We start from the raw sequence: 55,580 nt of genomic DNA, 5'->3' as shown, positions 1-55,580 counted from the left end.
CACCACCCCAGAACATCCCGCACGTCACCCGTGCCGAATTCCGGCGGCTCTGTGAAGAATACGTCGTTGTCGGCACGATCGGCACTGCGCCCGGTGGGGCTGAGACTGAGCCGAGGGAAGAGAGCATGTAACGCCAGAGAATCCGACGATAGAGGACGGGGGTGGAGCATCATTCTTGTCCTTCCTCGGTGGGCGTTTTCACGCCCGAAAATCCTCCGCCTGTCAAGGAACTTGATTTTCAGCACTCTACTAGAGCAGGATTCTTGGTATCAAAACCACACTGGTTGGTACCCCAGACCAGACCTCTCGGTAGACCAGACCTCTCGGTAGACCAGACCTCTCGGTAGCGAGGCATGAGTGCTGCCGAGGGTGTGAGTTAAGTCCGATACTGAGCGAGAAATGAGATTGCGATGAGTGAATCAGACAAGATCAAGAATGCCGCAGAAGAGGCGCTCGGCAAGGTAAAAGAAGGCGTCGGCAAAGCAACAGGTAACGACTCCCTCAAGAACGAAGGGCGAGTCGACCAGGCGAAGGCCAACGTCAAGCAGACGGGCGAGGACGTCAAGGACGCCTTCACTAAGGACCACTGACCATGAATATTTTGCTTGTCGTCATCATCGTGGTGGCGATAGTGCTGGCGATAACCGGCGGAATGGTCCAATCACTCAATTTCCTCCTGTGGGTGGGCATTGTTCTGGCGATCATCGCCATCATCGTCTGGCTTGTGCGAATGATGTCAGGACGCAGCACCTAACTGACCGTAAGGCACCTGGCCTGGCCAGCTCGTCAGCCTGAATAGTCGGCTGGCGAGTTGGTCAGGCCTCTGTGCTGTCAGGCGGGGTTACTTGTGCGGGTCGTCACCAGCCGAGCGATCCCCTGCATCCCCCTCGTCATCCCCAATCGGGTCGAGGCGGATCGATTGCTTCTTGTCATGATCTGGCTTCGGGTCGGCCGGCTGCTCAACACTCGGAACCGTCATGGGGTCTGCCGGAGTTTCGGTGCTGCCTGTACCGTCCGAGTCGTCGGCGTTCCTGTCGTTAGATTGTGGATCGACCATGGGTAGCTTCCCTTCGTATCGTCTCGTATCGTCGCGGATTCACGTCGTGGTCCTCTCTCCACGCTATGCAGAAATCGCCCGGGGTGTCCAACGGGTTGACAACCTCGACCGATGTTTGCTGATGATTGATACGCCGAAACCAGTTGAACTTGAATGGAAGGAATCCAATGAACGATATGTCACAGGACCCCACAACCAAGTACCACACCGGCGGTTTTCCGAAGCAGGAGCAGGATCAGCCCGGGCTCACCGCAGCAACTGAGCCTCGCCCCGACCACGGCGAATCGAGTTATGCAGGCAGCGGTCGCCTTGCCGGCAAACGGGCACTCATCACCGGCGGTGACTCCGGAATCGGTCGAGCAGTTGCTCTCGCTTTTGCCCGCGAGGGAGCGGATATCGCCATCTCGTATCTGCCAGAGGAGCAAGCGGATGCCGACGAGACTGCAGAACTGGTGCGCGACGCCGGGCGCGCTGCGGTATTGCTGCCCGGCGACATCCGCGACGAGCAGCACAGCATCGACATCGTCGAACAAACGGTCAAACAGCTCGGCGGCCTCGACGTCCTCGTTCTAAATGCCGCGTACCAGGAGAACCGAGACGGGCTTGAGTCACTGCCGACCGAGGAGTTCGACCGGGTATTCAAGACCAACCTGTACGCACCGCTATGGATTGCGCGCACGGCGATCCCGCATATGAAGCCCGGGTCGTCGATCATCTCCACGACGTCGATCCAGGCGTCGAGTCCCTCACCTGAGCTCATCGACTATGCGATGACCAAGGCTGCACTGGTTGCCTTCACCCAGGCGTTGGCCCAGCAGCTGGGCGAGTCCGGTATCCGGGTCAATGCAGTGGCACCCGGACCGATCTGGACACCGCTTATTCCTGCAACATCCTGGCCAGACAAGCTTCCGACGTTCGGTCAAGAGACCCCGCTCGGACGGGCGGGCCAGCCAGCCGAACTTGCCGGCGCCTACGTGTATCTCGCATCAGACGACGCGTCGTACACGACCGGAGCGATCATTCCCGTCACGGGCGGTCGAGGCTTCTAGCTAGCGGGCGAGGCGCCGGCCAGCCGCAACGGGGGCAGGCCGGCCTCAGCTCGTCACCAGCCGCGGCCGCAACTCGCGCTCGAAGAAATCGAAGAACCCGTCGGGGTCGGGGCCTGCGTTGTTGAGTGCGACGTGGTCGAAACCTGCATCGGTGAACCTGCCGATGACTTCGAGGTGACGTTCCACGTCCGGTCCGCACGCGAATTGTTGGCGGATGTCGTCTTCGCGCACGGTGGCCGCGGCTGCCTCGAAGTTGACCGGATTGGGGAGTTCGGCCATGACCTTCCAGCCGGTCACTGCCCAGGCCGACGTTTCGTGAGCGGCCTTGACCGCCTCAGCTTCGGTGGGGGCCCAGGCGAGCGAAGCCTCGCAGTAGAGCGGTCCGGTGCCACCCGCCTCACGATATCCGCTCACCAGGGAACTCTTCGGCTCGGTGGCAAAAATTCCATCGCCATGCTTGGCTGCAATGGCCACCGAATCGCGGCCGCTTACTGCGATGGCCAGGGTCGGCAATACCTCGGGGAGGTCGAAGATGCGGGCATCCTCGAGCTTGAGATACTTTCCGTCGTAGTTCTGGTAGCCGCCCTGCCAGAGCAAGCGGATGATGTCGAGTGCCTCCTGGAAGGTCGCGTGGCGCTCGTGCACCCCGGGGAATCCGCGTCCGATGATGTGCTCATTGAGCCGCTCGCCTGAGCCGACTCCGAGAGTGAATCGTCCGTCGGACAGCAGCGCCAGGGTGGCAGCGGCCTGCGCGATGATCGCCGGGTGGTAGCGCACGCTCGGGCAGGTGACGCCGGTGCCGATGCCGAGTGTCGTGGTCTTCGCGGCAATGGCGCCGAGCACCGACCACACAAACGGCGAATGCCCCTGCGCCTCAACCCAAGGGTGAAAGTGGTCGCTCATCTCAACGAAATCGAAGCCGACCTGCTCTGCGCGCACGGCTTGACGAACGAGTTCTTGTGGGCCGAATCCCTCGGCCGCGAGCTTGTATCCGATTTTCATGCTTCAACGCTACGCAGCCACAAGCACAAGGCAAGGCGGTTGCGGGCCGATCACTGAGGGCCTACCGTGACCCCATTTCTACTGGCACCGGTGCTGGCTCAATCGCTGTCAAGCAGCTGCGCTCTCGCCGGCGCCCGCCCGCGATGTGAACGAGCGCAACCGCAGGCTGTTACCCACGACGAACACGCTGGAGAACGCCATCGCGGCACCGGCGAGCATCGGATTCAGCAGCCCGAGCGCCGCGAGTGGGATCGCCGCCACGTTGTAGGCGAAGGCCCAGAACAGGTTTGTCTTGATCGTGCCCAGGGTGCGACGGGACAGCCGGATGGCATCCGCCGCGGCACGCAGGTCACCACGCACGAGAGTGATGTCCGCGGCCTGGATGGCGGCATCCGTTCCCGTTCCCATCGCCAGCCCGAGGTCCGCCTGGGCGAGCGCCGCAGCATCGTTGACGCCGTCGCCGACCATGGCAACAACGCGGCCTTCTGACTGCAAGCGGATGATGACATCCACCTTGTCGCTCGGCATCACCTCGGCGATAACCTCGGTTATCCCCACCTCGGCGGCCACCTGTTCGGCAACTGCCCGGTTGTCTCCGGTGAGCAGGATCGGGGTCAGACCGAGGCCCTTGAGCTGCGCGATTGCCTCCGCGCTGGTGGCCTTGACGGCGTCCGCGACAACGAGCACGCCGCGAGCCCGACCGTCCCAGCTGACGGCGACTGCGGTCTTGCCCTCGGATTCGGCGGTGGCTTTCGCGAGCGCGAGTGGCTCGGGAAGCGCCTGCGACCAGTCAGCCAGCAGGCTGTCACGGCCGACGAGCACGGCGTGGCCGTCGACGATTCCCTGCACACCCTTGCCCTCGACGTTGGTGAAGTCCTCGGGCGTCGGCAGCAGACCGACCTCCTGGGTGGCACCCTTCGCGATGGCCTGCGCGATCGGGTGCTCTGAGGCATCCTCCAGTGCACCGGCCAGGCGCAGTAGTTCTTCGCGGGACGTACCGTCGGCAGTGAATACCTCGAGCAGGGTCATCTTTCCTGTGGTGACGGTTCCGGTCTTGTCAAGCACGATCGTGTCGACCTTGCGGGTGGATTCCAGAACTTCTGGACCCTTGATCAGGATGCCCAGTTGGGCCCCGCGACCGGTGCCGACCAGCAGGGCCGTCGGCGTGGCCAGACCGAGCGCGCACGGGCAGGCGATGATGAGCACCGCGACGGCCGCAGTGAAGGCTGAGGCGAGCGGGAAGCCGAGCGCGATCCACGCGATGAGCACCACGATTGCTATGCCGATGACGATCGGTACGAAGATGCCCGAGACTCTGTCGGCGAGGCGTTGCACCTCGGCTTTGCCCGACTGCGCGGCCTCGACGAGCTTGGCCATCTGCGCGAGCTGGGTGTCAGATCCGACGCGCGTCGCCCGCACGACCAGACGGCCACCGGCGTTGACTGTCGCACCGGTCACGGCATCCCCTACCCCGACCTCGACCGGGGTCGATTCACCCGTGAGCATGCTGGCATCCACTGCCGAACTACCGGTGACGACCACACCATCTGTGGCGATCTTTTCGCCGGGACGAATCACGAACTCGTCGCCAACGGCCAACTGTTCGACCGGGATGAGTGTTTCGACGCCGTCCCTAATCACGGCAACCTCCTTGGCCCCGAGCCCGAGCAGGGCACGCATGGCGGCTCCGGCCTGGCGCTTGGAGCGCTTCTCGAAGTAGCGGCCGGCCAGCACGAACATGGTGACGCCGGCGGCGACCTCGAGGTAGATGTTGGCGGCACCATCGCTTGGGGCGACGGTGAATTCGAAGGCGTGCTTCATGCCTGGCATCCCCGCGGTTCCGAGGAACAAAGCGTAGAGCGACCAGAGGTAGGCGGCGAGGGTGCCGACTGAAATTAGAGTGTCCATGGTGGCGGCACCGTGGCGCAGATTGACCCAGGCCGCCTTGTGGAACGGCCATGCTCCCCAGATGATGACCGGAGATGCCAGCGCCAGCGACGCCCACTGCCAGTATTCGAACTGCAGGGCAGGGATCATCGCCATCGCGACCACCGGAACTGACAGCACAACGGATGCGATCAGCCGCTGCCGCAGAGAGCTGAGCTCCCGGTCGGCGGATGTGACGGGGTCTTCGGTGGTGCCTGTGTCTGTGTCGCCGCCGGCCCCGGACCGCCGGGGCTTCTTCGATACCGGCAGCGCTGCCGAGTAACCGGTCTTCTCGATCTCGGCAATCAGGCTCTGCGGGTCGAGGTCGCTGGGGGCAGTGACGGTAGCTTTCTCGGTGGCGTAGTTGACCGTTGCGCTCACGCCGTCGAGCTTGTTCAGCTTCTTCTCGATCCGCATCGCGCAGGAGGCACAGGTCATTCCGCCGATCGACAGCTCAACGATGGCGCCCGGCGCTTCTGGCTGGGCCGATGATACGGACATTGTGACTCTCCTTGTTGCTTCTGCGTATTGCGAATTGCGTGTTGCCCCGCTTGCTGCTGCGGTTCTGGCTGATTAGGCGCGGAACGGTGAGGCGCGGAACGGTGCTGGCTAAGAAACGCGTACCGCCGCGTATCCGGCCTCGTCGACAGCAGCGATCACGGCTGCGTCGTCAAGTGCGGCCTCTCCGGTCACGACGAGGCGGCCGGTCTTGGCGCTGACGTCGACGGATCCGACGCCGGTCACCTGGCCGACTTCTTCCCGTACAGACATCTCGCAGTGCCCACAGGTCATGCCGGTCACCTGGTATTCGATTGAGGCCAATGCCCTCTCCTTCGGTTCACGTTGTCAGGTACCCCTCAGGGGTACTGGCGTGGTCAACGATATACCCCCATGGGGTATTCCCGCCAGTGCTCGGGCGCATCTCTGCGTCGGGCATTTGTGCGCCACAATCAGCACAAAATCGCCTCAGCAATGGGGTGACTGCGAGCGAGCCAGCTGGCTCATGGCGTGATACCCGCCCGCCCACGCAGGGGTCGCCCATTTCCGCTAGTTCGAGCGCTGCCGCGCTAGCGAAACTGGGCGACTCTGAGTAACCGCTTTTGATTTGAGCGGGTAGCCTGCAAATATGACCGACAAGCCAAGCGTCCTCTTCGTTTGTGTGCACAATGCTGGCCGTTCCCAAATGGCGGCCAGCTTTCTTCGTGCCGTCGCCGGTGAACGCATCGACGTCTTTTCGGCCGGATCTGAACCCGCCGACCAGGTGAACCCGGTCGCCGTCTCAGCCATGGCTGAGGCCGGTATCGATATCGCGAACAATGCCCCGTGCATCCTCACGAACGACCTAGTACTGATTTCCGACGTGGTCATCACGATGGGATGCGGCGATGCCTGCCCGGTCTTCCCCGGCAAGCGCTACGAGGATTGGCAGCTCGACGACCCGGCCGGTCAGGATCTCACGACAGTCAGACGCATCCGTGACGACATCAGGGAGCGTATCGAGCGCCTGGCTGGCGAGCTTCTCGTTCTGTAGTCCATCCCCAGCACGAGTCGACAAGCACGCTCAACACCCCGTCACACGCGCCTTGATTGCCTATCGAAGTCGTATGTACCAAGCACAGTTCGTCCCGCAGCAGACGCCCGCGGGGCCATATCGACGAGCGCGATCTGGGTCATGGTCAGACGCTCGCCCTCGTGCACCTGTTTCTGACCCTTGATGGTCACGTGCGGCCTGAAACGGGCGCCCGTAAATGCTGACTCATCAGGAATTGCTGCCAGCGGTCTTACCGCGTCGATGAGGTCACGGTGCAGCCGAGCGAGCGCTTCATTTTCGTCGATGAGCGTCACCGGAATGTTCTCCCGACGTCCGAACATTTCCTCGCGGCCTGCGGTCACCATCAATGGGGCATCCGGGACCCGAACTGATGCGATCGCTGCGGCAATCGCCGCCAGCTCCGCATCCGTGTGGAATGGCGGCAGCACCGTGATGTGCAGCGGCCATTCCTTCACCGCAAAGCTGTCGCCGTCGCGCAATGGCGACAGCGGCAAGACAACAACAAGGCGGGCCATACCCACATTTTATGGGCGAGGACTCCTGGCCGCAGTCCCGGCCACCCACGTCTTATACCCGCCATCGAGGTTGGTCACCCGATGACCGAGCTGCGTCAACAACCGTGCGGCGGTGTGGCCGCGCTGACCGACCTGGCAGTGCACGACGAGCTGCGCATCGGGCAGCTCAGCCGCGCGCTGACGCAGCTCATCAAGCGGGATGTTAACCGATCCGTCGATTGCGCCGTTGCCGAATTCAGCAGCCGAACGCACGTCGATCAGCACGGCACCGGCATCCCTGGCTGCATCGAGTTCATGCCATTGCAGGTTACTCACCGTGCCGGTAGCCAGATTCTGGGCGACATAGCCGGCCAGGTTGACCGCATCCTTCGCCGAACCGTACTGCGGGGCGTAGGCGAGTTCGAGCTGTGAGAGCCTCGAAGCAGACAAGCCGGCGGTCATGGCCGTTGCGATGACATCGATGCGCTTGTCGACGCCTTTGCCCCCGACGATCTGCGCGCCGAGGATGAGGTCGGTGTCAGCGTCGATGAGCAGTTTCAGTGCCATCTGCTCGGCGCCCGGGTAGTAGCCGGCGTGAGATGACGGATGCGTGTGCACGATTCGGTGCGCCCGTCCGGCGGCCACGAGTCGCTTCTCGCTCCAGCCGACCATCGCCACGGTGAGGTCGAAGACGCCGACGATCGCCGTACCGAGTGCGGGCAGGCTGGGTTCAGAAACGCCACAGATGGCATCGGCAGCGGTGCGACCGTGACGATTCGCGAGTCCGGCCATGGTAACCAGCGTCGCTGCCCGGTCGACGGCATCCACTTTTTCGACTCCGTCACCAACGGCATAGATCGACGGATCATTCGTGCGCTGGTGCTCGTCGACGGTTATGCCGCCCGTCGCACCGACGCTCAGACCGGCCCTAGCTGCAAGCCCCGCGTCGGGCTGCACTCCGCGTGCCTCGATCACGAGATCGGCGCCGAAGACCGAGCCGTCGTCCAGGCGCACGAGGCCGTCGTCGAGGCCGGTCACTGTGGAGTTCAGGCGAACGTCGACGCCGCGGGCGATCAGGGCGTCGAGAACAGGCGTGGCCATCTCCTCGTCGAGGGGTGAGAGTACCTGCGAGCCGCGCTGCACGAGGGTGACATCCAGGCCACGCTTGACGAGATTCTCGACAGCTTCAAGACCGATGAAGCCGGCGCCGATGACGACGGCCCTGGCCGCTGATGACGTCGGTATACCCGTTCCATGCCCAACCTCGGTCAGGATGGCGGTGATGTCGTCGACATCGTTAACCGTGCGCAGCGTGCGTACCGGAATCGATCGGCCGGGCAGACCCTCGCTGGCTCGGGCGCCGGCCGCGAGAACCAGGGAGTCGTAGGCCTCCTGGAACTCCACACCGGTCTCGACGTTGCGCACAACGACGACCTTCTGGTCGCGGTCGATGCTTGTCACTTCGTGCAGCACCCTGACGTCGAGTCTGAACCTGGCGGCCAGGGCTTCCGGCGTCTGCAGCAGCAAGCTGTCGCGGTCCTCGATCACGCCGCCGACGTAGTACGGCAACCCGCAATTGGCGAATGACACATAGCCGCCGCGCTCGAATACAACGATCTCGGCCGATTCATCAAGCCGACGCAGGCGCGTTGCGGCCGACATCCCGCCGGCGACGCCGCCGACGATCACGACCTTCTTGTTACCGATGTTCTCTGAGTTCACGTGCAGCTCTCCTTGATTTCCTCAACGCTAACATACCCCCGGGGGTATAAGCTGAGAGTGAGACGAGAGCGGACCGCGTTCGGTTAGGCCAGGGTCAGGAACAGCTTTTCGAGCTCTGCCTGGTCAATGCTGGGGTCTTCCTGCGTCAAGCACTGCTGGAGCGCGGTAGCGATGATGGCAAATCCGGCCTTGTCGATGGCGCTCGAGACTGCAGACAGCTGAGTCACGACGCTCTTGCAGTCGCGGCCCTCCTCGATCATGCGGGTCACGCCGGCCAGCTGCCCCTGGGCTCGCTTCAGCCGGTTGATGACTGCCTTCATGTCGGTGGGGTCGATGTCCACAGTGCCTCCCTGGCCAGATGGGTATCCGTGCAGACTACACCCCTGGGGGTATTAATTGACTGATCGAGTCACTGCTGGTTGTGCCCAACAAGGAGGTACAGCACCGCGGCAACCCCCAACATGATTATCGAACCGGCAACCGCGGCCAGGGGCCAAGCGCTCACTGCGCGCAAACTGCCGGATTCGGTCAGCTCGGCATGGGTACGCCGGTAGCGGTAGCGCACGCCCACATAGGCGGCGAGCGCCAATCCGAGGCCGGTCAGGCCGACCATCGCAGAGGCGAGTCCGTATTGCGGAGCCGCAAATCGCACGGCAGCGGCCGATGCCACTCCGAGGGCGAGCATGGTTCGCTGCCAGGCCAGGAAGGTGCGCTCCGGTTGCAGCCCCGGATCGAACGGCTCATCGCCGTTGGACATTAGAGGAACATCCCCACAGCGACCAGTGCTGCCGCGAGCACCACGCCGGCGGCCAGTATTCCCGACAGAGCGGGGGCCGGCAGTGGGCGGTTCAGGCGCAAGGAGCGCTCGACCCGCATCCAACTGATCCAGGCATGGATCGGAGCAAGGATGCCGAGTGCCACGAAGATCGCCGCGGCGGCGAACCGGAGGCCTTCCTGCACTGGGATCTTCAGGGCTTCAAGCGCGACTCCCGCAGCAATCAGAGCGAGAGAGGTGCGGATCCAGGCCAGAAATGTGCGTTCGTTGGCCAGGCTGAATCTGGCATCCGCTTCGTCTCCCTGTCCGTAGACCGAATTGGGGAAGCGCTTGGTCGCCATTAGTTGTCCTCTCCGGCACCGGCAGTGGCGAGCCACGCCTGCACGTCATCCAGCAGTTCTTGCTTACGCTCAGCCGAGGCGAACGAACCCGTGATCGAGTTCTGTGCGAGCCGGGCAAGCTGAGCAGCACTGAGCGCGAACGTGTCCCGCAGCTGCGCGAAGTTCTCACCGACGTAGCCACCGAAATAAGCAGGGTCATCAGAGTTGATCGTCACAACCAGGCCCTGCTCGAGCATCTGCGGAAGCGGATGAGCCGCCATGTGCGTCGTCGCCCCGAGGCGGATGTTCGACAGCGGGCAGACAGTGAGGGGCATTGCGCTCTCACGGAGCCGCTCGACCAGCAGATCGTCATCCAACGAGCGGATGCCATGGTCGATCCGCTCCACCTTCAACAGGTCAAGAGCCTCCCAGACATACTCGGCCGGGCCTTCTTCGCCGGCGTGGGCGACAACATGGAGACCGAGCTCTCGCGCACGATCGAAGACCGTGACGAAGAGGCTCGGCGGATAGCCGACCTCGGCCGAATCGAGACCGACGCCCACGAGATCACCTGCGCGGTCAGCGATGCTCTCGATAGTTGCGAGCGCCTCATCGACCGGGCTGTCGCGCAGTACGCAGAGGATGAGGCCACCGGTCATCCCAGACTCCTCGCCCGCGATGCGGAGCGCATCCAGTAGCCCGTCGATGACGTCGTTGATGTCGACACCACGGGTGGTGTGCGCCTGCGGGTCGAAGAAGATCTCGGCATGCCGCACCCCGTCGCGCGCCGCGCGGCGCAGGTAGGCAAGTCCCAGCTCTTCGAAGTCTTCGCGAGTCTGCAAGACCGCCATGCAGTCGTAGTAGAGGTTGAGGAATGACTGCAGGTCCTCGAATTCGTGCTGGGCGCGCAGCGCCTCGACCGATTCAAACGGTAGCGACACCTGGTTGCGCCTCGCGAGTTCGAAAACCAGCTCGGGTTCGAGCGTTCCCTCTATATGCAGGTGCAGCTCGGCCTTGGGCAGCGTGACGAGGTCTGCTGCCCCTGTTGCGGTTGCAGTCGTGGACTCGGTCACTGGTGCGCTCCAACTTTCACTCGGTCGACGTTTCATGCGGCCGACGTTTCATGCGGTCGACGTTTCATGCGGCCGACGGCGGCCGAGGAGTTCGGCCATCTGCTCAAGAGTATTGCCGCGCGGCGACGCGCGCACGGTGGAGCCTCCGCGGCTCCTGCCCCTGTCTCTCTGCGTGCTGCTGCGGTAAGAACAAGGTATGACGTTCCAGGAGGTAATCGAGTTCATCGGCAAGATCGTCGATGCGGCCGGTGTCGCCGCCATTGTGATCGGTGCCTTCGTCTCATTCGCGCTCGCTGTCAGCCACATCTCGAAGCATCAGAGCCGGGTCTACCAGTCGTTTCGCCGCTCACTGGGACGATCAATTCTGCTCGGACTTGAGCTACTCGTGGCGGCCGACATCATTAGAACGGTCGCAATCACGCCGACTCTCGAGAGTGTGGCCGTGTTGGCCGGCATCGTACTCATCCGCACCTTCCTCAGCTTCTCGCTCGAACTGGAGATGACCGGTCGCTGGCCTTGGCAAAATCAAGAGAAAGCCGAGCCCGAAGAACTTCCTACTGCCGGCAGTTCCCAGTGACTTGGGCTGCTCTGCCTGTGCACTCCAACCCAGGCAGCTCAGCATTTCGGGCATCCGAAAACATGCCAAAACGAGCATATACACGCTTCAGAGTGCTTAGATAGATGTATCGAAGGGGAGTAGTTCCCACCGCCTGATGATTCTCTGCAGTGCATTTGCGCAGAGAATCCAGGCGACGCGGTACGTCGACATACTGGCGGTCATGGTGACCAGCCCGGCGTGCCACCTCCAGCAGTGGAGGCGAGCGAGACCTTCGGCCATTCTCATTGGCCGAAGTCTTTTGCGTGTCGAAAAGCTCTCGGTCATGACCAGACCGAAAGACGCACATGCCTGCCCCCCTGATTCGTCGCATCCTGTTGTGCCTGGCGATCGCAGCTCCAGCACTTGTATTTCGTGTGACTGGATTCGCCCCCAATCCCGTCGTCGATCTCGTGATCTTCGGCGCTGCCGTCGTCGCAGCCTCATTCGTACTGGCGTGGGCCGCCGAAGCAGCCCAGAAAGATATCTCCGGCGCCCTCGCCATTGCCATCCTCGCGCTGATCGCAGTGCTGCCCGAGTATGCGGTCGACCTCTACTACGCATTCAGGTCGGGGTCGGATGTCGCCTACGAGCAGTTCGCCGCAGCGAACATGACTGGCTCCAACCGCCTACTGCTCGGCTTCGGCTGGCCACTTGTCGTCTTCGTCGCCCTGTTCGTTGCCCGTCGGGCCGCGAAAACCCGCGGCCTCAGCGGAAAGGCGCTCCCCCGCGCCCTCCAGCTGCCCGGCAGCAGCCGCCTCGACATCGGCGTGCTCGCCATCGTCTCGATCCTGGCGTTCACCATTCCGCTGATGGGCACCATCGCGATCTGGGTCGGCGTGGTGCTCATCCTGATCTTTGTCGCGTACCTCTGGCGTGCCAGCCGCGTGCCGGATGACGGCGACGAGGAGTTCGTCGGCGTTGCTGCGCTGATCGCCGATATGCCGCAGACCAAGCGACGTATAACTGTCGTGTCGATGTTCGTGGCATCCGCTGCAGTCATTCTGATGGCGGCAGAGCCGTTCGCTACCTCACTGGTCGACTCGGGTAGCTCGCTCGGAATCGACAGCTACTTCCTGGTGCAGTGGCTCGCCCCGCTGGCGTCTGAAGCGCCCGAGTTCATCATTGCGGTGTTGTTCGCCCTGCGCGGCATGGGTGCAGCGGCGATCGGCACGCTGATCGCCTCAAAGATCAACCAGTGGACGCTACTTGTCGGCTCTCTGCCGATCGCACACTTCTTCGGCGGTGGCGGGGCCGACCTCGCTCTCGACCCTCGGCAGGTCGAGGAGTTCGTCCTCACCGCCAGTCAGACGGTGATGGGCGTGGCCATTCTGCTTGCCCTGCGATTCCACCGCTGGTCGGCGTTCGCCCTGGTCGCACTGTTTACCGTGCAGTTCGCCGTCACTGATACGACCGGTCGATATGTGCTCAGCATCATCCATCTGGTCATCGCGGTTGGCTTGCTGGTCGTCCACCGGCGGGAGATCGTGCCGACGCTCGCCGCTCCATTCCGCAGGAGCCAGCCGGAGCACGCCGGCGAGTTGGCAGGGGCCGGTGTTGCTTCGGTCGGGGTATTGGCAGAGGTTCCGGCTGGAATTTCGGCGGACTCAGCTGGTTCGGCTGGGGTTTCGTCAGATAACAGTGGCCGTGCCGGACACGACGATTCCGCCCTGCTCAGGAATGTCGACCACAAGTAGGCTCGGCCGCCCGACATGTCGACCCTGGTGGATGCTTACGCGCTCGGGAACCTCGACGAGGCCAAGCTCTCGCAGGTAAGCCCCGACTGATGCCGCAGCGGAGCCCGTCGCGGGATCCTCATCCATCGTGCCGACCGGAAACAGGTTGCGCGCTTCTAACTCGGCCGGGTTGATCACGCGCAGGATGGTGACCGTGCCGGCCCAGCCCTGCTCATCCATCAGTGAGCGCATGGCATCCGGGTCGAACGTGAAGCTGTCGAAAATGGTCCGGTCGGCCAACACGATCACCGGATGCGTGTTGCCGGCGAATGCCAGACGCGGCGGGTATGACGGGTGCAGGTCGGCGGCAGTGACGGTGGTCGCGGTATCGGCGGTGGGTGTGGAGGCATCCGCTGGAGCGCTCGTGCGCAGCAGGGAGAGCAAGCGCGCCAGCACGGTCTCGTCGATCGGATCGACGTGGGGCTCGACGCTGGTGAAGGATGCCATGGTGCCGGCATCCGTTTGCTGGATGTCGATTCTCACCTCGCCGATCTGCGTCTCGAAGATCAATCCGTCCAGCTCGTCGCGCGTGGCCAGCGCTACCGCAGTGGCAATCGTGGCATGGCCGCAGAACGGCACCTCGGCGGTGGGAGTGAAGTAGCGGATGCCCACCCGCGACGGCGCGGCTGGGGTGGCCGGCCTGGTGATGAATGCGGTCTCGGCATACCCGATGTCTGCGGCGATCTGCTGCATCTCTGGATCGGACAGCGCACTCGCGTCGAGCAGCACGCCGGCCGGATTGCCGCCTGATGCCTCAGACGCGAAGGCGGTCAGTCGAAGCACGGTGGGGATGGAGTCACTCATGCCGTCAAGATTAGGGCAGATGGCGCTGGCTGCTGGGGTCTACGGTGTCAGTTTTTTGAGCATCCGCGTCGATGTCATTTCGTAGCCCAGAGATTCGTACAGTCCGCGTGCCGGTGCGTTGAAACCGAAGACGTTGAGACCGAGTGTCGTTCCGCCGCGTTCGCGAACGACGGCTTCGGCTAGCAGCATGGCAGCGCGACCGAGGCCCTGACCGCGGTGGTCGGCGTTGATGGCGATGTCCCACACCCACCAGGCGGAGGACTGCTCAGCCGTGTGCGGGCCGATCCAGAGGTATCCGGCGGGTATGCCGCTGGTGAGGACGGTGAAGACCAGGTGGTTGTCGGTCGGGACGCCGGCCGGAAAGTAGCGCTCGAACGACTGGTCGACACTGACCTGGGCCTGGTCACGCGATTCGCCGGCGCGAAGCAGGTCGTCGAGATACTCAGCCTTGCTCGAGACGAACCAGTCGTGAAGCTCGGTCTCGGTCATCGGCGTGAGCGTTGTGGTCATGGAGCTCATTCTTTCAGGCGGTGGCGTAACGGCCTGCCGATCGAGCCTTAGCCTTCGCGGCTTCGACCTCCCTGTCTTTCGGCGGAGCTGCGCTGACAAGGTCGTCGAGCAGATGCCGCGAAATGTGGGCAATCTCTGCGACGGCGGCCTCGAATGCTTCAGCGTTTGCCTGAGATGGCTTGGTGAATCCGCTGATCTTGCGCACATACTGCAGCGCAGCGGCATGCACCTCGTCTTCGGTTGCGGCCGGTTCGAAGTTATAGAGCGTATGGATGTTTCGGCACATACGTTAACGGTAATTACTGGTGAGCCGATTGGGGAAGGGCTGTTTTAGTCTTCTGCGGAGACATAAAACAGCCCCTCTCTGAAACCTAGGACTGATGGATCTTTACAGCGTCCCTGATCGCTGAGCTGTGCGAGTAGATCTCGTCCAGAGACTCAATAGGGTGACGAGTCTCGACCTTATCTGCGTCAAAGAGACCGATGTACTTCTGCTTCTTGCTGTTGAAGTGCAGTCGAGCGATGGGCTTGCGGTTGTTGTCGTCAAGCAGAATCGCAAAGTACGACTTTGCATCACGATGGGTGACCCTCTGCGGCTTCACCTCGCTGCAGGCGATGGCCTTCACGATCTGATAACCCTCGAGTTCCTCGAGAGTCGTGTCGATTTCTGTATCCCGGTCAAGGTCGTCCATGGCAGCCGGCTGGCTGGTGATCACCTCGGGCTCTGTTGACGCGGCTGGGGTGAAGTTTGATCCTCCCAATGCCGTCTTGAGCCGGTCGTTTACCTGGTCATTCAAGAACTGTTTTGTTGCCTTCGTAACCAACGAAGTGAACTGTTCCCGAACCTTCTGGGTGAAGGCGCCTTCGTAAACCCGAGTCGTGAAGAAACGGATCCACTCATCTTGCGGGTCTTTGAACTGAGCAGCGATCGTGCGCTTGATCTGCCCGATGTATTTCAGTTCTTCTGCAGCACTAATAATCGAGTCAAGATCGAAGATGTCCTTGGTGAGCTTTCGGAGCTCCGGGATCAGCGTCTCGTCTATGTCAAGGAGATCGAGCACGAGGAACGGCTTTTCATCCATACGGTTCGGCGCATCGAGGTCAGTGTAGAACTGGTAGACCTCACCATTCGTCAAGACAGCGATCCGAGCGTTCGTGACTGCGAAATAGCGGAAGAGCTGAGAGGCGTGCTCAATCCTGAGAGATTCTGTCGACTTCTTGCATTCGATGAGGATCTGCACCTCGCCATCACGCATGATGGCGTAGTCGACCTTCTCACCCTTCTTCACACCGACATCGGCCGTGAACTCCGGAACGACCTCCATTGGGTTGAATACGTCGTAACCCAAAATCGTGGAGATGAAGGGCATTACGAAAGCATTCTTCGTCGCTTCCTCGGTCTGAATTGCGTCTTTCTGGTTACGCACCTTTGAGGCCAGCGCCGCAAGCAGTTCCGCAAATTCCATTGTTCTCCCACTTTGTGCTCACTCAGTCATGATGATGAAAGGCGAGGTTGTTATATCGATTGTGTTGTCCGACCGAAGAATCGGCGTTGCACATGCTTAACGCTACGGCCATCGGCACTGCCGATCTGGACGCCCGTGTCACCACTTCGGGTGCCAAGGCGGGTCTTGGGGGGAGCCCCCGGTCGTCGAAGTCACACTACGGCGCCCTGACCGCTATCGACATTTGCTCCGAGTGCATGAGGCCCCCTGCGGGAGGCGGATGCTGTGCGGGTCATTGTCGCAGCTAGCGCACATGCGGCCGGATTCCAGCAGACCGCCCCGTGCTGGACGGAGGTCGAGCGGCTACTTCCTGTTTCGGTGCTAGCTTCGGCTCACCCGCAGCGCAATTCATCAGCTGGTATTTCCTCGTGTGGGCGCTGCTGGCTATGCAGCAGCGACGGCTGCGGAGGAGCTGGCACTGGCGCGGTGTTGTCCGCCGGGCCGCCACGTTCGGGTGGGGTCAAGCCAGGGCGGTGCCTTCACCTGAGGCGACCCGTTGACCATCCGAAGCTTCCAACCGGACGTCTCAATACTGTGGTGGTGATACCAACACAGGAGCACTCCGTTACTGATGTCTGTCTTCTGGTTGATCACCCACGGGATCACATGGTGGCCTTCTGTCCAGGCGGGCGGGGCGGTGCAGCCCGGGATGACACAGCCTCCGTCGCGGGCGGCCATCGCCCGGCGCTGCCTCCGATTGAAGAACCGCTCCTCGTGACGAAGCTCCAGGATCTCGTTGTTCTCGCCGAGCACGATCTCTTGGAAGCCACCGGCGCAGATCATCTGCTTCACGGTGCGCATCGAGACCGGCGCCTCGACGCCATCAATCCAGCCGACACCGTGGTCGTCGGCGAGATCGCGGGCATTCACATGCACCATCACTGTCGGGGCAGAACCACCCATGGTCGGCGTTTTCGGGTCGCGGGCTGCGTGGTCGAACACGGCGCGGAAGATATCGGCGCGCTTCTCACCGGTAGTCCGGTCATCGAACGGGATCGGGTCGTCCGGGAGCTCACCGGCATCGATGCGGGCCTGCCGCTCGGCCTCCGCGGCTTGTTCGGCAGCAGACGGGAACACCGGGCCGCTGTTCAGCGGGGCGGTGAAGCCTGCGGAGTCGGAGTCGGAGTCGGAGTGAGGACCCGAGTCCAGGTCTGCGCCGGTGCTTTCAGTGGCGCTCGCTTCTCGTGCGGACGCGCCGTCCGGGTCGGCCAGATGGGCATCCGGAAGCAGCCCGCCGTTACCTGGAGTCTCGGTATGGGCGGAGAGGTAGGTGTCGGTGATTCCGTCCATGATGCCGCGCAGCTCGGGCGTGACCCCACCCCTCAGCGGATAGAGGCCGTTACGGAACGGTCCGAATCCGATGTTGCTGCGCGCCTCATAAATATCTTCGTTCGGAGCCACCCCATCGGGATCGAGACGGGCCGCCCACACGGTCACCTGCCCGCGAATCGAGTCCGCATCGAACGGGAACCCGGCGTTGGGCATCCCCTCGGTCAATTCCGACTCGAGTCCCGTCGCGGCAGCGACCAACGCGCCCTCGGCAGCGCCGAGCAGGTCGGGATCCACCCGAGAACGCAGCTCACCAAGTCCGGTCACGATGGCCTCGGCAGCATCGACGCCCAGATCGCCACTGGCCAAAGCATCGGCAACGACCGGGAACAGCGGTGGCAGAACCTGCGTCAGCTCATACCGAGGGCGCACCTGCTTACCCAGCTTCAGGCGTCGCGCCACTTCACGGCCGGCCGCCCTGGTCACCAGGATGATGAGGTCGGTGCCGTTGCTGCAGCCACGCTTACGGGACAGAGAATCCTTGCCCAGCCACTTCGCCGAACGCCGCTCCACATCGACCGCCACCACAACCCGCGCCATATCCGCCACCCGACCGAGAGCTTCAACCGAACCCAGGACCCTGATCGAATCGTCGTCACTCAACCGAGCAAAATCGATACGCGCCACCGCCGCGGCACACTGCCGACGAGCCTGATCGAGGGCGTCAAGGGGAGACAGCTCGACTGTTACGTCGACAGATGCTGATACCGGCTCTGGCGCGATGAGAGTCATGACGTGATCACCACCGGAATGACAGTCGTCGGGGCTGGAGAGCGACGCAGATCGCGAGTCGTAAAGCGACCATTTTGACGAACCGAGGCTGCCGCCTCTGTGGCCAGCTCACGTGCATCCCTGAGCGCTACGGCGGCGGCTACCAGAACTGCCATGAGCACCGTGCGACGGGATGCGGGGATGTTTTCCATACCGCAATTCTCCCAAGAAGTGAATACTTCTTCGATAGATATCAGGCATCTGTGGACAAGTCGGACGCCCTCGCACCTGTGGAGGAATCGACGGATGGGGGGGGGGGGGGGATCCGCCCCGCGAAGGCATCGAATCTTCTCCACACTGTCGATCACGCCTTTGCTCATTCGTCATATGGATATCGGCCGCCCAGTGCGACCATTAACCAGCAGACCAATCGGAAGGACGCCCTCATGCGTTACTCACTCCTCCTGCACAACCCTGAAGCACAAGATGCCGGGGTCACCGAAGAAGACATGGCTCCGTTCCGGGTCGCCTTCGATAACTACGCGAAGTCACTCGAATCCGCCGGAGTACTCATCTCGGCAGACATCCTCCAGCCCGTCGCCGCGGCAACGACACTCACCCTGCGAAACGGCAGCCTGCAGATTCAGGACGGACCGTTCGCAGACACCAAAGAACAACTCGGAGGCACCTTTGTCATCGAAGTTCCCGATCTGGATGCCGCCCTCGCCTGGGCCGAAAAGTGCCCGGGCGCACAGTACGGCGTGATCGAGATTCGACCATCCGCCATCGTCTTCGCTGACGGACAGTGGCACAACCTGACATGACCGCAAAGGCGCGGGCCGAGAGTGTCGCCCGCGTCTCATACGGTCGGCTGCTGGCCATCCTCGCTGCGCCGACCGGCGATATTCCCAGCGCCGAAGACGCCCTGTCCGACGCATTCGTGCAAGCTCTCACCACCTGGCCAGCCGGGGGCATCCCCATCAATCCGGATGCGTGGATCCTCCAGGTGGCACGCAACCGACAGCGCGACCGCTACCGTTCGGCGGCCTACAGAACGTCGAGCCCGCTCGACATCCTGAAGTACTCGCAAGCTGCAGGCCGCACGACCCAGAGCAGCAACAGCAGCGCCAGCACCGTCACCGGCACCGGCACCGGGGTCGGCACCAGCGCCAGCACCGACCCCACGGACCCCTTCGACCTCGACGCGATTCCCGACAAACGTCTCGCCCTCCTGTTCGTCTGCGCACACCCGGCCGTCGACGCCGGCATCCGCACCCCGCTGATGCTGCACACCGTGCTCGGGTTCGAGGCAGCCCAGATCGCTCAGGCGTTCGCGATTCCGGCCCCAACGATGGCGCAGCGCCTGGTGCGCGCGAAACGGCGCATCAAGGATGCCCGCATCCCATTCGTCGTGCCGGAACGCGCCGACATGCCCGCTCGGCTCCCCGCCGTGCTCGAAGCGATCTACGGCGCATATGCCATCGACTGGCAGCTCGTATCTGGCATCACCCTGCGCGAATCACTCGCGGCCGAGGCTCTCTACCTCGCGACGACGCTTGCCGATCTGCTTCCCGATGAACCCGAGGCGCTGGGCCTCGCCGCACTCATCTGCTTGTCGCTGTCGCGAACGGATGCCAGACGCAACAGCACACAGGACTTCGTGCCGCTCCAGCACCAGGACACGTCAAAGTGGAACCGAACTCTCATCGCCAAGGGCGAGACGTATCTGTCCCGCGCCCACGACGCTGGGCGCCTCGGACGATTCCAGCTTGAGGCCGCCCTGCAATCAGTGCACTGCGCACGCGCATTCACCGGCACGACTGACTGGGCGGCACTGCGCACCCTCACCCAAGCGCTCATCCAACTCGCGCCGACGCTGGGCGCCCTGGTCTCTCTGGCCGCCATCGAAGGCGAGATTGACGGGCCAGAGGCAGGGCTTGCCACTCTGGATGCGGCAGAAGCGGCAGCAATAACAGCCGACGCCAGTCGCAGCACCAGCACCAGCACCAGCACCAGCACCGCAGAATCGCAGTTCCAACGGTTTCAGCCCGCGTGGGCGACACGCGCCCATCTGCTGCGCGCCGCCGGGCGCCACACCGAGGCAGTCATTGCATTCGAAAAGGCGATAAGTCTCACGACGGATCCCGCAGTGCGCCACTATTTGCGCGCGCTCAGCGAGCGGCGCTGACGGCTGCCCGCGACATCCGCTGAACGCAACGCGCTTCGCCGAACTACGCCGGGGCCCCCGTGATGTTCACGAGCCAGCTGACGCCGAACTTGTCGTTGCACATACCGAACCAGTCGCCCCATGGCGCCTTTTCCAAGGGCAAGGTGATGGCGCCCCCTGCACTGAGCTTGTCCCAGTATCCGCGCAACTCGGCCTCGTCTTCGCCGCTGAGCGACACCGAGTAGCTGTTGCCAGACGTGAGTTCCATGGTGTTCGGCGTATCGGAGCCCATCAACACAAGCCCATCGGTGGTAGTGAGCTGGCCGTGCATGACCTTGTCTTGTTCGGCCGGATCATCACTGGCGTGGAACTCACCGAACGTGCTTATCGTCAGCTCGCCCCCAAACACCGACTGATAGAATTCCATCGCTTGCTTCGCGGTGTCGCGGAAGCTCAAATATGGGTTGAGCCTGGTCGTCATGATGCACACTCCCTTGTCGTTTTCGAACGAGATTCGTCGTGTTCAAACGAGACTTTTGCCTGCGGTCTCTCATCTCCTCTGATTAAAGTCTCGTCATCCGGCCACAGATAGCCCCCAATTTTTTGATCAAGTCCGGCGAGCTCAGAAACAGGCCGAGTGCGTGAAACCGCATTAGCCTGACCACTGAGATCACGGACGCCCGCGATATTCGGAGAAAACCGCGCATGAGTGACCAGCAGTCGAAAACGCCAGAGCGCCAGACTCAAAAAGTGCGTTCCATCGGTGTTCTCGCCCTCGCGGGAATGGTCGTCGGTTCGATGGTCGGCGCCGGCGTCTTCTCGCTGCCACGCAACTTCGCGACATCCACCGGTGCCATCGGCGCCATCGTGGCCTGGACGATTGCCGGGGCAGGGATGCTCACCCTCGTGTTCGTGTTCCAGCGGCTTGCTGTACGCAAGCCCAAGCTCGACGCCGGCATCTATGCATATGCCAAGGCCGGCTTCGGCGACTATGTCGGTTTCTTCTCGGCATTCGGCTACTGGGCAAGCGCGTGCGCAGGCAACGCCACGTATTGGGTACTGATCGGGTCAGCACTGGGTGGCCTGTTCCCTGGATTCGGCGCAGGCGACACCGTACTCGCCCTAGTCGTGTCGTCAGCGGGCGTCTGGCTCTTCCACCTGGTGATCAGGCGCGGCGTGCGCGAGGCCGCGATCATCAACTCGATCGTGACGATCGCCAAGCTCGTTCCCCTGGTGCTCTTCGTCATCATCATCGTCATCGTCGGTTTCAACTGGCAGACGTTCACGCTGAACCTCTGGGGAACACGGCAGCCGGATGTCGGCGCGCTGTTCGGTCAGATCCAGTCGACCCTGCTGATCACTGTCTTCGTGTTCCTCGGCGTCGAAGGCGCGACGGTTTACTCGCGCTACGCCAAGAACCGCCGGGATGTCGGCCGTGCCACGATGCTCGGCTTCCTGGGGGTACTCGCGCTGTTCGTCCTGGTGAGCCTGCTCTCGTATGGCGTGCTTCCGCAGGGTGACCTGCAGGGGCTTCGCCAGCCGTCGGTAGCCGGCGTGCTGGAATCGGTCGTCGGACCATGGGGATCCTGGATGATCAGCGTCGGGCTGGTGATTTCGGTGCTCGGCGCCTACCTCGCATGGACGCTAATGGCCGCCGAAGTGCTGTATTCAGCAGCGAAGAGCGAGGATGCACCGCGCTTCCTGGCCAAGACAAGCAAGCGCGGCGTTCCGGTTGCGGCACTCGCGCTCACGACGCTTCTCGTCCAGGGGCTGCTTGTCGTCACTCTGTTCTCCGAAGACGCCTTCAGCTTCATGCTGAAACTGTGCAGCTCGCTGGCACTGATCCCCTACCTGCTGACCGCGGGGTACGCGCTCAAATTGGAGAGTCGCTCGAGCGACGATCCGGCAGGGCGCTCACGTCGGGGTCTCATCACCGCCATCCTCGCCACGATTTACACACTGTTCCTCGTGATCGCCGGTGGATCCACCTATCTCTTCGTCTCGACCATCATCTACGCACCGGCCACGGTGCTCTACGTCATCGCCAGGCGGGAACGAAAGCTCCGCGTCTTCAGCCCCGTGGAGTGGGTGATCTGCATCGCGGCGCTCCTGATCGCCGCTGTCGCCATCGTTTCGCTCGCGACAGGCTGGATCACTATCTAGGGTCGCCAACTCGCTCCGGTAGACGTACTGTCGGGCTCCATACCGCCCATTCATCGACGAAGGGAAGCGCTATGGTGACGGCAACGTGGAGTGAGTTCACCGCGGGAATGACTCCGAACGACATCGCACTGCTCGAGGCATTTCGCTCACGAGCTCTCGCGTTTCCAGACGCACACGAGGTGGTTCACCGCACCGAGCTCCAGTACGTTCGCGCCCGAATCTTCGCTGCATCGTTCATCACAGCTCATCGCCTCGAGATCGCGATCGATCTGCTGCGGGAAGTGGAGCATCCGAAACTCCGATCGTCGTTTCCGACGACCAAACGGGTATTCACGCATCGGTTCTCCTTCGAGCAACTCAGCGATCTCGATAAGTCGATCGATGCGCTACTGGCCGAGTCATACGAAACCGTCGGGCCTGGAACCCCTAAGTGAATACAGGGAGCACCAGCATGTTGTTGCTTGAGAACAAGGTCGCGATAGTACATGGAGCCGGCGGCGCTGTCGGCAGTGCCGTGGCCTCGGCGTTCGCTGAGGCGGGTGCCAGGGTCTTCCTCGCTGGCCGCACACTCGATTCGGTGCAGGACACAGCGGATGCCATCGGCACGGCAGATTCTGTCGTCAGCGAGGTGGACGCACTCGACGAACAGGCGGTCGAACGCCATGCTGCGATGGTGGCAGAGTCAGCCGGTCGAATCGACGTCGTCTTCAATGCGATCAGCGTGGATCCCGTACAGGGCACGGCATTGATCGACCTGCGGTTGTCCGATTTTCTGGCCCCGATCACCTCGTGGGTGTCGTCCCAGTTCTTGACCTCGCGCGCGGCAGCCCGGTACATGCTCGATCAGCGCTCCGGAGTTGTGCTGACGCTGTCGGCTTCCCCCGCACGCCTCGCTATCGGCATGACAGGTGGCTTCGGCGTGGCGAGCGCGGCCGTCGAAGGCCTCACCCGCACCCTCGCCGCCGAACTCGGTCCGCGCGGCGTGCGGGTGACCTGCCTCCGGCCGCACCGCATCGACGAAACACTGTCGGTTGCCGATTTCCCCGACGAGGATCCCGACGAATTCCGCAAATTCCTGAAGGGGATGACGCTCACCGGGACGCTGCCGACGCTCGCCGACGTGGCGAACACCGCAGTGTTTCTCGCCTCGGATCACGCGGCCGCGATGACGGGAACCGTGGTCAACCTCACCCTGGGGATGAGCGGCGACTAGGCGCTCTGCATCACCAGGATCGGATCCGTGGTCGGCTGCGCGGAACCACCCGTCGGCTCGACGGTCACCCCGACAGCGTCGCCGGCTGACATCGTGCCGTTGAGCACATGCCAGGTGGTTCCGGCATCCGCTGGGGTGAAGGTTCCCGCTGACGCCGCACCGCTGGCATCGATGTACCAGGCCTCGTAGACCTTGCCATCTGGCAGCTCAGGGAGGCCGTCGACCAGCACGGCTGACTGTCCCAGGGTGTTCGACCAGACGAGAGTCGCGGTTCCGCCGGTTTCGATGGGCGCAGAGGCCCGCTGGGCGTCATCCGCTGCCAGGATGTCGGCGAGCGCTGCCGCAGACGCATCGACGGCTGATGGCGCACTCACGTTGGTCAGGATGCTGCCGACGACTCCGCCGCCGATGAAGAGCGCGACGGCCGCGACAGCTGCCACGAGGATGCCGGTGGGCTTGGTGAGCCAGCGCATGCGAGCGCGGGTTTCGGCCCGACCCATCATCGGGGGTGCGGTGATGGGGGCATCGGTAGTAGGAGTTGCAGGAGCGACGGGGATGACCGGCGCTTCCGACTCAGCAGCGACATCTAGCGAGGCAGGAACATCCGACGAGGCAGGTGCATCGACAGAAGCAGCGGGGCTAGCCGCAGCTTTGACGGCTGGCAGTTGCGGTGTCGAGGCGATCCTCGCCATCAGGTCGAGCTTCATCCGCTCGGACGGGGTGACGGGGTTGGATGCGAGGCCCAGAAGCGCAGCGGTCTCCTGGAGTCCGTCAACTTCATCCCGCAGCGACTCTGACGTCTCAGCCGCACGTTCGAGCGCCGCAGCCTCGTCGGGGCTCACTGCATCGAGCGCATAAGCGCCAGTCAAATCTCGAGGGTCGATGCCGTCGCGCCCGTTGCCACGCGTGTTGTCGGTCATGATGCCACCCCCATTTCGTCTCGAAGCCTGATCATTCCATCTCGAAGTCTTGTTTTAACGGTACCGAGCGGAACTGAGAGAATCTCTGCAACTTCCGTATGGCTGTAGCCGCCGTAATAGGCGAGCGTGATTGCTTCGCGTTGAAGCTCGGTCAATCGCGCCATGGCCCTCTTCACCCTTTCGTGCTCGATACGGATCTCTGCTGTTTCGCTGACCTGGTCGTAGGCGGTCTCGGTGTCGCGCCTGCCGATTAGTTCGTCTCTGTCACGCCCGGCCTGGGACGCCCGCACCCGGTCGATCGCCCGGCGGTGTGCCATCGTGAGGATCCAGGTCATCGCTTTTCCACGACCGGCCTCGAAGCGAGTGGCGCTCTTCCAGATCTCGAGGAAAACCTCCTGGGCCACTTCTTCCGACTGCGAGTGGTCAACCAAGACCCGCTTGATCAGCCCGAGCACCCGCGGTGCGGTGCGGTCGTACAGCTCCGAGAAGGCGCTCTGATCGCCGGTCGCAATCCCCTCAACGAGTCGGTCGAGTGTCATCACCGTGCCGTCGACATCGGTGTCTCTGGGTTCTCGATCATTGCTCACAAGCTCAAGCATGACAGCACACACCGCTCGGACTATCCGAAAGTGAAGGAGTAGGCCTGAATACCGGGCGTCACTTTCACGTCGATGGTGCCGGATGAGTCGGTGTCGGCCTTCAGGATCTCGTACGAATTGGGGGTTCCGCTGACCGGGACATCGGTCGATTTGCCGTTGATCGTGACAGTGATCGTGCCTTCACCGGAGAGCACCATCCGCACCTCCTTGCCTGTGTAGTTGAGGCGCAGTGTCGCGGCATCCGGGCCCACTGGGGTGATCGACTGGGTGCCGAGCGTCCACGACCCGTCGAGAGCGAAGCTGTTGGCCTGCTGGTCCTTGGGAAAACTGAATTCGGTTGTTGCTGAGCTGTACTTCTCGCTGCCACTGAAATTCACCTTCTTGGTCGTACCGAGGTAGGTCTCGGGTGTTGTCGTTCCGGCCCCGGGGGTGTCGTCAGCGATCTCTGTCGCGGCCGGCAGTTTCACATCCGGATTCGCCTGCGTGAGCAGCTCGCGGATGAGCTTCTCGGTCGTTGCGTAGTCGCCCTCGCCGAACTTGATGTTGCGCACGACGCCATCAGCGTCGATCAGGTAGTGCGCCGGCCAGTAGCGGTTGCGGTAATTGGTCCAGGTCGACAGCGAGTTGTCGATGGCGACCGGGTAGTGGATGCCGAATCCCTCGGCGCCCGCGATCACGTTGCGCGGCTCCTTCTCGAATGCATACTCGGGCGAGTGCACGCCGATGACCTGCAGACCGGCGTCCTTGTAGGTGTCGTACCAGGCGGTCACATGCGGCAGCGAGCGCTGGCAGTTGATGCAGGAGTATGCCCAGAAGTCGACGAGTACAACTGTGCCCTTCTCGTCGGCCAGGCTGATGGGCTGGTTGTCAGGAGTGTTGAACCACTGCTGGATGCCGGTGATGCTTGGCGCGGTTCCGCAGCTTTCCAGCTCGGTCGCTCCCTCCGTGCACTTGTCGAGGTTCTTGTTCTCGTCGTTGACCAGTCCGCCAAGGTTGAGCGCTGCCTTCACCTCTGTTGAGTCGGCAATCTGCGACTGCAGATTGCTCGTGTAATCGGGCACAAGCTGCTGCAGCAACTGCGGCACGTTGAAGACCAGCCCGATCGCAAGGGCGATCATCACGACTCCCCCGGTGATCCTGATGCCCTTCTGACGCTTGCGGAACGCCTTCACCCGCTCGGCGACGCCGCGTCCGGCCAGTGCGAAGATCAGCAGCGGCAGCGCAGCCCCGAGAGCGAATGTGACGGTGAGCACGATGGTTTCAACGCCGATGCGCCCGGTCGAGCCGGCGACGGTGATCGCGGCGAGTACCGGACCCGCGCAGGGAACGTAGACGGCGCCGAGTGCGAGGCCGAGGGGGAATCCTCCCCTGTCTGTTCCCACTGCCTTCTGCGGGATAAGTGAGAACGGCTTCTCCAGGATGTGCTGGAAGGCCGGGACGATGAGCCCGATACCGATCAGGATCAACACGATGATGCCGGCCCAGCGCAAGACGTCCTGTGGCAGGCCGAGCACGCTCAGGATCAGTGAACCGATCAACGTCACCAGGCTGAAGCTGGTGATGAGGCCGAGGATCACGAGATAGGGACGCCACCTGGATGGCCTGACGAGAGCGTCGGCATCCGTTCTGGCCCCCTGCACGCCGCCCGAAAAGAAGATGACGGGCAAGACGGGCAGGATGCACGGGGATATCCCCGTGATGAGGCCTCCGAGAAAGCCGATAAGAGCGAGCGTGAACACGTGTCCTCCAGATGTGGGTCAAGAGGTGTTCGGCACACAGCGGCATTTCGATTGGAAAAAAGAAAGTCGAAAAAGTTCCAATCCGTTTGCTGTGGCTCTTCCGAACGACCCAGTGAAGGCCGGTTGCAGCTCACAGCGGTGGGTGCGACAAACGGGCCGGATGCAACTCACCGATCTCGATAACTGATCTGATTCACCAAGGAGAAATCCCATGCGATTCACCAAGCGCCACACCGTTGCAACACTCGCACTCGTCGCCGTTGCCACACTCGGCCTCGCGGCATGTTCCTCAACCAGCTCGACCGACACCTCGACCGAAGGCAGCAGTTCATCGTCCTCGGATTCGATGACCTCATCGGCCATGGCCGCTGATCCCGCTGCGGACCTCGTCGGTTCAGGCTGCGCCGCCTATGCAGAAGCGAACCCGACCGGTGCAGGCTCCGTCGTCGGCATGTCGACAGAACCCGTCGCCACCGCGGCAGCCAGCAACCCGATGCTCACCACGCTGACGGCAGCCGTCTCTGGCCAGCTCAACCCGGATGTGAACCTGGTCGACACCCTGAACGGCAGTGAATTCACCGTCTTCGCCCCGGTTGACAGCGCCTTCGCCAAGATCGACCCCGCGACAATCGAGACCCTGAAGACTCCGGAAGGTGCAGCGACGCTCTCGAAGATTCTGACCTACCACGTGGTTCCCGGCCAGATCTCGCCTGATCAGCTCACCGGCGACCTCACCACCGTCGAAGGTTCGACTGTGACGGTGACCGGCAGCGGTGACTCGCTCAAGATCAATGACTCAAGCGTCATCTGCGGTGGAGTGCACACCGCAAACGCGACCGTGTACCTCATCGACACCGTGCTGATGCCGACCGACTAATGCCCCTGAAGCTGCACGCAGCTGACGAGTGCACCCGGCTTACCCCGGTTTCCCCGTACACTCGCTGGCTCCGTGCAACAGAAGTCCCGACCATTCAGGTGGTCGGGACTTCTGTGTTTTGGGCCTACTCAGCCGGCGTATACGTGAGTATTGCGACGCCACTCTTCGTGATCTGGCTCTTGATCAGCGTGAATGCCCGGCCCTTGCCCTCCTCGAACAGGCGCTTTCCCGATCCGACGACAACCGGAAACACCATGAAGCGATACTCGTCGATGAGTCCGCGGTCTCCCAGATACGTGAAGAGTTCTGCGCTGCCGTTGATCAGGAGCGTCTGGTTCGTGGCTCCCGTGATCCTGGATATCTGGGCCGCGACATCCCCACTCAGGAATGTGGCATTCCACTCCGGTTCGGTGAGGGTATTCGTTGTCACGTATTTGGGCATGCTATTCATGCGTTCGCCGAAATCGCCGGTTCCTTCCATGGTCGGCCAGGCCGACTTGAAGCCCTCGTACGTCACGCGTCCCAGAAGAAGTGCGTCACTTTCGAAGAGATTGTCGTACTGGAATTTCGCGACCTCGTCATTGAAAAACAGGCCACTCCATCCGGGTTCTTCCATCACTCCGTCGAGCGACAGGTATTCAACTGCGATGACTTTGCCCATCACGACACCTCCATTCGCGTTCCCGGCGCAGTCGCAGGCTGTGACGTCGTCGCCCGGCCGATACTCAAATTATCCGCCTCAGAGCCCGCTATCGACCCCGGTAATTCATGTGGGTTGCCCGCGAAACAGGGGTGGCGGCGCTGGGCAAGGTCAGGTCAGGTCAGCGCACCCTGACTGTGCTTTGCTCGACCAGGTCGACAGCAGTCCGAACAATTTCATCGACTCCCCCGGCGACGTTCACGACACAGCCGTTCTCGTCTGCCTGCAGCAGCTCAAGGGCCTCGAATTGCGACTTCAACAGCGCCGGCGGCATGAAGTGCCCGCTCCGCCCCTCGATGCGTGCAGAGAGCACCGTCTGATCTGCATGCAGGTGCACGAAGAGCACACCGGGTGCTGCTGCATCGATTGCGTCGCGATAGCTGCGTTTCAATGCCGAGCAGGCCATCACGATTCCGGTCTCAGACGCGGCAGCGATCTGCTCACCGACCAGAGCGAGCCACGGCCAGCGATCCTCGTCGGTCAGCGGTGTCGCCTCCGCCATCTTCACAACGTTGCTGCGGGGGTGCAGTCCATCAGCGTCAGCGAACGGCACGTGCAGCGCTTCGGCGATAAGCGTGCCGATCGTCGTCTTGCCCGAGCCGGAGACTCCCATGACGACGACGAGCGGATGCGATTTCTTCAGCGTGTCCACGGCCATCACCAGTCGTGAACTGTGCCGTCGGCCAAGCGGTTGTATGGAAGGTACGCGGTCTCGTACGGATACTTTCCTGCTTCGTCGACATCGAACTCCACGCCGAGACCTGGCTTGTTGCCCGGGTGCAGGTAGCCGTCCTCGAAGGTCATTGACTGCTCGAAGACCGAGTTGGTCTTGTCACCGTGCTGCATGTACTCCTGGATGCCGTAGTTGTGGATCGCGAGGCCGACATGCAGCTGGGCCGCGAACCCGACGGGCGAGATATCAGTCGGCCCGTGGAACCCCGACTTGATCTGGTACATCGCCGCGTAGTCCATGACCTTCTTGAGCGGCGAGATGCCACCGAAGTGGGTGGATGCCGCCCGCACGTAGTCGATCAGCTGCTCCTTGATCAGCGACTGGAAGTCCCACACGGTGTTGAAGATCTCGCCGATGGCCAGCGGAGTCGTGGTGTGCTGACGCACCAGGCGCAGCGCTTCCTGGTTCTCGGCCGGCGTGCAGTCCTCCAGCCAGAACAGGTCATATGGCTCGAGCGACTTGCCCAGCTTGGCGGCCTGGATCGGCGTCATCCGGTGGTGGCCGTCGTGCAGGAGCGGCAGGTCGGGGCCGAACTCATTGCGCACGGCCTCGAACACCGTCGGCAGGTGGTGCAGGTACGACCGGGTGTCCCAGTCTTCCTGGGCAGGCAGCTTGCCGCGCTGGGCCGGCTCGTGGTCGTAACGAACGCCCTCGTTGCCCGGCAGACCCTTGTTCGACGCGATGCCATAGATCGACTCGAGTCCAGGTACCCCGGTCTGCACACGGATTGACCGGTAGCCGAGCTCCTGGTGGTGACGGATGCTGTCGAACAGCTCGGGCAGCTCCTTACCGGATGCGTGTCCGTACGCCATCATTTTGTCGCGGCTTGCCCCGCCAAGCAGCTGGTATACCGGCATCCCTGCGGCCTTGCCCTTGATGTCCCACAGCGCCATGTCGACGGAGGCGATGGCGGCCATGGTCACCGGGCCGCGGCGCCAGTACGCGCTTCGGTACAGGAACTGCCAGGTGTCTTCGATGCGCGAGGGATCGCGGCCAATCAGCTGCGGAACCACGTACTCGGTGAGGTACGTGACGACGGCAAGTTCGCGTCCGTTGACTGTTGCATCTCCGAGGCCGGTGATGCCGTCATCAGTCGTCAGCTTCAGCGTGACGAAGTTGCGGTCAGGGCTGGTCACGATGACTTCGGCTTTTTCGATCTTCATTGCTTTTCTTTCTGGTGAGGGCGCAGGCCTGCGAGGAATGCAGGGTTACTGGCGAGGAGGAATAGGGGTGTTCGCGCCTCGCGGGGCAGCGAACGCAGCAGTAGACAGCGACGGCGTGATCGGGGCAGCGGCACCGGTGAGTGCGCGGCGCTCCTTGATCTCGTTGACGATCTCCTTATGCCGCTTATCGGTCAGCGGGTAGAAGATCATGACGACGATGGCGAGCACGGATGCGATCAGCGGGATGAGTCCTGCACCGGCACGGATACCCAGCTCGGCGTGCGCCGACTGCTGCGCGGCGCCGGCGGCGTAGCCGCCCCAGGCCAGTGAGAATGCAGCGAGTGCACCACCGACCGCCTGGCCTGTCTTGCGGGTGAAGGAGAACAGCGCGTATGTGATGCCCTCGGCACGCACGCCGGTCTTCCATTCACCGTATTCGACGGTGTCGGCTTCAAGGGTCCACACCAGCATGTTCACCAGCACGATTCCGATCTGGCAGAGCACGAGCCCTGTGAAACCGAACCAGACCAAATCGGCTGGCGCGAAGAAGATCATCACGCCGCCGACGGCCATCACTGCCGCTCCGACGATGTATCCCAGACGCTTGCCGAAGCGGCGCACGATACTCGGGATGAACGCGGCGAGACCGAAGGTAGCAACCAACTGCACTATCGAAATGACCGCATAGAGCGGCAGGGCGTGCAGCACATCACGCAAGTAGTACAGCTGCACCGTGCTGAGCGCCAGCATGCCTGTCAAAAAGATGAAGGAGCTGATGCACAGCAGAAGCAGCGGCTTGTTGTGCTTGAGCACGGCGAAGCTCTGCTTCATCGACACGTGTTGCACATCGCGGGCCACCCGCTCCTTGGCTGTAAACGCAGTGAACAGGTAGAGCAAGGTACCGACGACGACGAAGCCGAGCGTCATGCTGGTGAACAAAACCTGCAGATCGGCACCGGGCACGATCAGCGGAGCGATGAAGATTCCGAGTGCAGCACCGACCACCGCGCCACCGATCGACCTGGCGCTGGCGAGCTTGGCGCGCTCACTGGCATCCTGGGTCATGGCGCCGGCCAGCGAGCCGTACGGAATGTTGACCAGGCTGTACGCCAGACCGAGTGCTGCGTACGTCAGGTATGCATAGAGCAACATGCCCGATTCGCCGATCTGCGGAACAGAGAACGCCGCAGCGGACAGCAGCAAGAGCGGCACTGAGCCGAACATGATGAATGGACGGAACTTGCCGAACCTCTTGCTGTACGTGCGGTCGACGATCCGACCGGCGAAAATATCGGCGAATGCGTCGAACAGGCGCACCACGAGCAGCAGGGTTCCTGCTGCCGCTGCCGAGATCCCTGCGACATCCGTGTAGTAAATGAGCAGGAACATCGTCGCCGTCGTGAATGCGAGGTTGTTCGCGGCGTCGCCGGCTCCGTAACCGACGATGCTGAGCTTGCTGAGTTTTCCGCCGCCTTCGGTTGAAGACGGTGAAGAGGGTGAAGCGGATGGCGTTGCGGTGGTGCTGGTGTCAGTCGAAGTCATGGGGCTCCCTTGCCCATCGAGGTGAAAAGTAGTCAGTTGGCGCGTCGCGTCCAGCGCGCACGAAGCGCGTGTGCCGCTGCCTTGGGCCGGCGATCACGGGTGAAAACACCCTTTTTATTGCCGTCGACGCGGAAGATGCCGTTCGAGGTCTGGAAGTCTGCGAAGTTCCAGACCTGCTCGCCGACGAACTCGTCAATGCGGTCGAACACGCGGTGGTTCATCTCGAGGTAGGCACTCTGGTACTCCTCGGTCCACGGGGCGTCGAAGATCGAGTGCAGTCCCGGCTGCGTGTCTGCGCCGTACTCGGTCATGATGATCGGCTTGCCATACTTCTCGGCCCAACCCCGCAGTTCGGCTTCAAGATGAATCTCAGCGCTGGCCAGGTCTCCGGTGTCGACGTACCAGCCGTAGTAGCGGTTGAGGCACATCACGTCGAACAGGTCGGAGATGAGGTCGTTCTGGTAGGTGGCGAACATGACGTTCACGAAGGTGATCGGGCGCGTCGGGTCGAGCTCACGGGTGAGTGTTGCCAGCGGTTCGAAGTACTCGCGTGCCCCGGCTTCACTGGAGCTCGGCTCGTTGGCGATCGACCACATCACGACACAGGCGTGGTTCTTGTCGCGGGCGATCAGCTCGCGAATGGCCTGCGCGTGGGCGGCCTGCGTTGCGTCGTTGATTGTCGCTGGCGAGAACGTCGGCTGCTGGATGCCACCGAAGATGCCACCGCCCATCGCCAAGTTGAGCCCGACGGCCGCTGTCTCATCGATGACGACGATGCCGTGGCGGTCCGCGAAGTCCATCACCTCTTCGGCGTATGGATAGTGCGAGGTGCGGAACGAGTTGGCGCCGATCCATTCCATCAGCTGGAAGTCGTGAACCAGGTAGGCATTGTCGTGCCCCTTGCCGCGTACTGCGCTGTCTTCGTGCTTGCCGAAGCCGGTGAAGTAGAACGGGGCGCCGTTGATCAAGAACTCGGCACCGCGTACTTCAACCGTGCGCACGCCGACAGCGAGCGTGTAGCTGTCGACGAGGTGGCCGTCGATGACCGCCTCGGCGGTGAAGTCGTACAGGTAGGCGGCGCCCGGCTGCCAGAGAGTCACGCCGTCGATGCTGACGGTGCCGGTTGCCCCGGTTGCTTCACCGACGAGCGCTCCGGCTGCATCGTGGATACTGACGCGTACGTCTGCATCGCCCACCGTCGAGATCGTGTAGCCGACGATGCCTGTCGAGCCGTCGACATCGGTCGTCACTGTCACATCGCCGACGTGGACGGCGGGAACGCTGTAGAGGTAAACGGAACGGGGAAGGCCTGCGTAGTTGTAGAAGTCGTGCATGTACTTCTGCTGGCGACGGCCATCAGCAGCGACCGTGATGGTTCCGGGTGGAATCGTCTCGTTGGTGAGTTCGTTGTTGACGGCGACCGTGAGGCGGAATTCCTCACCGGCGGTGACCAGGTCTGTCACGTCGGCTTCGAACGGCGTGTAGCCGCCGATGTGCTCGGCGACCAGCGAGTCATTCACGTACACGCGGCCAGCGTGAGTGGCTGCATCGATGCGTACGAAGACGCGCTCGTCTGCCCAGCCACGGGGCACGCGCACCTCACGCTGGTAGTAGACCCAGCCGACGTGGTCGCGGATGGCGGCGTCGGTGAAGATGTCGTTGTAGCTGGCGGGAACCGGAGCTTCAAGCTCGGTGTCGAGTCGGGCAGAGAACCAGCGCTCAGCTTCGGCTGAACGATCGACATCGACCTTGAACTTCCAGAGGCCATCGAGGTTGTTCAGCTCTCGGGTGCGGCTCGACTGCGGCTTCAACATTGAGTACCTTTCGTTCGCGTCATTGCGATGCGCGACATTGCGATGTGGTCGTCGACCCCGGTGCTGCGTTCACGCCGGCGTTCGTTCGTGAGACAAGTGAAACACGTTCAGCTGGAGTTGGCAAGCGGTTGCCACAAGTTGTTGCCGAATGGCCAGCTCCCACCCATATTCGGCCCGACTTCTCTCAGGTACGCAGCCGAACTGTGGGCGGGCAGCGCAGGGCGGGGGTGGGGAGCTCCCCACCCGCGCCCTCAGACTTCACCGGGATTACGCGGCCTGATACTCCGCTACAACAGCTGCGACATCAGCCAGGATTGCTTCGTCGTTCACCAGACGCTGGTCGATCAGGCCGACAAGCCGAGCGATGGCAACCTGCCGTGGCTGAGCAGCAGCCGCGGCGGCGATGGCCACTGACTCGGCATCCACCATGTCGCGACCTGCAAGAACAAGCGTTACCCAGGAGCCGATGGCACGGATGCCGACTGCCGCCGTCCGCCCATCCGCCCGCTCGGCCAGAACCGTCGGCACTATGCGTACCCGCAGCTTTGTCACCGCTTCCGCTGAGATCTGCGCAAGCCTGTGTTCGATCCTGGCGTTGTCGAAACGTTCGATGAGTGCGGCGCGATACGCGTCGAGCTCGAGCAACTGGGCAGGCAGGTGCCGCGCCGCGTCATCCCAGAAGTCATAAACCCAGCCGCGGCAGAGCGGATCCGCCATTGCAGCGGCAACCGTCTCGTGACCCCGGAGCAGTCCCGCATACGCCAGCACACTGTGTGCGCCGTTCAACAGCCAGAGCTTACGGCGCTCGAACGGCTCGATGTCGTCGACGAAGCGCGCGCCTGCCTTCTCCCATGCCGGTCGACCAGCAGGGAAATCCCCGCTCAGCACCCAGTCCTTGAATGGCTCAGTGACGACAGGAGCATTGTCACGCCACCCGGTGAGCTCACCCGCGGTGATGATGTCGTCGTGGGTGGTCTTTGGCGTGATTCGATCGACTGATGTTGAGACGAATGACACATTGTCGGCTATCCAGCTCGCGGTGTCTGCGTTCACCAGCGTGGCAACAGCACGCACCGCAGACTCAACGAGCGGGCCGTTATCTGGCATGTTGTCGCAGGGCACGATTGCGATTGCCCCCACACCGGCCTGGCGTCTGGCGTCAAGACCCAGCACGAGCCGGCCGAGCGTAGTCGTCGGCCCCGCCGCGCCGATCGTTGCCGCAGAGGCGCGACCCAGATTGTCCTGCAGCCACACGATGTCGTTGACGAGTGCGTGGTCGCCGAGATCAGGGGTGCCATTTGCGCGCAGCCGGTATCCGGCCTCCGTCACAGTCAGGGTCACGAGCGCAGTCTCGGCCGCGGCCATCAGCTCGAGGAATCGCTGCAGGTCGCTGCCGTCAATAGCTTCGACGATGCTCGTGACGACTGATGCGGTATCACCGGAGTCCGAGCGTTCGATCAGCGTGTAGAGGCCGCCTTGCGGTGCAAGCTCGAGTGCGGCCTGGGCGCTCCGCCCGGTGAATGCAGCAATCCCCCATTCGCACTGCTCGTCGACTTCTGCGGTGAACCAGGCCTGATGCGCGCGGTGGAAAGCACCGAGCCCCAGGTGGATGATACGCACGGGAGGGGTCTGGAAACTCGCACCCGTGCGCGTTTGATAAGCCGCGCGGTTGAGCGGGCCAAGTGTGGTGTCTGATGCAGTGGTCACAGTTTGAAGACCGTTCTCGGGAGGATGTCGACCAGGTCGACGATGATGCGATCGGCGGCTGCAGAGTCGATACGCCCCTCACGAACGAGGCGGGCGAGGAACGCTGCGTCGAGTCGACGTGACATATCGTGCCTGGCCGGGATCGAGAGGAACGCACGCGTGTCATCAATGAATCCGGAGCTGCGATAGAAGCCGGCGGTTTCCGTTACCGCCGATCGGAACCGAAGCACGGCATCTGGTGCATCGAGGAACCACCAGGGCGCTCCCACGTACACACTCGAGTAGAAGCCGGCAAGCGGGGCAATTTCGCGGGAGTACGAGGTCTCATCGACGCTGAACAACACCAGGTGGAAGTCGGGTTTGTTGCCATACTTCTCAAGCAGTGGGCGCAGCGGGTCGACATACGTCGTGGCGACGGGGATGTCGTGGCCGGTGTCCGGGCCGAACTCGTCGAAGGTCTCACTGCTGTGGTTGCGGAAGACACCGGGGTGCACCGTCATGACCAGACCGTCATCGACGCTCATCCTGGCACTTTCGAGCAGCATGCGCCCCGCGAATACCTTGTTTTCCTCTGCAGTCAGACTGCCCGTCAATGCGCGGGCGAAGAGAGCGGATGCCTCTGACTCTGTGAGGTCGACGGTGAGCGGCTGGAGTACGCCGTGGTCTGCCGATACAGCGCCGTGCTCGACGAAATAGCGGCGGCGACCGGCTAGCGCTTCGATATAGCCCGCATAGCTGGAGGTGGCCGAGCCGTTCCACTCTGCCAGGTTGGCAACCCGGTCGGCCCAGCCCGGTGTTGCCGGGTTGAGATATGCATCCGGTCGAAATGTGGGCAGGACGCGTCCGGCGAAGAGTGGATCTGCGGCGAGTGCGCTGTGCGCGGCCAGGTCATCCATCGGGTCGTCGGTTGTTGCCATCACCTCAATATTGAATTGAGAGAACAGGGCGCGCGGCCTGAACGCATCGGTGGCAAGCGCAGCCTGGATCACGTCGAACAACGCGTCTGCCGTCGACGGTGACGGCTGCACGTTGATGCCGAACAGCGTGGCGAACTCGTGCTGCAGCCAGTATCCGGATGCCGTGCCCGCGTAAAGGTGCCAGTGCGCACAGAACGTGCGCCACACGTCACGCGGTGCGGCGACGGCGCCGCCCGTGCGACTCGGGATACCGAGGTCAGTCAACGGCACACCGGCAGCATGCATGAGCCGGGTCACGTAGTGGTCGAACCGGATGAACAGCTCGGCAGCGTCAACGAACGGCTCGTCATCAAGCAGGAGTCGCGGATCGACGTGGCCGTGGGGCGAGATGATCGGCAATTCTGCGACGCGCTGGTAAAGGCCGCGGGCGACATCGCGCGTGGCCGGGTCTACCGGAAAGAGACGGTCTGGATCGAGGTGCAAAGTCATGGACACTCCTTCATTGAACAGCGGGATAGAAAGTTTGTCAACCGGTTGCCAAAAATGGATGCGACGATCCACCAATCGTCGGCCGTGCCGATCAGGCGGGCTTTCGCCTAGACGAGGACGGGGCCGGTCGAGCCCCTGACGATGAGTTCGGTCGGCAACGGAGAGTTGTCGGCACGAGCCGGAGTACCGTCTGCGTACTCATCGATGAGTTCAAGCGTCAGCCTGATCGCCCGCTCGCCGATCGCTCCGAGCGGCGTGCGAATCGTGCTGAGCTGCGGCGACGTGAAATCAGAGCCGAAGATGTCATCGAAGCCGATGATGCTCAGTCGCCCTGGCACATGGATTCCCTGCTCCTGGGCTGCGCGCATCAGGCCAATGGCCATCAGGTCGTTGTAGGCGATGACCGCCGTCACGCCAGAGGCGACAACGCGAGAGAGGGCATCCGTACCGCCATCGAGGGTCGGCACACCTGGGCCGATCTCGACGATCGTCATGCCGAGTTTCGGGGCCCTTTCCATGAGCGCCTCCCAGCGTGCGCCGCTCATCCAGGAGTTGGCCGGTCCAGACAGGAAGGCGAGCGACGTGTGCCCGAGCTCGGCGAGGTGCGCGAGCGCCTCATCGATTCCGGGGCCCAGGTCTGGAATGATGCCGTGGATGCCATCGACCTTGCGATTGATGACGACGAGGGGCTTGCGTTCGGCGAGCTCTCGGATCTGCTCGTCGCCCAGCCGGGTGGTGACGAGCACCAGGCCATCAACCGAGGGGGCGACCCGCTCGGCCGCTTCGGCTTCCCGCTCGCCCGACTCCTGGGATTCCGACAGGATCAGTGTGTAGCCGCGACGGCTCGCCGCCCGCTCAGCACCGCGCACGACGTCGAAGAACATCGGGTTCGTGATGTCGGCGAGCAGAAGCCCCAGTGTGTTGGTTCGGCCGGTCGGCAGCGCCCGTGCCATCGGGTTGAGCCGGTAATTCAGCTCCTTCGCCGCAGCGTGGATGCGCTCTTCGGTTTTAACGTTGATGCGCCCCGGCTTACTCAGCGCTCGAGAGACGGTCGACGGGTTCACACCGGCCAATTTGGCTATGTCGTAGATCGTCGCAGGCGCTTTGGAGCGTCGACTGACCCGCGCTTCTGTTACAGCGGCATCTTCACTCGTCACGGTCTGCTTACCTCTCTCGGCGTCAATTCTCTCATTGACGCTTGCATGGGCGTGCTTCTGTTGCTCCAGCATGTATCGTGCCACAGTCCTGCCGCCCGACAGGGTTACCCGTGGGGTGGCGGACGCGTGGTATCCCGTTCATCTTCGCAGTCACACGCTCCACGCATTCTCGGCATCGATGCCATAGCCGTAGGTATAGATCGATCCTGCGCTGTCGACGTACGGGTAGTCGGCGCCGCAGAACATTCCGGGAACGTCGCGTGGCGACCCTGCGACCGCTTCCTCACTGCGCGGCACCGTCAGCGGAAGACGGCCGCGTGGCACGTCGTCACCGAAAAGAACGGCGGTCAGGTTCTGTGCGCTGATGCCGTACGTCGCGGCGACGGCTGCAGCGCCTGGCTCGACATCCGTGATCACCCACGGGTTGGTGAAGTTGATCACCAGCGCGGTGGGAGCCGCTGCCTGGATCTGCTGCACGCGTGACACGTCGATGCCCCGGTCCACGAGACCAACGGTGAGTGCGGTGTCCGGCCTGTCGTCTCCGCCGAAGAGCGAGATGGCCGGGAGCACCCACACGATCGCTGCGTCGGCATCCGCCGGGTCATCAACGATGGCGCCTTCACCGAGCATCTCGGTCACCGCTGCGCGCAGTGTCGCGGTGACAGCTTCGCTACCGTGTCTGGCAAACGCCTCGACGTAGACACGTGACACGTCTTTCGAGAGCGGGAGCAGGCCCTGGTCATTACGCAGGATGGTGACAGAGCGGCGCTGGGCAGCCTCGGCGACCGCACGCGTTTCGGGGTCGCCGGCAACCTCATCGGCTTCTGCTGGGTCGACATACGGGTTCTCGAACAGACCGAGGGTGAACATCTCCTCGAGCAGCAGAATGACGGATGCGTCGAGCTCGCTCTCGTCAAGCGCACCCGATTCAATCGCAGCGAGAAGAACTGTGGGGTCGAGCTCATCGCTGACGACGTTGCTGCCTGCCCTGACGAGTTTGACCCAACGCTCCACCGAGGTCAGGTCCTGCACACCCCATGCCATGCCCTCGAGAACACCGGAGTCAGTGTTGACGTAGCCGGTAAAGCCGAGGTGCTCACGCAGGAGGCCGGTGATCAAGGCCTTGTTGTAGGCGAACGCGACCTCTTCGAATTGCTGGTCGCCTGCGTGAAGGTCTGCGGAGAACTGCTCAGCCGACGAGTTGACCGGCTTGGAGTAATAGGGCATCACCGAAGCCACGCCTGCCTCAATCGCTGCGCGGAATGGCGGAAGCTGATATTTCGCCAGGCTGCCCTCTGTGGGGTACTCGTTGTCCTGACCCCAGGCAAAGTGCGGGTCGTGGCCGTCAGTGCGGACACCACCGCCCGGGAAGTGCTTGACGGTGAGGGCGACGGAGTCCGGACCGAGTGTTTCGCCCTGGAATCCGTGGATCATTGCGACGATCAACCGACCGACGGCTTCTGGGTCTTCGCCGAGCGTGCCGTCGAAACGGCTCCAGCGCGGCTCGCTCGGCACATCCGCCATGTAGCCGTAGATCTTGTGCAGGCCAGAGGCGCGCCACTCTCGGCGGGCCACCTCAGCGAAGGTGCGCACGAGATGCTCGTCGAAGGTGGCGGCAAGGCCCAACTCGCCCGGCCACTCCGAGAACACGCCGGCTGCCTCGCCAACGCCGAGCGTTGCAGTGCTGCCTACGTGGTTGCGTGGGTTCGAAACGAGCACAACGGGGATGCCGAACTCGGATGCCTCTGCAAGTTCCTGCAACTCATTGGCCCAGCGCGCCAGGTCGCCCGCTGAAGGGTTGTCGCGAACGATGAAGCGCCGCTGGTGGCGGTCCTGGATCGCTCCATGAGAGCTGGACGCGTGCAGGCGTGGCTCGTCGAGTGGTTCACCCGTGATCATCTGGTGTCGGGCGTAACCGTCTTCGGCACGCAGGTATGAACCGGAGGCGTCTGGGGCCGGCTGGCGGGTGAGCACCGACGGGTCTGCCAGCAGATTGGGCATGCCGCCGTCTTCTGACACCCAGGGAGAACCGTTCATGTAGTGCGAGCCGATGATCATCAGCCCCGCCTTGTCTGCAGCGCCGAGCCTGGCCGTCAGATCTTCAGCTCGCTCGCGGGGGGTGAGTCGCCAATCCTCGTACGGCGTGAGGCAGCCGTCACCGTCGAGATCGCGGAACTGCAGCCCGTCAACGTCGAGGATCGACTTGCTGCGGGAGGTGACGCGGGGCTGGGTGGTGATCATCGCTTGGTCCTCAAAGTGTGGGGTAAATGAATGGATAACACAGGGTGGGAGGCATTTTTCAAGCCTCCCACCCCGCTCGTCAGGAACTCTGGACAGGTGCGCCGAGAGCGACTTCGTCGGCTTCATCCCTCGCACGCTGGGCGGCGAGGTCCTTCGGGTAGATGCGGTACATCACGGTCCACAGCACCGCGTTCAGCAGGTACGGGATCGTAATGAACCAGAACATCAGCGTCTGCAGCCCGAGGGAATCGGCCAGGAAACCGAACGCGAGGCTGAAGAGTCCGGCGAACAGGCCCTGCACGAACGAGAAGATGAGCGCGTATGCGGTCGCAACCACCTTCTTCGACACCACGCTTCCCACGATGGGGAGCACTGCACCCGGGTGGCCGAAGGAGCTGACCAGACCAGTGAGGAAGATCATCACGTAAAGCGCGGGGCCGTGGCCCCAGTCGAACTGGAACAGCATCAGGGTGGCAATTGCATAGAGCGCCAGGTAACCCTGCATCATGATGACGCGACCACGGGGTCCGAAGCGGCGCTCGAAGAAGTCGCCCAGAAGACCGCCGACCAGGCCACTGATCACAGCACCCAGCATGAAGACCGACATCAGGATCGCGGCCTCTGCCGTTGTCCATCCGCGCTCGTCAACGAAGAAGGTGATGAAGAATGCGAACAGCACCAGGCTCGTTGTGAGCGTCACCTGGATCGCCATGAAGAGGATCGTCTTGGTGCGAAGCAGGTCGGTCGCTGCCCGGAAATTGAACTTCATGGCGTCGGGGTCGATCGCGCCGACCGGGGTGTGCTTCTTCGGCTCGTGCACAAAAAGCAGGATCAGGAAGCCGGAGAGCACGCTGATCCCGCCCATCGCGAACATACCGATGCGCCAGCCGTCCTCGATGTTGGCGAACTGGCCGATGATCGGGGTCGCTATGACAGAAGCAAGCGTCGCAATCGTGCGGAGCAAGCCGAAGGCCCTTCCGCGTTCAGCCGACGCATACATGTCGACGATGAGGCCGTTGACGATCGGCTCAGACGCAACAGTGCCGATGACGCCGATCGAGTACAGGATGAACAGTTGAGTGGAATCCTGCGCGAAACCGGCAGCGACCGTCCACAGCCCCCACAGCCCTGTCGCGATGAAGAGGATCTTCTTGCGGCCGTAGCGGTCGGCGAGTGACGCCCAGATCGGGCCGAAGAGCATCCGGGCAAAACGGCTGACCGCTGTCAGGATGCCGAGCGCGCTGGTCTGCAGGCCAAGGGCATCACGGATGACGGGGAAGAGCGTATTGACCAGGCCGCCTTCAAAGCCGTCAACGACGCTGGCAAAGGCGAGAGCTGTGAGCCCGCCTCCCCTGCCCTTGACCTTTTGAACGCGGGACATTGACGCTGTGTTCGTTCCGAACGTGGCCTGGGCCTGGGTGGCATCGAGCGGCTTACTCATGAGCACACCTCCCCGTCGTCGAAGAGCATTCGCAAGGCAAGCATCAGAACTCCTTTGTTGTGAGATGCAGGCGGTGGGCCACCGTTGGCCCAGCGCGTGGTGCGTTGATCGCTATTCAAGTGCTGGCACACCGGCTTGTCAACCGATTGCCAAAAGTTTCGATAATTGTTGTATTGACGTGATTACCCGGCGAGCGGCATCCGGTGAATGGGTTCACAAAGCGCCCGAATGGCGCGCCGAATGGGCCGCACCTTCGATGGGCGCGGCGAGCGAGGCAACCTATTGTTGCAATGGAACAGGACGCGCGGAGCCGCGCAGTTCAGCACAGCTCCGCGCCCCGTTCCCACCGGATCCGACCGGAAGCCAGTCGGATCAGGTCGATCAGGTCGGGCGGCTCAGGTCAGAGCCGCAGCCACCAACGCGGGGAACTTGTCTTCCGTCACGATCCGCGAGTTCAGTTCTGCGATGAACTCGTCTTCGTCGAAGTCGAGCGACACTTCTTTGCCTGTCCAGCTCGATAGGTGGATGGCATTCGCCAGGCGCACACCCTTGATGCCATCAGACCCCGGCGCCAGCAGTGGAGTGCCGTCCAGGATGTTGGCAGCGAAGTTCTCCAGCACGCCGGCGTGCTGGGCACCCCACGGTGAGTCGAATTCGATGATCTCCTGCTCGTAATAGTCGTCGGTGTTGAGCTGGCCCATGAACAGCTTCATGACATCGTTCATGTCCATGCTCTCGCTGAGCTCGCGCTCCGGACGCTTGAGCCGGGTGACCGTCGCCGTCTTCGAGTTCTCGACGACGATCTTGCCCTGGTCGCCGACGATCTCGAACCTGTCGGTTCCGGTCATCTCGTGGGTGGCCGTGATGAAGACGCCGGTTGCACCGTTGCCGTAGTCAACGAGGGCAGTGACTTCGTCCTCAACAGCGATATTGCGGCGGTAGCCGTATGCCACCTTCGAGTACACCGACTTCGGCACGCCACAGATCCACTGCCACAGGTCGAGCTGGTGCGGTGCCTGGTTGACCAGAACGCCGCCGCCCTCTCCACCCCAGGTGGCACGCCAGGCGCTCTGGTCGTAGTAGCCCTGCGGACGCCACCAGTTGGTGATGATCCAGTTCGAGCGCAGGATGTTGCCGATCTCGCCGCCGTCGACGATTTCTTTGAGTCGGATGTACAACGGGTTGTTGCGCTGGTTGAACATGATTCCGAAGCTCAACTCCGGCTTGGTCAGTGCGTAAGCATTGAGCTCTGCGACCTGTTTCGTATAGACACCGGCCGGCTTCTCGACCAGGGCGTGGATATTGCGCTCGAGGGCTTCGATGCCGATCTGCGGGTGCAGGAAGTGCGGAACACAGGTGACGACTGCGTCAACACTGCCGCTGTCGATCATCGCGAGGTAGTCGGAGAAGAAGGGTACATCGGGGTACTGCGCCGCCGCGACATCCGCTTTGGCCGGGTCGATGTCGGCGATTGCACCGATCTCCATGTTCGGCACCAGGCCGTCGGTGATGAACTTTGCATACATCGATCCCTGGGCGCCGAGCCCAATGATTCCGATGCGGACCTTTTTCGTCATGAAATTACTCTCTCTGTCGTAGTGGGGTGAATGTGGTCGTTGGCGCGTTCCGGGTATGACTGGTCGTAGACGTCCTGGATGATGTTGAGCGATTTCTGCGCCTCGATCGGGTCGATCCAGAACGGCTCGCCCGAATCGAGCCTGGAGTAGAAGTCAGTGATCAGTCGCTCGTGCGAGACACCCCAATAGGCACGCTCGCCGGTCGCTCTGTGACTCTCGGTGATGACATCCACTCGACCATCGGCCAGCGGATCGGTATAGGCCACCGTCAAATCGCCGCGAATCGAAAGCAGTGCGTTCTCGGTCACGATGTCGAGGGTGACGGGCGAATTCACGACGTTTGCCAGCGTTGCGTAGAACACGCTGCGGGCGCCGTTCACGTGGTCGATCACCAGTTCTGCGGTGTCTTCAACCTCGATGACGTCGCCGAGAACGCGCGTACTGGCATTGCCGGAGACGCTTGCGACCGGACCGATGAGCCATTGGAGCAGGTCGATGGTGTGGATGGCCTGATTCATCAGCAGGCCGCCGCCACCGGTGGCCCAGCGTCCACGCCAGGGCCTGTTCAGATAGTACTCGGCGGTGCGGTGCCAGTTCACTGTGGCTGATGCTCCGAGGATCGCGCCGAGCGTGCCCCCGGTCAGCAATTCGTGGGCTGCAGCGATCGGTGCGTTGTAGCGATTTTGGAAGCACACCGCGATCTGCGCAGAACTCTGCGCGGCGGCAGCGGCAACCCGCTCGCCCTCTTCCCGCGAGTGCGCGAGCGGTTTCTCGACGATGACGTTGATGCCTCGATCGAGCGCGTCGATTGCCAGTTGCGCGTGGGTGTTGTGCGGTGTGCAAATGTGCACGACGTCAGGCTTAAGTTCTTCGAACAGGGCCAAATGGTCGGCGAAACCCGGCACGGCGTGCGTATTGACTGCCGATGACAGCCGCCCGGCGTCGGAGTCTGACACGCCAACCAGTTGAACGCCTGGCAGGCCGGCGATCACCGCGAAATGCACCGCCGAAATGTCGCCACAGCCGATGACAGCCACTCTGCGAGGGCGCTCTGTGCCGTTGGGTTCGCTGCCGACAGGGACAACCGCAGGGGCCGCCGGTGCATCGGAATTTAGTCGCTCAACATCGTCGTTGACGGTGAGGTCCTGGTCACTCATTTCGTAGTGACTCCGATCTCGGCCAGCAGACCGGCGAATGCGCGGGCCGCCTGCCCAAATGCCGCAGGCCCCGAGAACCCGCCGAGGGCATGCTGGGCAGCGAGGTGCGGCTCAAGGGAGGCGAAGCCCGTGTAGCCGTCGTCGCGCAGGGCGGTCAGAGTCTCGCGCAGTTCGCCGTCACCCTGCCCGGCCGGGACGACCTCGCCTGTCGCCGCGATGGCATCCTTCACCTGCAGGTAATCGAGGTACGGACGAAGAATCGCGTAGCCGTCGGTGAACGGCTTCACGCCGACCTGCACAAAATTAGCGTTGTCCCAGGCGAGGCGGAGGGCAGACGAGCCGACGGTTTCAACCAGGTCGAGCACGCGCTCAGGGGTATCGCCGTAGATGTCCTTTTCATTCTCATGAAGCAGCACGACGCCGGCCTTCTCTGCCTCGTCGGCCAGCAGGCGCATCCGTGTCATGACGGCGTCCCTGGTGCTCTCGACAGAAACACCTTCGCCCCTAAAGAACGAGAAAATGCGGATGTTGGGGGTCTCGAGGGCATGTGCCACCCGGATGACGCGGCGCAGGCGGCCGACTTCGAGGTCGGCATCGAGAGAGACGTCGACCTTGCCGATCGGCGAAGCGATGGCCGATGCTGACATGCCCTGTTCTGCAAGGCTGCCGCGCAGGCTTTGCAGCTGATCGTCATCAAGATCGACGACGTTGGTCTTCCACGCGCTGCGCACTTCGATGTGATGCGCGCCGAGCGCCTTGAGAACTGCGATTTGGACCGTTGGATCCGGGTCGATTTCGTCGCCGAAGCCCGACAGGGTCCAGGCGGGAGAGAGCGTAGCTGACACGATTGAAATTGCCTCCACAAGTGGTTCGCCTCAGTGAGAACCCGGCGACGGATCATCGTCAGGCATGCGGCAACTATATGGGGGGTTACCGAAATTTGGCAACCGATTGACAAAACTCACAGCGATGGTGTGACATGGTCGTATCACCACCAATTTTTTGCTGCTCTCACACAAGGACGTGACATGGACGATCTCTCAGCGCGTCAGTTCAGCGTCGACGCGTGGGGCGACACTCGGGGCACTCACACCTGAACCAGCGTTCCAGATGGCCTCTCGGACCGAGACATGGGGCTCCGATTGGCAAGCGGATGCCCAAACCGGCATCCGCTGAATTCACGACGAAGTACAAGGAGACGATTCAATGACGAAAATCGGCGTACAGGCGATGATGCTGAAGGAGAATTTCGCGAAGGTGGGGCCGTTCGAAACCCTGCGCGAAGTGAGTGAGATCGGATACCACGCCGTAGAAATCTCGCAGATCCCGATGACTGCCGAGAACGTGGCTGAGCTGCAGCGCGCTCGCACCGAGCTCGGCATGGACATCGCCGCCCTCTCCGCCCCGCTCACGGGCATGGCAGGCATGCCAGGCGAGTCACTCACGAGCGACTTCAACAAGATCGTCGACGACGCGAAGGCACTCGACTCAACGATGATCCGCATGGGCATGCTGCCGTTCGACGCGATGGCGTCGCTCGACAAGGTGCTCGAGTTCGCCGACAACAGCAATGAAATGGCCGCCAGGCTGCAGGAGCAGGGCATCGGTTTGTATTACCACAATCACCACATCGAGTTCGCGAAGTACGACGGGCGCTACCTGCTCGACATCATCGCCGACCGGGCGCCGCTCATGGGCCTCGAGGTTGATGTGCACTGGGTACAGCGTGGCGGACTCGACCCGGTGAAGACGATCGCGAAGTACAACGAGCGCGTCGCCATGGTGCACCTCAAGGACTACCGCATCGGCCAGATTCCGCCTGAGGCATTCGGTCTGCTCGGCACCGGTGACGTCGCTGGCTTCATGGCGGCATTCACTGGAGTCGTGCAGTTCGCTGAAGTGGGCGAAGGCAATCTGGACTTCACCGCCATCATCGAGCAGAGTTTGGCCATCGATGCCAAGTACCTACTCGTCGAGCAGGACGACCAGTACGGCCGCACGCCGCTCGAGTGCCTGCAGACCTCGTACGACAACCTCGTTGCGCTCGGTTACAAGCACCTGTTCTAAATCCCGGCCTCCCGATCTATGGGTTGCCGGCACAGGCACAGGCACAGCTACGCGCTATCGCCCGGCCTCAGGATGCGCTTGATCAAGGTCAGCGCGTGCTGCAGGGCGACCGCCGTCGGTGCCACAGGGGTGCCAGGGACACCAGAGGCACCAGAGGCACCAGAGGCACCACTGAACTGCTGCAGCATGGTGAAGCGCAACACCGTGATCGCGAGGGAGACGACCATACCGGCCTCTGCAGCGAGATCGGGGGTCTCGGTTTCAGTGCGCCCCGCGGCACGGAAGCGCGCGAGCACCACGTCGATGAGCCGCTGCTCCTGAGCAGCCATCCACTCCATCTGCTTGCCCAGCAATTCGGGCGAGCTATGGATGATCCGCACCCTCGCCTCAAGCGAAGCGCGGTCGGCGATCGGGTCGATGAGAGCTGACGCCATCCGCTCCACGAGATCATGCACGACATCGCCCGCTCGCTCGGCGATGAAGGCGTCAGCATCGGCATCCGTCATCACTTCGGGCATCAAGCCCAGGATGACGCCTTCCTTCGACCCGAAATAGTTGAAGAACGTGCGCTGCGAGACCATGCCCGCCTCGCAGATCATGTCGACTGTCACGTTCTCGTAGCCCTGTTTCAGAGCGAGTTCGATGGCAACCTTTTCAATGGATGCCCGAGTGGCCGCGCGCTTACGAGCACGCAGCCCCTCCGGGTTGCCTGGCTGAGTAGCCGGTGTTGCGTCGATCATGACCTATTCATACCCCAGCTTTACTCGTAGCGGAGTGCGTCAATCGGGTTCTGACTGGCCGCGCGCCTGGCTGGCAGCGTTCCGGCGAGGAAGGCGATCAGCATGACAATTCCGATGATGGTGGCAACGGATGCCGGCGTGAACAGCATGATCGTCAGTCCGGGCAGAGCTGACAGCACGGTGCTCGAGAGCAGGCTGCTGAGTCCGCTGCCGAGGGCAATCGCGACGATCGCACCGATGGCCGAGCCGAGGAAGCCGATGAAGATTGCCTCAAGGCTGAACAGGGCGAAGATCTTTCCGCCGCCCATACCCATGGCCTTCATCAGTCCGATCTCGCGGGTTCGCTCCTGCACGCTCATCAGCAACGTGTTGATGATGCCGAATCCGGCGGCGATCAGTGCGATAACGGCGAAGGCGTTGAGCACGCCGATGATTCCATCGATCACGCTCTGGATGACGCCAATCTGATCCGCGACGGTGAGTCCCGAGAAGCCCTGGTCGGCAAGGTCGGCCTTGACGGCATCGACCTGGTCAGCCGTCGCATCAGGTGCGACATACGCAACGGTCATCGCGTATCCGCTCGCGACCCCCGCGGGCATCCCTGTCTTCTGGAGTGCGTCGAGCGTGTCGCGCAGTTCAGCATTGACGCCGGCACCCGCGGCAAACAGCGAGTCGTTCTGCACGCCCTGCACAGTGGCATCCACGACATGCTGCGTGCCCTGGAAGTCGGCGATCGCGATCGTCACGGTCTGCCCGATTGCGGATTCGGCATCGTCGAACCCGATGCCTTCGACGTATGACTTAGAGAGCAGAATCTGGTTCTCTCCGGTGCCGTTCGTCAGCTGGGAGCCGGCGGCCAGGTCGATCGTGGCAATGCCGGCTATCGAGTTGATCGTCAGCTGGTACTTGCCGTTGTCGCCGAATTCAAGGTAGTCAGGCGAGAGCATCACGACCGGTTGTACGTCGACGATGCCGTCAGTGGCGGCGATCGCATCGACGTCGTCAGAGCTGAGTAGCGTGAAACCGTTGGATGAGCTCAATGCGTCTGGATCGTAGGGAGCCGGACCATCGGAGGCCGGTGCGTCATCGGTAGCCGCTGACACCATCAGCATGTCGCTGCCGCCGATCGATGCAACCTGGGAGTCGATGTAGTTCGAGACACCCGCGCCGATAGCACTGGTGATCGTCAAGGTGAATGCACCGATGAAGATCGCGATGACGGTGAGCGTGGTGCGCACCTTGTTGCGGAAGGTGTTTGAAATCGCTGATTTCAGAACGTCGAGGAAGTTCATGCGCGTACCTCTGCTGCAGAGTCGATGGAGCCGGTGGTCATAAGTGCCGCCGTTTCGGCATCGGGCACTGCCTCGAGGCCGTCCTTGATGAAGAACTGCCTGTCACACCGCGCCGCCAGGTCAACGTCGTGCGTGACGATGATGAGCGTGATGCCCTGTGTCTTGTTGAGCGAGAACAGGATGTCTTCGACGACGGCGCCCGTGGCGGTGTCAAGGTTTCCTGTGGGCTCGTCGGCGAAGATCACCGAAGGGTTGTTGACGAGCGCGCGAGCGATGACAGCACGCTGCTTCTGGCCGCCCGACAGGTCGGTGGCCTTGTTCTTGGCCTTGTCGGCCAGCTCCATCTGCTCGAGCACCGCCATGCCACGAGCCTTGCGCTCCCTGGTTCCGACTCCGGCGATCATCAGCGGCAGCGTCACGTTCTCAAGAACTGTCGAGTTCGGGGTGAGGAAGAACTGCTGGAAGACGAAGCCGAAATCTTCGTTGCGCAGCTTGTTGAGCTCGCGAGGCTTCAGTGACTTCGCATCCTTGCCGCCGATGCTGATCGTGCCGCGATCGGGGTCATCGAGCAGCGCGAGCAAGTGCATGAGGGTCGACTTGCCTGATCCGCTCTTGCCGACGATGGCCACTGACTCGCCCTTGTGTACGTCGAGGCTGACGCCCTTCAGCGCGTCGAAGCGGCCATCGCCACTCCCGTAGGACTTGCCGATGTCCCTGGCTTGCAGAATAGGTTCAGTCATGTTCGCAGAATAACTGCAGAACCTGAATAAATGCAGTTACTGCACCGAAGGAAGCCCCGCGTTCCGGTTATTCCGGGCGCTTTTGTCGTGCAGGCTCTGCTGGCTCGTTCGGACCGTTCCAGATCTTCACGATTCCCCACGCCACGGCGGCGATCGGTACAGAAAGTACGGCCCCGACGATGCCGCCGACGATCGTACCGATGGTCAACGCGAGCAGAATGACGAGCGCGTGAAGCTTGAGCGACCTCGCCATCACCACGGGCTGCAAGAAATTGCCCTCGATCTGGTTCACCCCGATGACGACGATGATCACGATAAGCGCGGTCAACGGACCGTTGGCAACCAGCGCGACCAAGGCGGCAAGCGCTCCGGCGACGGTGGCTCCGACAAGCGGGATGAACGAGGAGAGGAAGACGATGACGGACAGAGGCAGCCACAGCGGCACGCCGAGAATTGCAAGCGCGACACCGATACCGATGGCATCCACGGCGGCGACGATCGACGTGCCCCGCACGTAGCCGCCCAGTGTGGACACCGTCTTGTCGCCGATGCGGCGAGCGCGCTCGTACTGCTCACCGGTGAATGGTCGGAGGATGAACTCCCAGATGCGGGGGCCGTCCTTGAGGAAGAAGAACAGAACGACAACCATCAGAAGTAGGCCGGTGATGAAACTCGTCGCGGCCGACACTCCGGCCAGCGCCCCGCTGCCGAACTGGCTGCTGGTGATGAAATCGGTGGCCGTCTTCTGGATGCTCTCCAGCTGTTCGGTGGTGATCGCGAACGGTAGATGCGCGAGCGATTCTTGCAGCGTGACGATTCCGTCCTGCGCCGAGTCAACTAGCGCGCCCCACTGGTTGCGCACTGCATTGACGATCAACCAGCCGACACCGCCCAGGATGGCAAGCAGCGCGAGCAGCGCGATCCAGGTCGCCAGGATGTCGGGCACGCGGCGAGCGCGCATCCAGCGCATGAATGGGTTGATCGCCGAGGCCAGGATGAGCGCGATCACGATGGGGATGAACACCAGGCTGAGCTGGGTGATGCCGAAGATCAGCGCGCCCACAACGATGAGCACGGCGATGATCTGCACGCTGCGGGTGGCGACGCGTCCGAAGCCGTCGTTCCACTGGGTCCGCTGCGGGTTCAGTGGCTTCTGCGGTTTGGGCGGCGCGGTTGGCACCGCAACCTTTCGGCGATCGAACAATCCCATGGCTGCCCCTCTTCGTTACTCGGCACATACCGATGCCTCTAGCAAAGCTCAGTTCTGCCCCAGAGCGGATGCTCCACGCCGACACTCGCTGTTTCATCAGCCTCAGTTTCACCCGCCGCGCAGGTGTGCAGATGGCTCGAAACCGGCGCGCGAGCGCCGTACGGACGCATAATGTGACCACCGGACGACCGAAAGGCGCTTCCATGACAGCTCAACCACTCGCCACCACTCGCTCCGACGTCATCCTCACGCTGAGGGCTGCCGGCTGCGTCTTCGCCGAGGATGAGGGCGATCTTCTGCTTGCGGCAGCCGACGGCAACCAGGATGCGTTGACCCGTGCGGTCGACCAGCGCGTCGCCGGCGTGCCGCTCGAGTACATCCTGGGCTGGGCGGAGTTCTTCGGCCAGCGCGTGTGCGTTGACGTCGGAGTCTTTGTACCGCGCCGTCGCACCGAGCTGCTTGTGCGTGAGGCCATCAACCTGGCCAGGGACCCAGAGGTCATCGTTGACCTCTGTTGCGGAACCGGTGCTGTGGGAGCTGCTCTGGCCATCGTGTTACCCGATGCGGATGTGCACGCCACCGACATCGAACCCGCCGCAGTGCGCTGTGCCCGCCGCAACCTCGACCCGCTCGGCGGCCAGGTGTACGAGGGAGATCTCTACGACTCGCTGCCGCGCATCCTGCAGAATCGGGTCGACTTGTTGGTCGTCAATGCGCCATACGTTCCAACGGATGCCATCGCCATGATGCCGCCGGAAGCGCGCCTGCACGAGCCACTGATCGCCCTTGACGGCGGAGAAGACGGACTCGATGTGCAGCGCAGCGTTGCGCAAGACGCGCTGCGCTGGCTCTCCCCCGGCGGCCATGTCCTCATCGAGACGAGCGCGCTGCAAGCACCGCGGACTGCGGGTATCCTCGCCGGCCATGGCCTCGATACGCGAGTGGTGCACTCCGATGGCCTGGACGCGACGGTCGTGGTGGGCACGAAGGTGGCGAACTAGACGTCTCTCGTGAAGCCACGGACAGCCTCGCGAAGCCGCGCATCGCGCCGACGTATGTCAGGATGTGCAGCACAACAACAAAGCGGGGATGTGTATGGCGGACGCGCGCGACGAAAGTGCCTATGAACAGGCACTTCGTGACGACCGATTTCGAGCGGATGTCACCGAGGTGTACACCGGGCAGCATTCAGTTCTCGATGCGCTCTGGTGGCTGGAACATCCGACCGAACCGGCGCCGAGCGGCCGGACTGCACCCGCAACCGAACTGCGCGACCTGCAACACCAGCTCTTTTCGAAGGATGGCGGCGGACTGGCTGACCCTGCTGCGGCCTCACGGCTACCAGAACTCGAAGCGGAGATCAGGTTCGAGCGGGAGGCGATCGAGGATGCTGTCACTACAGTTCTGGCTGCACGCACGGCTCCCCGCGATAGTGACACCGCCCTCGACAGAGATCTCGACGCTGCCTTCGACCTCGACACAGCCCTCGATATCGATCTCGCGCTTGCCGTCGACCGAGTGGCGGCCGGTGTGGACGCTCGAGAACCCGCGGGTGACCCGAGGCGCAATGACGACTCGGCGCACGTTGGCGACCCGGCGCACCTGACCTCGTCCCCGTCGCTTTCCCCGGCATTGTGGCGTCGCCCGTCGCGCAGCACGGCCATCGGCCTGGGCATCACCGCAGCTCTGATCCTCGGCGTCGGGATCGGCACACAGCTCGGCCAGGGCAGTGCGGATGTGTCATCCGCGACTCAGCCAACGACATCCGCTACTCCGACTCCCACGGCATCCAGGGCGAAGGCCCTTGACGTGTTCAATACTGGGCAGACGCCGGAAGATATCCCGACGCAACTCATCCCTGACACGTTCGATCAGAGTACATTTCGGCTATTGCAGGGAACCGTTGGCGAATTCTTCCCTGTTGCCTACGCCGTCAGGTCAACGTCGGGCTTGGTATGCCTCCTGATCGCAGGATCCCGCCTTAACTACACGGCGTCGTGCGTGCGTGATCCGGATTTCCCGTCTATGGGCATGCGACTTCAGACCCTGACAGAACTCACGTTCCCTGGCGCAACGGATCCCGCACAACCGACAGATATCACTATCGTCTGGGCCACCGATGGCTCTGTCGAGATGTCGGGGTCAGGGCGTCAGACGCCTGAAACCGCAGTGGAACCCGCGCCCAACCCGTAACCCCGAGCCAGCGCTGGCCACCCCCGCTCAGTTGGCCACCGAACACGTCTGCTGGCTGGCTGTCTGGCCGCGCAGCCCGTCAAGCACCTCGGGGGTTGCAGGCGACTCCGTGCCCACAGGCACCTCGGTCTCGATCGGTGCCGCTGAGTCCTCCGCGCCTCCCGCGTCGTCAGGAGCCGGCGGAGCGACCGGCGCTGCCGGGTCGAGCACGACATCCTCACCCAACGACGCCTCATCGAGCACAAATGGCTCGTCGGCCAGGATCTTCGCGATCAACCGCTCAGCCAGATCGGGCGACGGCACGACCTTGTTGGAATTGTCTGGGTCTTCTTCAACCGGATACTGCACGAAGACGAGCTTGTCGAGATCGAGGTCTTTCAGGGTGAGGGCCATGCTCGCCATGGTGGTGATGCTGGCGAGAGATTGTGACAGGCTCACGTGCTCGGCCGCCGCATTGGCCAGGCCAAGCACCTTGGACACATCGGTCAGCGTCTCGCTGCTCTTCATCACGCGCATCAGGGACGACATGTATGCCTGCTGAGACGTGATGCGGGAGAGATCGCTGCCGCTGCCGACGCCCTTACGCGACCGCAGATACGCAAGCGCCTGCTGGCCGGACACGTTCGTGACGCCCGCGGGAAGGTCCAAACCTGACCACGGGTCGTAGATCGCGCTGTCGAGGCAGATCGGAACGCCGCCGACGGCATCGCTCATCGCCACCGTTCCCTCAAAGGTGAACAGGGCCGCATAGGGAATCGATAGCCCGGTGAGCTCTTCGATCGTCGCTTTCACACAACCCAGGCCACCGCGACCGAATGCGTCGTTTAGCGGCTCAGCGTAGACCTCATCGAACTCTTCGCCTGTCTCCGGGTCGACACACGACGGCTGGGGAATCACAAGGTCGCGCGGCAGGCTCATCACCACAGCGCTCTGGTGATCGGCAGAGACGTGGAACAAAATGTTCACGTCGTTCAACGCCCTGCCACGGTCGCCGTACGCTTCGCTCTGTCCTGTCGCATTGTCGGCGCCGACGGCCAGCACGCTGAACCCGCCCGTGAAGGCATCCATTCCGGGCTGATCGGCATCTGGCACCTCGGTACCGTTTGAGATGTCGAGCGCGTTGTCGCCAACCTTCGCGCCGAGCTGCCACACATAGATGCCACCGAGTGAGACCCCGCTGACGAGAACCACGGCGAGCGCAAGCGCTGTGCCCTTCAGATACGGGCGAACACCGCTCCAGCGTGAGCGGCGACGATGGTGGGCGGCCGGCCGTTGATCCTGCTCGGCGTCACTTTCGAGGTTCATCGTGGCACTCGCATCTCCTGAGGGCTGAGCAGAAGCTACAGTGCCCCCACACGGATGGCGCCGCGTCGATGATCAGACGGGCTCCGGTTGTCACGCTGCCATACCCGGATCATCTGCGCAAGCATCGGCGCTCGGACTGGCAGCAGGACAGTGGATGCTCCTACTGGTGACCTAGAGAGAACCGGGCGCTAAGTCGTACGTGACCCATTTCGTCTGTGTGGCCGCAGAATCATAGAGCCGACGAGCGCGGGTGTTGTCTTCCGCGGTGATCCAGCGCACGACAGAACGCCCTTCAACAGCCGCCAGTACCGACAGCTCGCGAAGCAGCTCGCGTCCCACTCCTGCACCTCGCGATGACGGCGACGTATACAGATCGTCGAGAAAGATGCCGATGCTGCCCGTCGAGGGCCGTGCAAATCGTCGATAGTGCGCGAGACCCACTAGTTTTCCGTCGACGGCTGCCACAAATGCGTGCACCTCCGCGGTCTCGTCGATGATCCAACCCCACACCCGCTCGATCACGGACTCGTCTGGCACCAGTGCATAGAACTCCCGGTAGCGCCGAAATAGCTCTGCCCACTCCGCATAATCGGCTGGGCCGGCCGCACGAACAGACACCGGGACGGAAACCGGGGCGAAAGCAGGCTTATCAGCGCTCATCGTTACAGCGTAGATGCGTCGTCCGGCTTATCCGCGTCTGGGCTGTCCGCAGCAGGCTTGTCCATCCGCGCGCTGGCCACCTCCGCCCGAATCTCTCGGTACTCCCGATAGACGAGGTAGATGATCGCCACGTCAAGCAGCGTGAAAATCAGCATCCAGACCGTGGGCTGCGTGAGGAGCGCGTACACCTGATAGACGAGGAACAGGCTCAGCAGGGCGAGGGCAAACGGATACGCCCAATAGAGCTTCTTGAGGAGGCAGTACACCAGTGCCAGCTTCACCACCCCGTGCAGGATCAGGAAGAGGATCACGAAGGTGAGGGGCCCGTATGCCAGGTCGTGATCAAGTCGAGCGATGTATTCGGCGAGATCGTGCCTGAACTCCGATGGCTCGGCCGCCAGATCATCCGCTGCCCTGCCGAGCAGGCCAGCCAGCGCCCCGGGAGCCAGCCACAATAAAAGGCCGACGGCTAGCTCCACGGCACCGTCGATGCCTTTGAGCACTACGCCGATGTCATAGAACCGGTCGAGCACGGTCGGCCGCGAACGCGTGCGGGACGGACCCGAATTATCGGTAGCCATGCGGCCATTGTGCACCCCTGCAACCACATCCGCGCAGAAATTAAAGTGCTGATCAAGGCCGGCGAATCGGCCGAATGCACGTGTTGCACAGGTGAAACTGAGGGATTATCCAGAAAGGTCTTGCATGATTGCAACTTCGCGAATGAGCAACCCGAGCTCATCCACAACACCGGAGTGACCAGGATTACGCGCGACATGCGCGGCGATACCGGCTGCTCACAAATTTGGAAGTAATGCATACCGACAAAATTGAATCATCCGTAGCGCCCGTATCAACCAGCACCACCGGAACCCCCAGCGCCACGCGCAAGAACCG

56 protein-coding genes (1 of these 56 cut by a window edge) are annotated in these 55,580 nt (G+C 62.6%); 16 read left to right on the top strand and 40 right to left on the bottom strand.

Features of this window, described 5'->3' with window-relative positions:
• The first annotated feature begins 410 nt into the window (after positions 1-410).
• Both ACMT3I_RS11830 and ACMT3I_RS11825 read left to right on the top strand, forming a co-directional pair.
• Complete coding sequence (locus ACMT3I_RS11830) at positions 411-590, top strand: CsbD family protein (RefSeq protein WP_414804686.1); 180 nt, start codon at positions 411-413, stop codon at positions 588-590.
• Positions 591-592: 2 nt separating this feature from the next.
• Positions 593-754: a hypothetical protein gene (locus tag ACMT3I_RS11825; protein WP_414804685.1), complete on the top strand. Its 162-nt coding sequence runs from the start codon at positions 593-595 to the stop codon at positions 752-754.
• A gap of 87 nt (positions 755-841) precedes the next feature.
• Here the strand turns inward: ACMT3I_RS11825 and ACMT3I_RS11820 are convergent, their stop codons facing one another.
• Positions 842-1,057 carry a hypothetical protein gene (locus tag ACMT3I_RS11820; RefSeq protein ID WP_414804684.1) on the bottom strand — a complete coding sequence of 72 codons (216 nt, stop codon included), beginning with the start codon at positions 1,055-1,057 and terminating at the stop codon, positions 842-844.
• A 167-nt stretch (positions 1,058-1,224) separates the two neighbouring features.
• On the opposite strand from ACMT3I_RS11820, the gene ACMT3I_RS11815 reads away from it, so the two are divergent.
• The gene (locus ACMT3I_RS11815) at positions 1,225-2,106 is read left to right on the top strand and encodes an SDR family oxidoreductase (protein WP_414804683.1); all 882 of its coding nucleotides are present in this window, start codon (positions 1,225-1,227) and stop codon (positions 2,104-2,106) included.
• A 45-nt stretch (positions 2,107-2,151) separates the two neighbouring features.
• Here ACMT3I_RS11815 and ACMT3I_RS11810 read toward each other — a convergent pair whose 3' ends face one another.
• The 3 genes from ACMT3I_RS11810 to ACMT3I_RS11800 all read right to left on the bottom strand — a co-directional run bounded on the left by ACMT3I_RS11810 (position 2,152) and on the right by ACMT3I_RS11800 (position 5,856).
• Positions 2,152-3,108: a TIGR03557 family F420-dependent LLM class oxidoreductase gene (locus ACMT3I_RS11810; RefSeq protein WP_414804682.1), complete on the bottom strand. Its 957-nt coding sequence runs from the start codon at positions 3,106-3,108 to the stop codon at positions 2,152-2,154.
• A gap of 108 nt (positions 3,109-3,216) precedes the next feature.
• Positions 3,217-5,535, bottom strand: a complete 2,319-nt coding sequence (locus ACMT3I_RS11805; protein WP_414804681.1) for a heavy metal translocating P-type ATPase — start codon at positions 5,533-5,535, stop codon at positions 3,217-3,219.
• A 108-nt stretch (positions 5,536-5,643) separates the two neighbouring features.
• Complete coding sequence (locus tag ACMT3I_RS11800) at positions 5,644-5,856, bottom strand: heavy-metal-associated domain-containing protein (protein ID WP_414804680.1); 213 nt, start codon at positions 5,854-5,856, stop codon at positions 5,644-5,646.
• 304 nt (positions 5,857-6,160) lie between these two features.
• Between ACMT3I_RS11800 and ACMT3I_RS11795 the strand changes: the two genes are divergently transcribed.
• Positions 6,161-6,565, top strand: coding sequence for an arsenate reductase ArsC (locus ACMT3I_RS11795; RefSeq protein ID WP_414804679.1), 405 nt, complete (start codon positions 6,161-6,163; stop codon positions 6,563-6,565).
• 41 nt (positions 6,566-6,606) lie between these two features.
• Here the strand turns inward: ACMT3I_RS11795 and ACMT3I_RS11790 are convergent, their stop codons facing one another.
• The 6 genes from ACMT3I_RS11790 to ACMT3I_RS11765 all read right to left on the bottom strand — a co-directional run bounded on the left by ACMT3I_RS11790 (position 6,607) and on the right by ACMT3I_RS11765 (position 10,970).
• Positions 6,607-7,101: a 2'-5' RNA ligase family protein gene (locus ACMT3I_RS11790; RefSeq protein ID WP_414804678.1), complete on the bottom strand. Its 495-nt coding sequence runs from the start codon at positions 7,099-7,101 to the stop codon at positions 6,607-6,609.
• 9 nt (positions 7,102-7,110) lie between these two features.
• Entirely contained in the window at positions 7,111-8,802 is a 1,692-nt protein-coding gene (locus ACMT3I_RS11785) for an FAD-dependent oxidoreductase (protein WP_414804677.1), read from the bottom strand.
• Positions 8,803-8,885: 83 nt separating this feature from the next.
• Positions 8,886-9,122 carry a metal-sensitive transcriptional regulator gene (locus tag ACMT3I_RS11780; protein WP_414804831.1) on the bottom strand — a complete coding sequence of 79 codons (237 nt, stop codon included), beginning with the start codon at positions 9,120-9,122 and terminating at the stop codon, positions 8,886-8,888.
• Positions 9,123-9,211: 89 nt separating this feature from the next.
• Positions 9,212-9,559: a DUF202 domain-containing protein gene (locus ACMT3I_RS11775; protein ID WP_414804676.1), complete on the bottom strand. Its 348-nt coding sequence runs from the start codon at positions 9,557-9,559 to the stop codon at positions 9,212-9,214.
• Positions 9,559-9,918, bottom strand: coding sequence for a YidH family protein (locus ACMT3I_RS11770; RefSeq protein WP_414804675.1), 360 nt, complete (start codon positions 9,916-9,918; stop codon positions 9,559-9,561). Before ACMT3I_RS11770 ends, ACMT3I_RS11775 begins: the two co-directional genes overlap by 1 nt.
• Positions 9,918-10,970, bottom strand: coding sequence for an adenosine deaminase (locus tag ACMT3I_RS11765; protein WP_414804674.1), 1,053 nt, complete (start codon positions 10,968-10,970; stop codon positions 9,918-9,920). Before ACMT3I_RS11765 ends, ACMT3I_RS11770 begins: the two co-directional genes overlap by 1 nt.
• 196 nt (positions 10,971-11,166) lie before the next feature.
• On the opposite strand from ACMT3I_RS11765, the gene ACMT3I_RS11760 reads away from it, so the two are divergent.
• Positions 11,167-11,547, top strand: a complete 381-nt coding sequence (locus ACMT3I_RS11760) for a DUF1622 domain-containing protein (RefSeq protein ID WP_414804673.1) — start codon at positions 11,167-11,169, stop codon at positions 11,545-11,547.
• Between the two features lie 326 nt (positions 11,548-11,873).
• Complete coding sequence (locus tag ACMT3I_RS11755; protein WP_414804672.1) at positions 11,874-13,262, top strand: sodium:proton exchanger; 1,389 nt, start codon at positions 11,874-11,876, stop codon at positions 13,260-13,262.
• Here ACMT3I_RS11755 and ACMT3I_RS11750 read toward each other — a convergent pair.
• From ACMT3I_RS11750 to ACMT3I_RS11725, 6 genes are all read right to left on the bottom strand, one after another.
• Positions 13,197-14,105, bottom strand: coding sequence for a PhzF family phenazine biosynthesis protein (locus tag ACMT3I_RS11750; RefSeq protein WP_414804671.1), 909 nt, complete (start codon positions 14,103-14,105; stop codon positions 13,197-13,199). The two genes, ACMT3I_RS11755 and ACMT3I_RS11750, sit on opposite strands and share 66 nt — an antisense overlap.
• Before the next feature lie 39 nt (positions 14,106-14,144).
• Positions 14,145-14,615 (bottom strand): GNAT family N-acetyltransferase, encoded by a 471-nt coding sequence (locus ACMT3I_RS11745; RefSeq protein WP_414804670.1) that lies wholly within the window; start codon positions 14,613-14,615, stop codon positions 14,145-14,147.
• A 13-nt stretch (positions 14,616-14,628) separates the two neighbouring features.
• Positions 14,629-14,901 carry a DUF2277 domain-containing protein gene (locus tag ACMT3I_RS11740; protein WP_414804669.1) on the bottom strand — a complete coding sequence of 91 codons (273 nt, stop codon included), beginning with the start codon at positions 14,899-14,901 and terminating at the stop codon, positions 14,629-14,631.
• Between the two features lie 85 nt (positions 14,902-14,986).
• Entirely contained in the window at positions 14,987-16,081 is a 1,095-nt protein-coding gene (locus ACMT3I_RS11735; RefSeq protein ID WP_414804668.1) for a type I restriction endonuclease, read from the bottom strand.
• A 423-nt stretch (positions 16,082-16,504) separates the two neighbouring features.
• Positions 16,505-18,181: a DUF222 domain-containing protein gene (locus ACMT3I_RS11730; protein ID WP_414804667.1), complete on the bottom strand. Its 1,677-nt coding sequence runs from the start codon at positions 18,179-18,181 to the stop codon at positions 16,505-16,507.
• On the bottom strand, positions 18,178-18,372 hold the full coding sequence (locus ACMT3I_RS11725) for a hypothetical protein (RefSeq protein ID WP_414804666.1): 195 nt from the start codon (positions 18,370-18,372) through the stop codon (positions 18,178-18,180). Before ACMT3I_RS11725 ends, ACMT3I_RS11730 begins: the two co-directional genes overlap by 4 nt.
• 234 nt (positions 18,373-18,606) lie before the next feature.
• On the opposite strand from ACMT3I_RS11725, the gene ACMT3I_RS11720 reads away from it, so the two are divergent.
• The gene (locus tag ACMT3I_RS11720; protein WP_414804665.1) at positions 18,607-18,984 is read left to right on the top strand and encodes a YciI family protein; all 378 of its coding nucleotides are present in this window, start codon (positions 18,607-18,609) and stop codon (positions 18,982-18,984) included.
• Entirely contained in the window at positions 18,981-20,348 is a 1,368-nt protein-coding gene (locus tag ACMT3I_RS11715) for an RNA polymerase sigma factor (RefSeq protein ID WP_414804664.1), read from the top strand. Before ACMT3I_RS11720 ends, ACMT3I_RS11715 begins: the two co-directional genes overlap by 4 nt.
• 43 nt (positions 20,349-20,391) lie before the next feature.
• Here the strand turns inward: ACMT3I_RS11715 and ACMT3I_RS11710 are convergent, their stop codons facing one another.
• Positions 20,392-20,808 (bottom strand): VOC family protein, encoded by a 417-nt coding sequence (locus ACMT3I_RS11710; protein WP_414804663.1) that lies wholly within the window; start codon positions 20,806-20,808, stop codon positions 20,392-20,394.
• 224 nt (positions 20,809-21,032) lie between these two features.
• Here ACMT3I_RS11710 and ACMT3I_RS11705 point away from each other — a divergent pair, with 224 nt between their 5' ends.
• The 3 genes from ACMT3I_RS11705 (at position 21,033) to ACMT3I_RS11695 (ending at position 23,703) form a co-directional block, all read left to right on the top strand.
• On the top strand, positions 21,033-22,490 hold the full coding sequence (locus ACMT3I_RS11705; protein WP_414804662.1) for a basic amino acid/polyamine antiporter: 1,458 nt from the start codon (positions 21,033-21,035) through the stop codon (positions 22,488-22,490).
• Between the two features lie 71 nt (positions 22,491-22,561).
• Complete coding sequence (locus ACMT3I_RS11700) at positions 22,562-22,924, top strand: DUF5655 domain-containing protein (RefSeq protein WP_414804661.1); 363 nt, start codon at positions 22,562-22,564, stop codon at positions 22,922-22,924.
• A gap of 17 nt (positions 22,925-22,941) precedes the next feature.
• Positions 22,942-23,703, top strand: coding sequence for an SDR family NAD(P)-dependent oxidoreductase (locus ACMT3I_RS11695; protein WP_414804660.1), 762 nt, complete (start codon positions 22,942-22,944; stop codon positions 23,701-23,703).
• Here ACMT3I_RS11695 and ACMT3I_RS11690 read toward each other — a convergent pair.
• The 3 genes from ACMT3I_RS11690 to ACMT3I_RS11680 form a co-directional block, all read right to left on the bottom strand.
• Positions 23,700-24,623 carry an anti-sigma factor gene (locus tag ACMT3I_RS11690; RefSeq protein ID WP_414804659.1) on the bottom strand — a complete coding sequence of 308 codons (924 nt, stop codon included), beginning with the start codon at positions 24,621-24,623 and terminating at the stop codon, positions 23,700-23,702. The genes ACMT3I_RS11695 and ACMT3I_RS11690 overlap by 4 nt on opposite strands.
• On the bottom strand, positions 24,620-25,162 hold the full coding sequence (sigK, locus tag ACMT3I_RS11685; protein WP_414804830.1) for an ECF RNA polymerase sigma factor SigK: 543 nt from the start codon (positions 25,160-25,162) through the stop codon (positions 24,620-24,622). The genes ACMT3I_RS11690 and sigK overlap by 4 nt, the downstream gene beginning before the upstream one ends.
• 80 nt (positions 25,163-25,242) lie before the next feature.
• Positions 25,243-26,961: a cytochrome c biogenesis protein DipZ gene (locus ACMT3I_RS11680; RefSeq protein ID WP_414804658.1), complete on the bottom strand. Its 1,719-nt coding sequence runs from the start codon at positions 26,959-26,961 to the stop codon at positions 25,243-25,245.
• A 211-nt stretch (positions 26,962-27,172) separates the two neighbouring features.
• Between ACMT3I_RS11680 and ACMT3I_RS11675 the strand changes: the two genes are divergently transcribed.
• Positions 27,173-27,838, top strand: coding sequence for a fasciclin domain-containing protein (locus tag ACMT3I_RS11675; RefSeq protein ID WP_414804657.1), 666 nt, complete (start codon positions 27,173-27,175; stop codon positions 27,836-27,838).
• 124 nt (positions 27,839-27,962) lie between these two features.
• On the opposite strand, the gene ACMT3I_RS11670 is transcribed toward ACMT3I_RS11675, so the two are convergent.
• The 13 genes from ACMT3I_RS11670 to ACMT3I_RS11610 all read right to left on the bottom strand — a co-directional run bounded on the left by ACMT3I_RS11670 (position 27,963) and on the right by ACMT3I_RS11610 (position 45,321).
• Positions 27,963-28,499 (bottom strand): dihydrofolate reductase family protein, encoded by a 537-nt coding sequence (locus ACMT3I_RS11670; protein WP_414804829.1) that lies wholly within the window; start codon positions 28,497-28,499, stop codon positions 27,963-27,965.
• Between the two features lie 160 nt (positions 28,500-28,659).
• Complete coding sequence (locus tag ACMT3I_RS11665; protein WP_414804828.1) at positions 28,660-29,196, bottom strand: gluconokinase; 537 nt, start codon at positions 29,194-29,196, stop codon at positions 28,660-28,662.
• Positions 29,196-30,434, bottom strand: coding sequence for a D-mannonate dehydratase ManD (gene manD / locus ACMT3I_RS11660; RefSeq protein WP_414804656.1), 1,239 nt, complete (start codon positions 30,432-30,434; stop codon positions 29,196-29,198). Before manD ends, ACMT3I_RS11665 begins: the two co-directional genes overlap by 1 nt.
• A gap of 45 nt (positions 30,435-30,479) precedes the next feature.
• Complete coding sequence (gene uidB, locus ACMT3I_RS11655; RefSeq protein ID WP_414804655.1) at positions 30,480-31,976, bottom strand: glucuronide transporter; 1,497 nt, start codon at positions 31,974-31,976, stop codon at positions 30,480-30,482.
• 32 nt (positions 31,977-32,008) lie between these two features.
• Positions 32,009-33,790: a beta-glucuronidase gene (gene uidA / locus ACMT3I_RS11650; RefSeq protein ID WP_414804654.1), complete on the bottom strand. Its 1,782-nt coding sequence runs from the start codon at positions 33,788-33,790 to the stop codon at positions 32,009-32,011.
• Positions 33,791-34,057: 267 nt separating this feature from the next.
• Positions 34,058-35,497 (bottom strand): mannitol dehydrogenase family protein, encoded by a 1,440-nt coding sequence (locus ACMT3I_RS11645; RefSeq protein ID WP_414804653.1) that lies wholly within the window; start codon positions 35,495-35,497, stop codon positions 34,058-34,060.
• Positions 35,494-36,903, bottom strand: coding sequence for a glucuronate isomerase (uxaC, locus tag ACMT3I_RS11640; RefSeq protein ID WP_414804652.1), 1,410 nt, complete (start codon positions 36,901-36,903; stop codon positions 35,494-35,496). Before uxaC ends, ACMT3I_RS11645 begins: the two co-directional genes overlap by 4 nt.
• Positions 36,904-37,010: 107 nt before the next feature.
• A complete protein-coding gene (locus tag ACMT3I_RS11635; RefSeq protein WP_414804651.1) occupies positions 37,011-38,060 on the bottom strand; it encodes a LacI family DNA-binding transcriptional regulator in 1,050 nt (349 codons plus the stop codon).
• Between the two features lie 150 nt (positions 38,061-38,210).
• Positions 38,211-40,301 (bottom strand): glycoside hydrolase family 3 protein, encoded by a 2,091-nt coding sequence (locus ACMT3I_RS11630; protein ID WP_414804650.1) that lies wholly within the window; start codon positions 40,299-40,301, stop codon positions 38,211-38,213.
• A gap of 79 nt (positions 40,302-40,380) precedes the next feature.
• Positions 40,381-41,742: an MFS transporter gene (locus ACMT3I_RS11625; protein ID WP_414804649.1), complete on the bottom strand. Its 1,362-nt coding sequence runs from the start codon at positions 41,740-41,742 to the stop codon at positions 40,381-40,383.
• Positions 41,743-42,137: 395 nt separating this feature from the next.
• Complete coding sequence (locus tag ACMT3I_RS11620) at positions 42,138-43,319, bottom strand: Gfo/Idh/MocA family protein (RefSeq protein WP_414804648.1); 1,182 nt, start codon at positions 43,317-43,319, stop codon at positions 42,138-42,140.
• Entirely contained in the window at positions 43,316-44,476 is a 1,161-nt protein-coding gene (locus tag ACMT3I_RS11615; RefSeq protein WP_414804647.1) for a Gfo/Idh/MocA family protein, read from the bottom strand. Before ACMT3I_RS11615 ends, ACMT3I_RS11620 begins: the two co-directional genes overlap by 4 nt.
• Entirely contained in the window at positions 44,473-45,321 is an 849-nt protein-coding gene (locus tag ACMT3I_RS11610) for a sugar phosphate isomerase/epimerase family protein (protein WP_414804646.1), read from the bottom strand. The genes ACMT3I_RS11615 and ACMT3I_RS11610 overlap by 4 nt, the downstream gene beginning before the upstream one ends.
• A gap of 361 nt (positions 45,322-45,682) precedes the next feature.
• Here ACMT3I_RS11610 and ACMT3I_RS11605 point away from each other — a divergent pair, with 361 nt between their 5' ends.
• Positions 45,683-46,543, top strand: coding sequence for a sugar phosphate isomerase/epimerase family protein (locus tag ACMT3I_RS11605; RefSeq protein WP_414804645.1), 861 nt, complete (start codon positions 45,683-45,685; stop codon positions 46,541-46,543).
• Positions 46,544-46,590: 47 nt separating this feature from the next.
• On the opposite strand, the gene ACMT3I_RS11600 is transcribed toward ACMT3I_RS11605, so the two are convergent.
• The 4 genes from ACMT3I_RS11600 to ACMT3I_RS11585 form a co-directional block, all read right to left on the bottom strand.
• On the bottom strand, positions 46,591-47,283 hold the full coding sequence (locus ACMT3I_RS11600) for a TetR/AcrR family transcriptional regulator (RefSeq protein WP_414804644.1): 693 nt from the start codon (positions 47,281-47,283) through the stop codon (positions 46,591-46,593).
• Between the two features lie 20 nt (positions 47,284-47,303).
• Complete coding sequence (locus ACMT3I_RS11595) at positions 47,304-48,575, bottom strand: ABC transporter permease (RefSeq protein WP_414804643.1); 1,272 nt, start codon at positions 48,573-48,575, stop codon at positions 47,304-47,306.
• Positions 48,572-49,315, bottom strand: coding sequence for an ABC transporter ATP-binding protein (locus ACMT3I_RS11590; RefSeq protein ID WP_414804642.1), 744 nt, complete (start codon positions 49,313-49,315; stop codon positions 48,572-48,574). The genes ACMT3I_RS11595 and ACMT3I_RS11590 overlap by 4 nt, the downstream gene beginning before the upstream one ends.
• A 67-nt stretch (positions 49,316-49,382) precedes the next feature.
• The gene (locus ACMT3I_RS11585) at positions 49,383-50,525 is read right to left on the bottom strand and encodes an AI-2E family transporter (RefSeq protein WP_414804641.1); all 1,143 of its coding nucleotides are present in this window, start codon (positions 50,523-50,525) and stop codon (positions 49,383-49,385) included.
• Positions 50,526-50,728: 203 nt separating this feature from the next.
• On the opposite strand from ACMT3I_RS11585, the gene ACMT3I_RS11580 reads away from it, so the two are divergent.
• Together ACMT3I_RS11580 and ACMT3I_RS11575 are read left to right on the top strand one after the other, a co-directional pair.
• The gene (locus tag ACMT3I_RS11580) at positions 50,729-51,526 is read left to right on the top strand and encodes a putative protein N(5)-glutamine methyltransferase (RefSeq protein ID WP_414804640.1); all 798 of its coding nucleotides are present in this window, start codon (positions 50,729-50,731) and stop codon (positions 51,524-51,526) included.
• 94 nt (positions 51,527-51,620) lie between these two features.
• Entirely contained in the window at positions 51,621-52,718 is a 1,098-nt protein-coding gene (locus tag ACMT3I_RS11575; protein ID WP_414804639.1) for a hypothetical protein, read from the top strand.
• Between the two features lie 27 nt (positions 52,719-52,745).
• On the opposite strand, the gene ACMT3I_RS11570 is transcribed toward ACMT3I_RS11575, so the two are convergent.
• From ACMT3I_RS11570 to ACMT3I_RS11560, 3 genes are all read right to left on the bottom strand, one after another.
• Complete coding sequence (locus ACMT3I_RS11570) at positions 52,746-54,023, bottom strand: LCP family protein (protein ID WP_414804638.1); 1,278 nt, start codon at positions 54,021-54,023, stop codon at positions 52,746-52,748.
• Between the two features lie 171 nt (positions 54,024-54,194).
• Positions 54,195-54,683 (bottom strand): N-acetyltransferase family protein, encoded by a 489-nt coding sequence (locus ACMT3I_RS11565; RefSeq protein ID WP_414804637.1) that lies wholly within the window; start codon positions 54,681-54,683, stop codon positions 54,195-54,197.
• Positions 54,684-54,685: 2 nt separating this feature from the next.
• A complete protein-coding gene (locus ACMT3I_RS11560; protein WP_414804636.1) occupies positions 54,686-55,264 on the bottom strand; it encodes a DUF2127 domain-containing protein in 579 nt (192 codons plus the stop codon).
• A gap of 233 nt (positions 55,265-55,497) precedes the next feature.
• Here ACMT3I_RS11560 and ACMT3I_RS11555 point away from each other — a divergent pair, with 233 nt between their 5' ends.
• Positions 55,498-55,580, top strand: partial view of a phospholipase gene (locus tag ACMT3I_RS11555; protein WP_414804635.1) — the beginning only. It continues 856 nt past the right edge of the window; only the first 83 of its 939 coding nucleotides appear in the window; it begins with the start codon at positions 55,498-55,500; its stop codon lies off the right edge, out of view.

Origin of the sequence: Leifsonia sp. A12D58 (genome assembly GCF_047530025.1) — a bacterium.
Lineage (GTDB): Bacteria > Actinomycetota > Actinomycetes > Actinomycetales > Microbacteriaceae > Cryobacterium.
Note: the sequence above shows the minus strand (reverse complement) of the source record. Positions and strands in the feature narration are given on the sequence as shown.

What these genes read in the sequence shown, in the direction of transcription:
- ACMT3I_RS11795 (WP_414804679.1), top strand. Translation starts at nt 6,161, where the DNA reads ATGACCGACAAGCCAAGCGTCCTCTTCGTTTGTGTGCACAATGCTGGC.
- ACMT3I_RS11705 (WP_414804662.1), top strand. Translation starts at nt 21,033, where the DNA reads ATGAGTGACCAGCAGTCGAAAACGCCAGAGCGCCAGACTCAAAAAGTG.
- ACMT3I_RS11815 (WP_414804683.1), top strand. Translation starts at nt 1,225, where the DNA reads ATGAACGATATGTCACAGGACCCCACAACCAAGTACCACACCGGCGGT.
- ACMT3I_RS11620 (WP_414804648.1), bottom strand. Translation starts at nt 43,319, where the DNA reads ATGACGAAAAAGGTCCGCATCGGAATCATTGGGCTCGGCGCCCAGGGA.
- ACMT3I_RS11790 (WP_414804678.1), bottom strand. Translation starts at nt 7,101, where the DNA reads ATGGCCCGCCTTGTTGTTGTCTTGCCGCTGTCGCCATTGCGCGACGGC.
- ACMT3I_RS11805 (WP_414804681.1), bottom strand. Translation starts at nt 5,535, where the DNA reads ATGTCCGTATCATCGGCCCAGCCAGAAGCGCCGGGCGCCATCGTTGAG.
- ACMT3I_RS11720 (WP_414804665.1), top strand. Translation starts at nt 18,607, where the DNA reads ATGCGTTACTCACTCCTCCTGCACAACCCTGAAGCACAAGATGCCGGG.
- ACMT3I_RS11710 (WP_414804663.1), bottom strand. Translation starts at nt 20,808, where the DNA reads ATGACGACCAGGCTCAACCCATATTTGAGCTTCCGCGACACCGCGAAG.
- ACMT3I_RS11750 (WP_414804671.1), bottom strand. Translation starts at nt 14,105, where the DNA reads ATGAGTGACTCCATCCCCACCGTGCTTCGACTGACCGCCTTCGCGTCT.
- ACMT3I_RS11755 (WP_414804672.1), top strand. Translation starts at nt 11,874, where the DNA reads ATGCCTGCCCCCCTGATTCGTCGCATCCTGTTGTGCCTGGCGATCGCA.
- ACMT3I_RS11580 (WP_414804640.1), top strand. Translation starts at nt 50,729, where the DNA reads ATGACAGCTCAACCACTCGCCACCACTCGCTCCGACGTCATCCTCACG.
- ACMT3I_RS11605 (WP_414804645.1), top strand. Translation starts at nt 45,683, where the DNA reads ATGACGAAAATCGGCGTACAGGCGATGATGCTGAAGGAGAATTTCGCG.
- ACMT3I_RS11745 (WP_414804670.1), bottom strand. Translation starts at nt 14,615, where the DNA reads ATGACCACAACGCTCACGCCGATGACCGAGACCGAGCTTCACGACTGG.
- ACMT3I_RS11600 (WP_414804644.1), bottom strand. Translation starts at nt 47,283, where the DNA reads ATGATCGACGCAACACCGGCTACTCAGCCAGGCAACCCGGAGGGGCTG.
- ACMT3I_RS11775 (WP_414804676.1), bottom strand. Translation starts at nt 9,559, where the DNA reads ATGTCCAACGGCGATGAGCCGTTCGATCCGGGGCTGCAACCGGAGCGC.
- ACMT3I_RS11730 (WP_414804667.1), bottom strand. Translation starts at nt 18,181, where the DNA reads ATGACTCTCATCGCGCCAGAGCCGGTATCAGCATCTGTCGACGTAACA.
- ACMT3I_RS11740 (WP_414804669.1), bottom strand. Translation starts at nt 14,901, where the DNA reads ATGTGCCGAAACATCCATACGCTCTATAACTTCGAACCGGCCGCAACC.
- uidA (WP_414804654.1), bottom strand. Translation starts at nt 33,790, where the DNA reads ATGTTGAAGCCGCAGTCGAGCCGCACCCGAGAGCTGAACAACCTCGAT.
- ACMT3I_RS11830 (WP_414804686.1), top strand. Translation starts at nt 411, where the DNA reads ATGAGTGAATCAGACAAGATCAAGAATGCCGCAGAAGAGGCGCTCGGC.
- uidB (WP_414804655.1), bottom strand. Translation starts at nt 31,976, where the DNA reads ATGACTTCGACTGACACCAGCACCACCGCAACGCCATCCGCTTCACCC.
- ACMT3I_RS11725 (WP_414804666.1), bottom strand. Translation starts at nt 18,372, where the DNA reads ATGGAAAACATCCCCGCATCCCGTCGCACGGTGCTCATGGCAGTTCTG.
- ACMT3I_RS11690 (WP_414804659.1), bottom strand. Translation starts at nt 24,623, where the DNA reads ATGACCGACAACACGCGTGGCAACGGGCGCGACGGCATCGACCCTCGA.
- ACMT3I_RS11825 (WP_414804685.1), top strand. Translation starts at nt 593, where the DNA reads ATGAATATTTTGCTTGTCGTCATCATCGTGGTGGCGATAGTGCTGGCG.
- ACMT3I_RS11565 (WP_414804637.1), bottom strand. Translation starts at nt 54,683, where the DNA reads ATGAGCGCTGATAAGCCTGCTTTCGCCCCGGTTTCCGTCCCGGTGTCT.
- ACMT3I_RS11575 (WP_414804639.1), top strand. Translation starts at nt 51,621, where the DNA reads ATGGCGGACGCGCGCGACGAAAGTGCCTATGAACAGGCACTTCGTGAC.
- manD (WP_414804656.1), bottom strand. Translation starts at nt 30,434, where the DNA reads ATGAAGATCGAAAAAGCCGAAGTCATCGTGACCAGCCCTGACCGCAAC.
- ACMT3I_RS11820 (WP_414804684.1), bottom strand. Translation starts at nt 1,057, where the DNA reads ATGGTCGATCCACAATCTAACGACAGGAACGCCGACGACTCGGACGGT.
- ACMT3I_RS11770 (WP_414804675.1), bottom strand. Translation starts at nt 9,918, where the DNA reads ATGGCGACCAAGCGCTTCCCCAATTCGGTCTACGGACAGGGAGACGAA.
- ACMT3I_RS11590 (WP_414804642.1), bottom strand. Translation starts at nt 49,315, where the DNA reads ATGACTGAACCTATTCTGCAAGCCAGGGACATCGGCAAGTCCTACGGG.
- ACMT3I_RS11560 (WP_414804636.1), bottom strand. Translation starts at nt 55,264, where the DNA reads ATGGCTACCGATAATTCGGGTCCGTCCCGCACGCGTTCGCGGCCGACC.
- ACMT3I_RS11760 (WP_414804673.1), top strand. Translation starts at nt 11,167, where the DNA reads ATGACGTTCCAGGAGGTAATCGAGTTCATCGGCAAGATCGTCGATGCG.
- ACMT3I_RS11695 (WP_414804660.1), top strand. Translation starts at nt 22,942, where the DNA reads ATGTTGTTGCTTGAGAACAAGGTCGCGATAGTACATGGAGCCGGCGGC.
- ACMT3I_RS11615 (WP_414804647.1), bottom strand. Translation starts at nt 44,476, where the DNA reads ATGAGTGACCAGGACCTCACCGTCAACGACGATGTTGAGCGACTAAAT.
- ACMT3I_RS11585 (WP_414804641.1), bottom strand. Translation starts at nt 50,525, where the DNA reads ATGGGATTGTTCGATCGCCGAAAGGTTGCGGTGCCAACCGCGCCGCCC.
- ACMT3I_RS11670 (WP_414804829.1), bottom strand. Translation starts at nt 28,499, where the DNA reads ATGGGCAAAGTCATCGCAGTTGAATACCTGTCGCTCGACGGAGTGATG.
- ACMT3I_RS11630 (WP_414804650.1), bottom strand. Translation starts at nt 40,301, where the DNA reads ATGATCACCACCCAGCCCCGCGTCACCTCCCGCAGCAAGTCGATCCTC.
- ACMT3I_RS11810 (WP_414804682.1), bottom strand. Translation starts at nt 3,108, where the DNA reads ATGAAAATCGGATACAAGCTCGCGGCCGAGGGATTCGGCCCACAAGAA.
- ACMT3I_RS11735 (WP_414804668.1), bottom strand. Translation starts at nt 16,081, where the DNA reads ATGGAATTTGCGGAACTGCTTGCGGCGCTGGCCTCAAAGGTGCGTAAC.
- ACMT3I_RS11780 (WP_414804831.1), bottom strand. Translation starts at nt 9,122, where the DNA reads ATGAAGGCAGTCATCAACCGGCTGAAGCGAGCCCAGGGGCAGCTGGCC.
- ACMT3I_RS11715 (WP_414804664.1), top strand. Translation starts at nt 18,981, where the DNA reads ATGACCGCAAAGGCGCGGGCCGAGAGTGTCGCCCGCGTCTCATACGGT.
- ACMT3I_RS11700 (WP_414804661.1), top strand. Translation starts at nt 22,562, where the DNA reads ATGGTGACGGCAACGTGGAGTGAGTTCACCGCGGGAATGACTCCGAAC.
- ACMT3I_RS11570 (WP_414804638.1), bottom strand. Translation starts at nt 54,023, where the DNA reads ATGAACCTCGAAAGTGACGCCGAGCAGGATCAACGGCCGGCCGCCCAC.
- sigK (WP_414804830.1), bottom strand. Translation starts at nt 25,162, where the DNA reads ATGACACTCGACCGACTCGTTGAGGGGATTGCGACCGGCGATCAGAGC.
- ACMT3I_RS11625 (WP_414804649.1), bottom strand. Translation starts at nt 41,742, where the DNA reads ATGAGTAAGCCGCTCGATGCCACCCAGGCCCAGGCCACGTTCGGAACG.
- ACMT3I_RS11595 (WP_414804643.1), bottom strand. Translation starts at nt 48,575, where the DNA reads ATGAACTTCCTCGACGTTCTGAAATCAGCGATTTCAAACACCTTCCGC.
- ACMT3I_RS11675 (WP_414804657.1), top strand. Translation starts at nt 27,173, where the DNA reads ATGCGATTCACCAAGCGCCACACCGTTGCAACACTCGCACTCGTCGCC.
- uxaC (WP_414804652.1), bottom strand. Translation starts at nt 36,903, where the DNA reads ATGACTTTGCACCTCGATCCAGACCGTCTCTTTCCGGTAGACCCGGCC.
- ACMT3I_RS11665 (WP_414804828.1), bottom strand. Translation starts at nt 29,196, where the DNA reads ATGGCCGTGGACACGCTGAAGAAATCGCATCCGCTCGTCGTCGTCATG.